This is a genomic window from Pseudomonas sp. ADAK13, assembly GCF_012935715.1.
Taxonomy (GTDB): domain Bacteria; phylum Pseudomonadota; class Gammaproteobacteria; order Pseudomonadales; family Pseudomonadaceae; genus Aquipseudomonas.
The window spans coordinates 5,247,251-5,304,412 of the sequence record NZ_CP052860.1; the positions used below are offsets into that span (position 1 = coordinate 5,247,251).

50 protein-coding genes and 1 pseudogene (2 of these 51 only partly in view) are annotated in these 57,162 nt (G+C 61.4%); 32 read left to right on the plus strand and 19 right to left on the minus strand.

Features of this window, described 5'->3' with window-relative positions; translation table 11 throughout:
• The 15 genes from HKK54_RS24270 to HKK54_RS24340 all read left to right on the plus strand — a co-directional run.
• Positions 1–1,204, plus strand: partial view of a bifunctional 5-dehydro-2-deoxygluconokinase/5-dehydro-2-deoxyphosphogluconate aldolase gene (locus tag HKK54_RS24270; RefSeq protein WP_169388093.1) — the 3' portion only. Its footprint begins 734 nt before the window's first position; only the last 1,204 of its 1,938 coding nucleotides appear in the window; its start codon lies beyond the left edge, outside the window; it ends in the stop codon at positions 1,202–1,204.
• 165 nt (positions 1,205–1,369) lie between these two features.
• Positions 1,370–2,263 (plus strand): myo-inosose-2 dehydratase, encoded by an 894-nt coding sequence (gene iolE / locus HKK54_RS24275; RefSeq protein WP_169388094.1) that lies wholly within the window; start codon positions 1,370–1,372, stop codon positions 2,261–2,263.
• Positions 2,260–3,054, plus strand: coding sequence for a 5-deoxy-glucuronate isomerase (gene iolB / locus HKK54_RS24280; RefSeq protein WP_169388095.1), 795 nt, complete (start codon positions 2,260–2,262; stop codon positions 3,052–3,054). The genes iolE and iolB overlap by 4 nt, the downstream gene beginning before the upstream one ends.
• Positions 3,055–3,079: 25 nt before the next feature.
• Positions 3,080–4,582, plus strand: coding sequence for a CoA-acylating methylmalonate-semialdehyde dehydrogenase (locus HKK54_RS24285; protein WP_169388096.1), 1,503 nt, complete (start codon positions 3,080–3,082; stop codon positions 4,580–4,582).
• A gap of 27 nt (positions 4,583–4,609) precedes the next feature.
• Positions 4,610–5,425, plus strand: coding sequence for a TIM barrel protein (locus HKK54_RS24290; protein ID WP_169388097.1), 816 nt, complete (start codon positions 4,610–4,612; stop codon positions 5,423–5,425).
• Positions 5,426–5,435: 10 nt separating this feature from the next.
• On the plus strand, positions 5,436–7,367 hold the full coding sequence (iolD, locus tag HKK54_RS24295; RefSeq protein WP_169388098.1) for a 3D-(3,5/4)-trihydroxycyclohexane-1,2-dione acylhydrolase (decyclizing): 1,932 nt from the start codon (positions 5,436–5,438) through the stop codon (positions 7,365–7,367).
• A 19-nt stretch (positions 7,368–7,386) separates the two neighbouring features.
• A complete protein-coding gene (locus HKK54_RS24300; RefSeq protein WP_169388099.1) occupies positions 7,387–8,397 on the plus strand; it encodes a Gfo/Idh/MocA family protein in 1,011 nt (336 codons plus the stop codon).
• 160 nt (positions 8,398–8,557) lie between these two features.
• Positions 8,558–9,418: a sugar phosphate isomerase/epimerase family protein gene (locus tag HKK54_RS24305; protein WP_169388100.1), complete on the plus strand. Its 861-nt coding sequence runs from the start codon at positions 8,558–8,560 to the stop codon at positions 9,416–9,418.
• Positions 9,419–9,549: 131 nt separating this feature from the next.
• A complete protein-coding gene (locus tag HKK54_RS24310) occupies positions 9,550–10,590 on the plus strand; it encodes a Gfo/Idh/MocA family protein (RefSeq protein WP_010173161.1) in 1,041 nt (346 codons plus the stop codon).
• A 366-nt stretch (positions 10,591–10,956) separates the two neighbouring features.
• A complete protein-coding gene (locus HKK54_RS24315; RefSeq protein ID WP_010173158.1) occupies positions 10,957–11,892 on the plus strand; it encodes a sugar ABC transporter substrate-binding protein in 936 nt (311 codons plus the stop codon).
• Positions 11,893–11,955: 63 nt separating this feature from the next.
• Positions 11,956–13,515, plus strand: coding sequence for a sugar ABC transporter ATP-binding protein (locus HKK54_RS24320; RefSeq protein WP_010173155.1), 1,560 nt, complete (start codon positions 11,956–11,958; stop codon positions 13,513–13,515).
• A gap of 60 nt (positions 13,516–13,575) precedes the next feature.
• Entirely contained in the window at positions 13,576–14,613 is a 1,038-nt protein-coding gene (locus HKK54_RS24325; RefSeq protein WP_003214704.1) for an ABC transporter permease, read from the plus strand.
• A gap of 421 nt (positions 14,614–15,034) precedes the next feature.
• Positions 15,035–15,439, plus strand: a complete 405-nt coding sequence (locus HKK54_RS24330; RefSeq protein WP_010173153.1) for a TraR/DksA family transcriptional regulator — start codon at positions 15,035–15,037, stop codon at positions 15,437–15,439.
• 547 nt (positions 15,440–15,986) lie between these two features.
• Positions 15,987–17,207, plus strand: coding sequence for a methyl-accepting chemotaxis protein (locus HKK54_RS24335; protein WP_442962341.1), 1,221 nt, complete (start codon positions 15,987–15,989; stop codon positions 17,205–17,207).
• A gap of 125 nt (positions 17,208–17,332) precedes the next feature.
• Positions 17,333–17,536 carry a hypothetical protein gene (locus tag HKK54_RS24340; RefSeq protein WP_010173149.1) on the plus strand — a complete coding sequence of 68 codons (204 nt, stop codon included), beginning with the start codon at positions 17,333–17,335 and terminating at the stop codon, positions 17,534–17,536.
• Positions 17,537–17,541: 5 nt separating this feature from the next.
• On the opposite strand, the gene HKK54_RS24345 is transcribed toward HKK54_RS24340, so the two are convergent.
• The 3 genes from HKK54_RS24345 to HKK54_RS24355 form a co-directional block, all read right to left on the minus strand.
• Positions 17,542–17,778 (minus strand): DUF2789 domain-containing protein, encoded by a 237-nt coding sequence (locus HKK54_RS24345; protein WP_010173147.1) that lies wholly within the window; start codon positions 17,776–17,778, stop codon positions 17,542–17,544.
• An 83-nt stretch (positions 17,779–17,861) separates the two neighbouring features.
• On the minus strand, positions 17,862–18,092 hold the full coding sequence (locus tag HKK54_RS24350; protein ID WP_010173145.1) for a hypothetical protein: 231 nt from the start codon (positions 18,090–18,092) through the stop codon (positions 17,862–17,864).
• A 143-nt stretch (positions 18,093–18,235) separates the two neighbouring features.
• A complete protein-coding gene (locus tag HKK54_RS24355; protein WP_081480109.1) occupies positions 18,236–18,439 on the minus strand; it encodes a hypothetical protein in 204 nt (67 codons plus the stop codon).
• Between the two features lie 464 nt (positions 18,440–18,903).
• On the opposite strand from HKK54_RS24355, the gene HKK54_RS24360 reads away from it, so the two are divergent.
• Positions 18,904–19,353, plus strand: coding sequence for a hypothetical protein (locus HKK54_RS24360; protein WP_010173142.1), 450 nt, complete (start codon positions 18,904–18,906; stop codon positions 19,351–19,353).
• Between the two features lie 121 nt (positions 19,354–19,474).
• Complete coding sequence (locus tag HKK54_RS24365; protein WP_169388102.1) at positions 19,475–20,491, plus strand: ABC transporter substrate-binding protein; 1,017 nt, start codon at positions 19,475–19,477, stop codon at positions 20,489–20,491.
• Positions 20,492–20,576: 85 nt separating this feature from the next.
• Here the strand turns inward: HKK54_RS24365 and HKK54_RS24370 are convergent, their stop codons facing one another.
• Positions 20,577–22,703: a TonB-dependent receptor gene (locus HKK54_RS24370; RefSeq protein ID WP_169388103.1), complete on the minus strand. Its 2,127-nt coding sequence runs from the start codon at positions 22,701–22,703 to the stop codon at positions 20,577–20,579.
• Positions 22,704–22,798: 95 nt separating this feature from the next.
• Complete coding sequence (locus HKK54_RS24375) at positions 22,799–23,188, minus strand: DUF2946 domain-containing protein (RefSeq protein ID WP_010173128.1); 390 nt, start codon at positions 23,186–23,188, stop codon at positions 22,799–22,801.
• Positions 23,189–23,281: 93 nt separating this feature from the next.
• Here HKK54_RS24375 and HKK54_RS24380 point away from each other — a divergent pair, with 93 nt between their 5' ends.
• Complete coding sequence (locus HKK54_RS24380; protein ID WP_169388104.1) at positions 23,282–23,719, plus strand: DUF3995 domain-containing protein; 438 nt, start codon at positions 23,282–23,284, stop codon at positions 23,717–23,719.
• A gap of 349 nt (positions 23,720–24,068) precedes the next feature.
• Here HKK54_RS24380 and HKK54_RS24385 read toward each other — a convergent pair whose 3' ends face one another.
• The 4 genes and pseudogenes from HKK54_RS24385 to HKK54_RS24400 all read right to left on the minus strand — a co-directional run.
• Complete coding sequence (locus HKK54_RS24385) at positions 24,069–24,494, minus strand: Imm50 family immunity protein (RefSeq protein ID WP_169388105.1); 426 nt, start codon at positions 24,492–24,494, stop codon at positions 24,069–24,071.
• Entirely contained in the window at positions 24,491–24,643 is a 153-nt protein-coding gene (locus HKK54_RS34060) for an HNH/endonuclease VII fold putative polymorphic toxin (protein WP_169389342.1), read from the minus strand. Before HKK54_RS34060 ends, HKK54_RS24385 begins: the two co-directional genes overlap by 4 nt.
• 4 nt (positions 24,644–24,647) lie before the next feature.
• The gene (locus HKK54_RS34065; protein WP_169388106.1) at positions 24,648–24,998 is read right to left on the minus strand and encodes a hypothetical protein; all 351 of its coding nucleotides are present in this window, start codon (positions 24,996–24,998) and stop codon (positions 24,648–24,650) included.
• A gap of 35 nt (positions 24,999–25,033) precedes the next feature.
• Positions 25,034–26,965 (minus strand): annotated as a pseudogene (locus HKK54_RS24400) (DUF6531 domain-containing protein); the annotation flags it as partial.
• 338 nt (positions 26,966–27,303) lie between these two features.
• On the opposite strand from HKK54_RS24400, the gene HKK54_RS24405 reads away from it, so the two are divergent.
• The 7 genes from HKK54_RS24405 (at position 27,304) to HKK54_RS24435 (ending at position 34,776) form a co-directional block, all read left to right on the plus strand.
• Positions 27,304–28,734, plus strand: coding sequence for an amidase (locus HKK54_RS24405; RefSeq protein WP_169388107.1), 1,431 nt, complete (start codon positions 27,304–27,306; stop codon positions 28,732–28,734).
• Positions 28,735–28,946: 212 nt separating this feature from the next.
• Positions 28,947–29,705 carry a DeoR/GlpR family DNA-binding transcription regulator gene (locus HKK54_RS24410; protein WP_010173104.1) on the plus strand — a complete coding sequence of 253 codons (759 nt, stop codon included), beginning with the start codon at positions 28,947–28,949 and terminating at the stop codon, positions 29,703–29,705.
• Complete coding sequence (locus HKK54_RS24415) at positions 29,683–30,963, plus strand: M20 family metallo-hydrolase (RefSeq protein ID WP_169388108.1); 1,281 nt, start codon at positions 29,683–29,685, stop codon at positions 30,961–30,963. The genes HKK54_RS24410 and HKK54_RS24415 overlap by 23 nt, the downstream gene beginning before the upstream one ends.
• 8 nt (positions 30,964–30,971) lie before the next feature.
• Complete coding sequence (locus tag HKK54_RS24420) at positions 30,972–31,928, plus strand: aminoglycoside phosphotransferase family protein (RefSeq protein ID WP_169388109.1); 957 nt, start codon at positions 30,972–30,974, stop codon at positions 31,926–31,928.
• Entirely contained in the window at positions 31,925–32,860 is a 936-nt protein-coding gene (locus HKK54_RS24425; RefSeq protein ID WP_010173097.1) for a choline kinase family protein, read from the plus strand. Before HKK54_RS24420 ends, HKK54_RS24425 begins: the two co-directional genes overlap by 4 nt.
• Positions 32,861–32,992: 132 nt before the next feature.
• Positions 32,993–33,247 carry a hypothetical protein gene (locus HKK54_RS24430; RefSeq protein ID WP_010173095.1) on the plus strand — a complete coding sequence of 85 codons (255 nt, stop codon included), beginning with the start codon at positions 32,993–32,995 and terminating at the stop codon, positions 33,245–33,247.
• Complete coding sequence (locus HKK54_RS24435) at positions 33,244–34,776, plus strand: sodium:solute symporter family protein (RefSeq protein WP_010173093.1); 1,533 nt, start codon at positions 33,244–33,246, stop codon at positions 34,774–34,776. Before HKK54_RS24430 ends, HKK54_RS24435 begins: the two co-directional genes overlap by 4 nt.
• 122 nt (positions 34,777–34,898) lie before the next feature.
• Here the strand turns inward: HKK54_RS24435 and HKK54_RS24440 are convergent, their stop codons facing one another.
• A complete protein-coding gene (locus HKK54_RS24440) occupies positions 34,899–36,743 on the minus strand; it encodes a sigma-54-dependent Fis family transcriptional regulator (protein ID WP_169388110.1) in 1,845 nt (614 codons plus the stop codon).
• A 236-nt stretch (positions 36,744–36,979) separates the two neighbouring features.
• On the opposite strand from HKK54_RS24440, the gene HKK54_RS24445 reads away from it, so the two are divergent.
• Genes HKK54_RS24445 through HKK54_RS24470 form a run of 6 tightly spaced genes read left to right on the plus strand, consistent with a single transcriptional unit; the run spans position 36,980 to position 42,906 of the window.
• Complete coding sequence (locus HKK54_RS24445) at positions 36,980–38,074, plus strand: ABC transporter ATP-binding protein (RefSeq protein WP_010173089.1); 1,095 nt, start codon at positions 36,980–36,982, stop codon at positions 38,072–38,074.
• Positions 38,074–39,171: an ABC transporter ATP-binding protein gene (locus HKK54_RS24450; RefSeq protein WP_169388111.1), complete on the plus strand. Its 1,098-nt coding sequence runs from the start codon at positions 38,074–38,076 to the stop codon at positions 39,169–39,171. The genes HKK54_RS24445 and HKK54_RS24450 overlap by 1 nt, the downstream gene beginning before the upstream one ends.
• Positions 39,168–40,034 (plus strand): carbohydrate ABC transporter permease, encoded by an 867-nt coding sequence (locus HKK54_RS24455; protein ID WP_010173085.1) that lies wholly within the window; start codon positions 39,168–39,170, stop codon positions 40,032–40,034. The genes HKK54_RS24450 and HKK54_RS24455 overlap by 4 nt, the downstream gene beginning before the upstream one ends.
• A gap of 10 nt (positions 40,035–40,044) precedes the next feature.
• A complete protein-coding gene (locus HKK54_RS24460) occupies positions 40,045–40,845 on the plus strand; it encodes a carbohydrate ABC transporter permease (protein WP_169388112.1) in 801 nt (266 codons plus the stop codon).
• A 10-nt stretch (positions 40,846–40,855) separates the two neighbouring features.
• Positions 40,856–41,128, plus strand: coding sequence for a DUF2160 domain-containing protein (locus HKK54_RS24465; protein ID WP_010173082.1), 273 nt, complete (start codon positions 40,856–40,858; stop codon positions 41,126–41,128).
• A gap of 35 nt (positions 41,129–41,163) precedes the next feature.
• The gene (locus HKK54_RS24470) at positions 41,164–42,906 is read left to right on the plus strand and encodes an ABC transporter substrate-binding protein (protein WP_003218534.1); all 1,743 of its coding nucleotides are present in this window, start codon (positions 41,164–41,166) and stop codon (positions 42,904–42,906) included.
• A gap of 172 nt (positions 42,907–43,078) precedes the next feature.
• Here HKK54_RS24470 and HKK54_RS24475 read toward each other — a convergent pair whose 3' ends face one another.
• From HKK54_RS24475 to HKK54_RS24505, 7 genes are all read right to left on the minus strand, one after another.
• Positions 43,079–44,719 carry a BatD family protein gene (locus tag HKK54_RS24475; RefSeq protein WP_010173080.1) on the minus strand — a complete coding sequence of 547 codons (1,641 nt, stop codon included), beginning with the start codon at positions 44,717–44,719 and terminating at the stop codon, positions 43,079–43,081.
• Positions 44,716–46,458, minus strand: a complete 1,743-nt coding sequence (locus HKK54_RS24480; protein WP_010173078.1) for a tetratricopeptide repeat protein — start codon at positions 46,456–46,458, stop codon at positions 44,716–44,718. The genes HKK54_RS24475 and HKK54_RS24480 overlap by 4 nt, the downstream gene beginning before the upstream one ends.
• Positions 46,455–47,543 (minus strand): vWA domain-containing protein, encoded by a 1,089-nt coding sequence (locus HKK54_RS24485; protein WP_010173076.1) that lies wholly within the window; start codon positions 47,541–47,543, stop codon positions 46,455–46,457. The genes HKK54_RS24480 and HKK54_RS24485 overlap by 4 nt, the downstream gene beginning before the upstream one ends.
• Complete coding sequence (locus tag HKK54_RS24490) at positions 47,536–48,030, minus strand: DUF4381 domain-containing protein (RefSeq protein ID WP_010173073.1); 495 nt, start codon at positions 48,028–48,030, stop codon at positions 47,536–47,538. Before HKK54_RS24490 ends, HKK54_RS24485 begins: the two co-directional genes overlap by 8 nt.
• Complete coding sequence (locus HKK54_RS24495) at positions 48,027–48,959, minus strand: DUF58 domain-containing protein (protein WP_003218540.1); 933 nt, start codon at positions 48,957–48,959, stop codon at positions 48,027–48,029. Before HKK54_RS24495 ends, HKK54_RS24490 begins: the two co-directional genes overlap by 4 nt.
• 5 nt (positions 48,960–48,964) lie before the next feature.
• The gene (locus tag HKK54_RS24500) at positions 48,965–49,924 is read right to left on the minus strand and encodes an AAA family ATPase (protein ID WP_003218556.1); all 960 of its coding nucleotides are present in this window, start codon (positions 49,922–49,924) and stop codon (positions 48,965–48,967) included.
• 312 nt (positions 49,925–50,236) lie between these two features.
• Complete coding sequence (locus HKK54_RS24505; protein WP_169388113.1) at positions 50,237–50,593, minus strand: hypothetical protein; 357 nt, start codon at positions 50,591–50,593, stop codon at positions 50,237–50,239.
• Between the two features lie 468 nt (positions 50,594–51,061).
• Between HKK54_RS24505 and HKK54_RS24510 the strand changes: the two genes are divergently transcribed.
• Positions 51,062–55,921: an NAD-glutamate dehydrogenase gene (locus tag HKK54_RS24510; RefSeq protein ID WP_169388114.1), complete on the plus strand. Its 4,860-nt coding sequence runs from the start codon at positions 51,062–51,064 to the stop codon at positions 55,919–55,921.
• A 223-nt stretch (positions 55,922–56,144) separates the two neighbouring features.
• On the opposite strand, the gene HKK54_RS24515 is transcribed toward HKK54_RS24510, so the two are convergent.
• Positions 56,145–56,843 carry a GntR family transcriptional regulator gene (locus HKK54_RS24515; RefSeq protein ID WP_169388115.1) on the minus strand — a complete coding sequence of 233 codons (699 nt, stop codon included), beginning with the start codon at positions 56,841–56,843 and terminating at the stop codon, positions 56,145–56,147.
• Positions 56,844–56,860: 17 nt separating this feature from the next.
• On the minus strand, positions 56,861–57,162 hold the 3' portion of the coding sequence (locus HKK54_RS24520; RefSeq protein ID WP_169388116.1) for a FadR/GntR family transcriptional regulator. The gene runs 403 nt beyond the window's last position; 302 of the gene's 705 nt are visible here — the last part of the coding sequence; its start codon lies beyond the right edge, outside the window; its stop codon occupies positions 56,861–56,863.

Consider the following 57,162-nt stretch of genomic DNA (forward strand, 5'->3'; position numbering starts at 1 on the left):
GGTGGTCAAGCTCGGCCCGCAAGGCTGCACGGTAATCCACGGCGACATCCCGGCCCGCCTCGAAGACGGCGCGATCTACCCTGGTGTACGGGTGGAAGTGCTCAACGTATTGGGCGCCGGTGACGCGTTCATGTCCGGCTTCCTCAGCGGCTGGCTTGAAGACGCCAGCGACGAGCGCTGCTGCCAGTTGGCCAATGCCTGCGGCGGCCTGGTGGTGTCCCGCCATGCCTGCGCCCCGGCCATGCCGACCCGTGCCGAACTCGATTACCTGTTCAACAGCCCGGTGCCGATTACCCGCCCGGACCAGGACGCGGCGCTGCAACGCCTGCACCAGGTCAGCGTGCCGCGCAAAGCCTGGAAGCAGCTCTTTGTGTTTGCCTTCGACCATCGCTGGCAATTAGTGGAACTGGCACAAAAGGGCGGCCAGGACCCGGCGCGCATCAGCGCCCTCAAGCAGCTGTTTATCCAGGCTGTGGAACGGGTTGAAAGCAAACTGGCGGAGCAGGGCGTCGAGGCCGATGTGGGGATTCTGGCCGACCAGCGCTTCGGCCAGGACGCACTGAACGCCGCCAGCGGTCGCGGCTGGTGGATCGCCCGCCCCGTGGAAGTCCAGAACTCCCGGCCATTGGTCTTTGAGCACGGTCGCTCGGTGGGCAGCAACCTGATTGCCTGGCCTCAGGAACAGATCATCAAGTGCCTGGTGCAATTTCACCCCGACGACGAACCGCTGCTGCGCCTGGAACAGGAAGCGCAACTCAAGAGCCTGTACCAGGCGTCCCTGGTCAGCGGCCATGAGCTGTTGCTGGAAGTGGTGCCGCCCAAGGATCACCCGTCCACCTATCCCGATGTGCTCTATCGCAGCCTCAAACGCCTGTACAACCTGGGTATCTACCCGGCGTGGTGGAAGATTGAAGCGCAGTCGGCCGAAGACTGGAAAAAGCTCGACGAACTGATTCAGGAGCGCGATCCCTACTGCCGCGGCGTGGTGCTGCTGGGGCTGAACGCCTCGGCCGAATGCCTGGCCGATGGCTTCCGGCAAGCCAGCCAGAGCCAGACCTGCCGTGGTTTCGCCGTGGGCCGCACGATCTTCCAGGAGCCAAGCCGTGCCTGGCTGGCCGGGGAGATTGACGATGAGGGGTTGATTCAACAAGCCCAGGGCATCTTTGAACAACTGATCAATGCCTGGCGCAGCGCCCGAAGTTAAACCCCGGTCGTTGAATTGGAATGCAATCAAATGTGGGAGCTGGCTTGCCTGCGATGGCATCACCTCGGTACACCTGTTAGACCGAGTCGCCCGCATCGCAGGCAAGCCAGCTCGCACATAAAGCAGATCTCAGGCAACTCTGAAAAAACAATAATAGGTGCAGCCATGCCCGCTATCCGAATTGGCATCAACCCGATCTCCTGGAGCAACGACGACCTGCCGGCCCTGGGTGGCGAAACGCCGTTGAGCACAGCCCTCAGTGAGGGCAAGGACATCGGCTACGAAGGCTTCGAACTCAACGGCAAGTTCCCCAAGGACGCCAAAGGCGTCGGCGATGTACTGCGCCCGTATGACCTGGCACTGGTCTCCGGCTGGTACTCCAGCCGCCTGGCCCGGCGCTCGGTGGCGGAAGAAATCGAGGCCATCGCCGGTCACCTCGAACTGCTGCGCGAGAACGGCGCCAGCGTGCTGGTGTACGGCGAAGTCGCCGACTCGATCCAGGGTTCGCCGGTGCGCCTGATGGAACGCCCGCGTTTCCACAGCGAACAGGCCTGGCAGGCATACGCCGACAAACTCACCGAGCTGGCACGCTTCACCTTGTCCCAGGGCGTGCGCCTGGCGTACCACCACCATATGGGTGCCTACGTCGAATCCCCGGAAGACATTGACCAACTGATGCGCCGCACCGGCCCGGAAGTCGGCCTGCTGTTCGATTCGGGCCACTGCTACATGGGCGGCGGCGAACCTATCGAGGTGCTGCGCAAACACATCGACCGCATCTGCCACGTGCACTTCAAGGACGTGCGCAAACCGGTGGTGCAACTGGCGCGCAACCAGATGTGGAGCTTCCCGGACTGCATCGTCAACGGCACCTTCACTGTGCCCGGCGACGGTGATATCGACTTCGCCGCGCTGCTGGACGTGCTGCTGGCCGCCGACTACCACGGCTGGTTAGTGGTGGAAGCCGAGCAGGATCCGGCAGTGGCGCCCAGCTACATCTATGCGAAGAAGGGTTACGACACCCTGCGCGCACTGTTGAGCGAGAGGACTGGACAATGAGCCTGTTGGTCAAAAGCAGCAAACGCGGACAGACCATGGTCGCGCTGGAAGAAGGGCGCCTGGAATATGTGGGCTTCTCCGCCTACCGCCTGAGCCTGGGTGAAAGCTTGCCGGTCACCGCCGGTGATAAAGAACTGTGCCTGGTGCTGCTCAGCGGCCGGGTGACTATTCAGGGCGAAGGCTTCAACTGGGAAAACCTCGGCGATCGCCACTCGGTGTTCGAAGACAAATCCCCCTTTGCTGCCTACCTGCCACCGGGCACCGACGCCCAGGTCACCGCGCTGAGCGACGTGCAAATCGCGGTCTGCGCGGCTCCCGGTTCGACTGACGCAGGTCTTGCGCCTCGATTGATCCGCCCCGAGCAATGCAAACGCAGCGTACGCGGCAAGGGCGCCAACACCCGCTACGTGTGCGACATCCTGCCCGACAGCGAGCCTGCCCATTCGCTGCTGGTGGTGGAGGTGCGCACGCCGTCCGGTCACTCGTCGAGTTACCCGCCCCACAAGCACGACACCGATGACTTGCCGCACCAGAGCTTTCTCGAAGAAACCTATTACCACCAGATCAACCCGCCCCAGGGCTTTGTGTTCCAGCGCGTCTACACCGACGACCGCAGCATCGACCAGGCCATGGCCGTGGAAAACAGCGACCTGGTGGTGGTGCCCAAGGGGTATCACCCGGTCAGCGTGCCGTATGGCTACGAGTCCTACTACCTGAACGTGATGGCCGGCCCCAAGCGAGCCTGGCATTTCCATAACGACCCGCAGCACAGCTGGCTGCTGGATCTTTAAGCACTTTCGACGGAGAACAAGAACAATGAGCAACGCCCCGGTAATCGGCCATTACATCAACGGCCAGGTGCAGGACAGCGACAGTGAGCGTTTCAGCCCTGTGTTCAACCCGGCCACCGGCGAAGTCCAGGCCCGTGTCGGGCTGGCCAGCCAGAAGACCGTCGATGAAGCCGTGGCCTCGGCACTGAACGCCTTCCCGGCGTGGTCCGAGCAATCGTCCCTGCGCCGTTCGCGGGTGCTGTTCAAGTTCAAGGAGTTGCTCGACCAGCACCACGATGAACTGGCCGAAATCATCAGCCGCGAGCACGGCAAAGTGTTCTCCGACGCCAAGGGCGAAGTCACCCGCGGCATCGAGATCGTCGAGTACGCCTGTGGCGCGCCCAACCTGCTGAAAACCGATTTCAGCGACAACATCGGCGGCGGCATCGACAACTGGAACCTGCGCCAGCCCCTGGGCGTGTGCGCCGGCATTACCCCGTTCAACTTCCCGGTGATGGTGCCGCTGTGGATGATCCCGCTGGCATTGGCCACCGGTAATTGCTTCATCCTCAAACCGTCCGAGCGTGACCCGTCCGTCAGTTTGCTGATGGCCCGTCTGTTGACCGAAGCCGGGCTGCCCGACGGTGTGTTCAACGTGGTGCAGGGCGACAAGAGCGCGGTGGACGGCCTGTTGCAGCACCCGGACATCGAAGCGATTTCATTTGTCGGCTCCACGCCGATTGCCGAGTACATCCATCAGCAGGCCACCCAGCGCGGCAAGCGTGTGCAGGCGTTGGGCGGCGCGAAGAACCATATGATCGTGATGCCGGATGCTGACCTGGATCAGGCGGCTGACGCCTTGATCGGTGCGGCCTACGGCTCGGCCGGCGAGCGTTGCATGGCGATTTCGATTGCGGTGGTGGTGGGTGATGTCGGCGACAAGCTGATCGAAAAACTGCTGCCGCGCATTGACCAGTTGAAGGTCGGCAACGGCATGCAGAAAGACAGCGAGATGGGCCCGTTGGTCACCGCCGAACACAAGGCCAAGGTCGAGGGCTTTATCGACCAGGGCGTGGCCCAGGGCGCGAAGCTGATCGTCGATGGCCGTGGCTTCAAGGTGCCGGGGGCGGAGGGTGGTTTCTTCGTCGGCGCGACCTTGTTCGATAATGTAACGACCGAGATGAGCATCTACCAGCAAGAGATCTTCGGGCCGGTGCTGGGCATCGTGCGGGTGGCGGATTTTGCCAGCGCGGTGGCCTTGATCAACGCCCATGAATTCGGCAACGGCGTGTCGTGCTTTACCAGCGACGGCGGCATTGCCCGCGCGTTTGCCCGCACCATCAAGGTCGGCATGGTCGGCATCAACGTGCCGATTCCGGTGCCCATGGCCTGGCATTCGTTTGGTGGCTGGAAGCGCTCGCTGTTCGGCGACCACCATGCCTACGGCGAAGAAGGCATTCGTTTCTACAGCCGCTACAAAAGCGTCATGCAACGCTGGCCCGACAGCATCGCCAAGGGCCCTGAATTCAGCATGCCAACCGCCAAGTAATTTTTTCGAGTGTGGAGCACAACAATAATGAAGTCGCCTCTACGTTTTGCCCTCAACCGCATGGTCGCCCCCAGCCTTTCCCTGCCGGATTTCATCCAGCTGGCGGTGACTCTCAAATGCGATGCCATCGAGATCCGCAACGACCTCAAGGGCATCGAGATTGAAGACGGCACCCCCGCCAGCCGCGTGCGTGAATTGTGCGCAGTGCACGGCATCACCGTGCTGTCGATCAACGCGCTGTACCCGTTCGACGTGTGGAATGACGAGCGCCGCGCCCAGGCGATCAAGCTGGCCGCCTATGCCCGCGAAAGCGGCGCGCGGGCGTTGGTCATGTGCCCGTTGAACGACCGCGCCGACCCGCGCAACGAAGCCCAGCGTGCCGCCGGTTTGCGCACGGCCTTGAGTGAGCTGGCGCCGATCCTGCGTGAGTACGGGATTCTCGGGTTTGTCGAGCCCCTGGGCTTTGAAGAATGCTCCCTGCGCCGCAAACGCGTGGCGGTGGATGCGATCAAGGCCATTGGCGGGCTGGATGTATTCCGCGTGGTGCACGACACCTTCCACCACCACCTGGCCAGTGAACATGAGTTCTTCCCGGAGCTGACCGGGCTGGTGCACATCTCCGGTGTGGAAGATGCCGACGCGCCGCTGAACTCGATCCGCGACGGCCACCGCGTGCTGGTGGGCGAGGCGGACATCCTCGGCAACGCCGCGCAGATCGACACCTTGCTCAGCACCGGCTACAGCGGCTACCTGTCGTTCGAGCCGTTCGCCGACAGCGTGCACGGCCTGGCCGACATCAAGCAGGCACTGGGGGCGAGCATCGCCCACCTGCAAAAACGATAAGGGGCACCCCATGACCACAACCCGGTTGACCATGGCCCAGGCCCTGGTGAAGTTTCTGGATAACCAGTACATCGAAGTCGACGGTGTGCAGAGCAAATTTGTCGCGGGCATCTTCACGATTTTCGGCCACGGTAACGTGCTGGGCCTGGGGCAGGCCCTGGAGCAGGACAGCGGCGACCTGGTGGTGCATCAGGGCCGCAACGAACAAGGCATGGCCCACGCGGCGATTGGTTTTGCCAAGCAGCACCTGCGCCGCAAGATTTACGCCTGCACCTCTTCGGTCGGGCCGGGCGCGGCGAACATGTTGACCGCCGCGGCGACCGCGACCGCCAACCGCATTCCGTTGCTGCTGTTGCCCGGCGATGTCTACGCCAGCCGCCAGCCGGACCCGGTGCTGCAACAGATCGAGCAGTTCCATGATTTGAGCATCAGCACCAACGACGCCTTTCGTGCGGTGAGCAAATACTGGGACCGTATCAATCGCCCGGAACAACTGATGACGGCGGCGATCCACGCCATGCGCGTGCTCACCGACCCCGCCGAAACCGGCGCGGTGACCCTGGCTTTGCCGCAGGATGTGCAGGGCGAGGCGTGGGATTACCCGGATTACTTCCTGCAAAAACGCGTGCACCGTATCGACCGCCGCCCGGCGACCGAAGCGATGCTGGGCGACGCCGTGGCGGCGTTCAAAGGCAAGCGCAAACCGCTGATCGTATGTGGCGGCGGGGTCAAATACTCCGGCGCGAATGCCGCGCTGCAAGCCTTTGCCGAACGCTTCGACATTCCTTTCGCGGAAACCCAGGCGGGCAAGAGCGCGGTGGTGTCCAGCCATCCGCTGAACGTCGGCGGCCTCGGTGAAACCGGCTGCCTGGCGGCGAACCTGCTGGCGCCGGAGGCTGATCTGATCATTGGTATCGGCACGCGTTATACCGACTTCACCACCTCATCCAAATCCCTGTTCAAGCATCCCGAGGTGCGGTTTCTCAACCTCAATATCAGCCCGTGCGATGTGCTGAAACTGGACGCCGTGCAATTGCTGGCGGATGCCAAGGTGGGCCTGGAAGCGCTGGCCGAGGCCCTGGGTGACTACCGCTCCAGCTGGGGCGATCAACCACGGGACGCCAAGGTACAGTTGGACGCCGAAGTCGACCGCATCTATCAGGCCGACTACCAGACTGAAAACTTCGTGCCGGAAATCAACGACCACATGGACCCGGCGGTGCTGCGTGAATTCATCGAATTGACCGGCTCCTGCCTGACCCAAAGCCGCGTGCTCGGCGTGCTCAATGAAACCCTGGCCGACGACGCGATCATCGTCGCCGCCGCCGGCAGCCTGCCCGGTGACTTGCAGCGCAGCTGGCGCAGCAAGGGCGTCAACACGTACCACGTCGAGTACGGTTATTCGTGCATGGGTTATGAGGTCAATGCGGCCCTGGGCGTCAAGCTGGCCGAGCCTGAGCGCGAGGTGTACGCGCTGGTGGGTGACGGCTCCTACATGATGCTGCACTCGGAGCTGGCCACCTCGATCCAGGAGCGGCGCAAAATCAACGTGGTGCTGCTGGACAACATGACCTTCGGCTGCATCAACAACCTGCAGATGGAACACGGCATGGACAGCTTCGGCACCGAGTTCCGGTTCCGTAACCCTGAAACCGGCAAGCTCGACGGCGGTTTTGTGCCGGTGGACTTCGCCATGAGCGCGGCGGCCTATGGCTGCAAGACCTACAAGGTCAACACCGTGGAGCAGCTGCAGGCGGCGCTGGCCGATGCGCGCACGCAAACGGTGTCGACGCTGATTGATATCAAGGTTCTGCCCAAGACCATGATCCACAAGTACCTGTCGTGGTGGCGAGTCGGTGTGGCGCAAGTGTCCACCAGCGCGCGCACCGATGCGGTGGCCAAACAACTCAATGAACGCCTGGCCAAGGCCCGGCAGTACTAATAACAAGAGGAGTGTTTTCATGTCTTTGAAGTTGGGTGTTATCGGTACTGGCGCCATCGGCCAGGATCATATTCGTCGTTGCAGCCAGACCTTGCTCAACAGCCAGGTAGTCGCGGTGACGGACATCAACCTTGAGCAAGCTGCCAAGGTCGTCGCCGACCTGAAACTCACCGCCGAGGTTTACCCGGACGGCCATGCGCTGATCAGCTCGCCGCAAGTCGAAGCGATCCTGGTGACCTCCTGGGGCCCGAGCCACGAAGAATTCGTGCTGGCGGCGATTGCAGCCGGCAAACCGGTGTTCTGCGAGAAGCCGTTGGCCGTGACCGCCGAAGGCTGCCGCAAGATCGTCGAAGCCGAAGTGGCCCACGGCAAGCGCCTGGTGCAAGTGGGCTTCATGCGGCCGTATGACCACGGCTATCGCGCCCTCAAAGCCGTGATCGACAGCGGCCAGATCGGCGAGCCGCTGATGCTGCACTGTGCCCACCGCAACCCGAGGGTGGGTGAGAACTACAAGACCGACATGGCGATCACCGACACCCTGATCCACGAGCTGGATGTGTTGCGCTGGTTGCTGGCCGATGACTATGTGTCGGTGCAGGTGGTGTTCCCGCGTAAATCGAGCAAGGCGTTGGCGCACTTGCGTGACCCGCAGATCGTGCTGCTGGAAACCGCCAAGGGCACGCGCATCGATGTGGAAGTGTTTGTGAACTGCCAGTACGGCTATGACATTCAGTGTGAAGTGGTGGGGGAGACCGGCATTGCGAAATTGCCGGAACCGTCCCAGGTGCAGATGCGCAGCGGGGCCAAACTATCGAACGCGATTCTGATGGATTGGAAAGACCGGTTCATCGCGGCTTATGACGTTGAGTTGCAGGCGTTTATCGACGGTGTACGGGCCGGGCAGGTGGCGGGGCCGTCGGCGTGGGATGGTTTTGCGGCGGCGGTGGCGGCGGATGCGTGCATCGAGGCGCAGAACAGTGGGCAGATTGTGAAAGTGGGGCTGCCAGAGCGTCCACGTTTTTACGGCTGACACCTATTCCACTGGAGGAACCCGATCAGTGTGGGAGCTGGCTTGCCTGCGATGACGGCGGCACATTCAACAAGACTGTCGCCTGATACACCACTATCGCAGGCAAGCCAGCTCCCACATTTGATCGGGTTCCAACATCAGATTTGGGAGCGTTTCTAACATGCGCATCGCATTAGACCCCTACATGTACCGCCACCTGCCCCTCGGCCAAATGGTCGACAAGGCCGCCGAACTCGGCTACCAGCACATCGAACTCTCGCCCCGGGAAGACTTCCTGCCGTTCTACAAGGCCGCCCGGGTCGACCGGGCGCGCATCAAGGAGTTTCGCAAGGCCCTGAGCGACGCCGGCGTGCAGCTCTCGTCCCTGCTGCCCATGTACCACTGGGCCGCCGCCGACGAAGGCCTGCGGGTTGCCGCCGTACGCAACTGGAAGCGCGCGATCCAGATCGCCGTGGAAATGGACTGCGAGCTGGTCAACACCGAATTCACCGGCCAGTCCGACAACCCGCTGGTGTGCGAAAACCAGTTCATGCGCTCCATGGACGAGCTGATGCCGGAGTTCGAGCGCGAAGGCGTGAAGCTGGATATCCAGGCGCACCCGTACGACTTCTGCGAGCGCAACAACGAGTCGGTGGACATCATTCGCGGCCTCGACCGCGACTGGATCAACTACCTCTACGCCGCGCCCCACACCTTCTTCTATGACGATGGCAAGGGCGATATCGCCTCGATGCTCAAGTACGCAGGCGCCAAGCTCAGCCACTTGATCATCGCCGACACCTACAACCACCGGGCGTCGTCCAACCTGCGCTACATCGTCAACCCGCCGGGTGTCACGGCCACCGTGCATCAGCACCTGGACATCGGCCAGGGCGAGGTCAACTGGGAGGCGTTTTTCGGCACCCTGCGGGAAATCAAGTTCGACGGCATCGCCACGGTGTCGGTGTTTGCCTGGGAAGACCGGCCGGATGAGTCCAACCGGATGATGCTGGAGCGGGTCACCCGAGAGCTGTGTTCTTAGACCGTTGTGGCTTGCTCTGTGGCGAGGGAGCTTGCTCCCGCTGGGGTGCGAAGCGCCCCCAAAAGCTTGCGACTGCTACGCAGCCGAGCGGGAGCAAGCTCCCTCGCCATCCTTAACCAAGGAGTATTTGTATGCGAATCGGACTGGTTGGATACGGCCACGGTGGCCGCTTTTTTCACGCACCGCTGATTGCCAGCCTGCCGGGGGCGACCTTTGTCGGCGTGGTCACCCGTTCACCTGAACGCCGCCAACAGTTGGCGAAAGAGCATCCCGGCGTAAAAGCCTTCGATAGCATCGGCCAGATCGTCGAGGCGGGCGTCGATGCGCTGGTGATCTCCACCACCCTCAAGGGCCGCCCCGCGTTGGTGCTGGAAGCCATCGAGCACGGCGTGGCGGTGGTCAGTGACAAACCTTTTGCCAGCAATGCCGAACAAGCCCAGGCGTTGATTACCGCCGCCGAGCGCCAGGGCGTGTTGCTCAGCGTCTACCAGAACCGGCGCTGGGACTCGGACTTCCTGACCCTGCGCAAGCTGATCGACGCGGGCGCATTGGGCACCGTCACCCGTTTCGAATCCCGGGTGGAACGCTACAACCCGGGCTCCGTGGGCAATGCCAGCGGCGGCGGATTCCTGCGGGACCTGGGCAGCCATCTGGTGGACCAGGCCCTGCAACTGTTCGGCCCGGTGGACCGGGTGTTCGCGCAATTGCACTACACCGAACAGGAGCCCACTGTGGATCACGGTTTCTTCGTGTCCATGACCCATGCCAACGGGGTGATTTCCCACCTGTGGGGCAGTGCCTTGCAGAACAGCCAGGCGCCGCGTTTCCGGGTGAATGGCACCGCCGGTTGCTACACCGTGGAAGGGCTGGACGGTCAGGAAGCGTTGCTGATGGCCGGCAAGACGCCGAAAACCGAAGGCGAGCACTGGGGCGCCGAGGAGCATCGACGCTGGGGCTGGTTCGAGCAAGGCGAGGAGCGCGAGCGTGTTCCGTCGGAAAAGGGTCGCTGGAATCAGTTCTATAGCCAGCTGCAAAGCGCGGTGGAAGGTCATGGCCCGCTGCCGGTGGATGCCCGGGATGCACTGGAAACCACCCGTGTACTGGACGCGGCACGCCTCAGTTCGGAACGCCGGCAGGTGGTGGAAATGGCCGCTTTGGAAAGCCATAAATGAAAAATAGAATAAAATTCTAAAATAAGTTGATATGGAAATTATTTTCCAATAAAGTCATTTCCAGGTTGCATAAAGTACGTTCGGACTCGATTCGGGCGACTCGACAAAAACAAGATCAAAACAACCAGGTACCGTCAGATGAAAATCTTCAACGCTGTACTGCGAGTTTTACGTCCTGCCCTCACGCCACGCGGCCTGCCCCGCGCCCGGCCGTTTTACTTCTCCCTCCTGAATGTCCTGTGCGTCGAAAGCAAGGGTTCCCTGGTGTGCTGCATTCCGGGGGCGCCGATCGTTCGACTGCCGACAGCTTCGCTCTGAAAAACGCAACGTCCACAAAACCAACAAGAAATTGGAGACAGACCGTTCATGAAGACCCCGATCCGTTTTACCGCACTGGCCCTGTCCATGATGCTCGCCAGTGGTTTCGCCACGGCCGCCGATATCAAGGTAGGCGTGAGCATGTCGGCATTCGACGACACCTTCCTGACCTACCTGCGTGAGGACATGGACAAGCAAGCCAAGTCCTACCCCAAGGGTGACGGCGTACAGCTGCAGTTCGAAGACGCCCGCGCCGACGTGGTCAAGCAACTGAGCCAGGTCGAGAACTTTATCAGCCAGAAAGTCGACGCCATCATCGTCAACCCGGTCGACACCGCGTCTACCGCCAATATCAGTAAAGCGGCGCTCGCGGCAGGCATTCCGCTGGTGTACGTCAACCGCCGTCCCGACCAGACAGATTTGCCCAAGGGCATCGTGGCGGTGACGTCCAACGACGTCGAGGCCGGCCGTCTGCAAATGCAGTACATCGCCGAAAAGCTCGGCGGCAAGGGCAAGATCGTGATCCTGCTGGGTGACCTGGCGAACAACTCCACCACCAACCGCACCAAGGGCGTCAAGGAAGTCCTGGCCAAATACCCGGACATCAAGATCGAGCAGGAGCAGACCGGCATCTGGCTGCGTGACAAGGGCATGACCCTGGTCAACGACTGGCTGACCCAGGGCCGCGAATTCAACGCGGTGCTGGCCAACAACGACGAGATGGCGATTGGCGCGTCCATGGCGTTGAAATCGGCCGGTACCAAGCCGGGCACCGTGCTGATTGCCGGGGTTGATGGCACGCCGGACGGCCTGAACGCGATCACCAAGGGCGACATGGCCGCGTCCGCCTTCCAGGACGCCAACGGCCAGGCCGTGGGTTCGGTGGAAGCCGCACGCAAGATGGCCAGGCACGAGCCGGTCGAGCAGAACGTGGTGATCCCGTTCAAGCTGATCACCCCGGACAACGTCAAAGACTTCAAGTAGCCCTTAATAACAACAATAAACCGGCAGGGCAGCCACGGCGGCCCTGCTGACGGAGTACCCGATATGTTTGCTCAAGCCACTGCTTCGCAAGCCCCGCTGCCGGGCCCTCAGCCCGACGGGCCGAGCGAGCCCTACCTGCTGGAAATTTCCAACATCAGCAAAGGCTTTCCCGGCGTCGTGGCCCTGGCCGATGTGCAGCTGCGGGTGCGCCCGGGCTCGGTGTTGGCGCTGATGGGCGAAAACGGCGCGGGCAAGTCGACGCTGATGAAGATCATCGCCGGTATCTATCAGCCCGACGCGGGTGAAATCCGCTTGCGTGGCAAGCCGATCAAATTCGAAACGCCGTTGGCGGCGCAAAAGGCCGGGATCGCGATGATCCACCAGGAACTCAACCTGATGCCGCACATGAGCATCGCCGAGAACATCTGGATCGGCCGTGAGCAGCTCAACGGCCTGCACATGGTCAACCACCGGGAAATGCACCGCTGCACCGCGCAATTGCTGGAGCGGCTGCGGATCAACCTCGACCCGGAAGAACACGTCGGCAACCTGAGCATCGCCGAGCGGCAGATGGTCGAGATTGCCAAGGCGGTGTCCTATGACTCCGACATCCTGATCATGGATGAACCGACGTCAGCCATTACCGACAAGGAAGTGGCCCACCTGTTTTCGATCATTGCCGACCTCAAGTCCCAGGGCAAAGGCATCATCTACATCACCCATAAAATGAACGAAGTGTTCGCCATCGCCGATGAAGTGGCGGTGTTCCGCGACGGTGCCTATATCGGCCTGCAGCGGGCCGACAGCATGGACAGCGACAGCCTGATCTCGATGATGGTGGGGCGTGAGCTGAGCCAGTTGTTCCCGGTGCGCGACAAGCCTATCGGCAAGCTGCTGCTGTCGGTGCGTGACCTGCGCCTGGACGGGGTATTCCAGGGCGTCTCGTTTGACCTGCACGCCGGGGAGATTCTGGGCATCGCCGGGCTGATGGGCTCTGGCCGTACCAACGTGGCCGAAACCATTTTTGGCATTACCCCAAGCTCCGGCGGCGAGATCCAGCTGGACGGCAAGACCGTACGCATCACCGACCCGCACATGGCCATCGAGAAGGGCTTCGCGCTGCTGACCGAAGACCGCAAGCTCAGTGGCCTGTTCCCCTGCCTGTCGGTGCTCGAAAACATGGAAATGGCCGTGCTGCCGCATTACACCGGCAACGGGTTTATCCAGCAGAAAGCCCTGCGGGCCCTGTGTGAGGACATGTGCACCAAGCTGCGGGTGAAAACCCCGTCGCTGGAGCAATGCATCGACACCTTGTCCGGCGGCAACCAGCAAAAAGCCCTGCTGGCCCGCTGGCTGATGACCAACCCGCGGTTGCTGATCCTCGACGAGCCCACCCGCGGTATCGACGTCGGTGCCAAGGCCGAGATCTACCGGCTGATTTCCTACCTGGCCAGCGAAGGCATGGCGGTGATCATGATTTCTTCGGAGTTGCCGGAAGTGCTGGGCATGAGTGACCGGGTGATGGTGATGCACGAAGGCGACTTGATGGGCACCCTGGACCGCAGCGAAGCGACCCAGGAAAAAGTCATGCAACTGGCTTCCGGTATGACGGCGGTCCACTAACGAACAGACGGCGCCGGCCCGTTGCGGCCGGCGCAATGCGATAAAAAAAGGTGAGTGGTTATGAACGCGATACTGGAAAGCAAACCCGAGGAAAAGAAGCCTGCTGCGGCGCCGGTCAAGCACCGTCGACGCATGCCCACCGAGCTGAGCATCCTGCTGGTGCTGATTGGCATCGGCCTGGTGTTCGAGCTGTTCGGCTGGATCGTGCGGGACCAGAGCTTCCTGATGAACTCCCAGCGCCTGGTGTTGATGATCCTGCAAGTGTCGATCATCGGCCTGCTGGCGATTGGCGTCACCCAAGTGATCATCACGACGGGTATCGATCTGTCGTCGGGCTCGGTGCTGGCGTTGTCGGCGATGATCGCCGCCAGTCTGGCGCAGACTTCCGACTTTTCCCGGGCGGTGTTTCCCTCCCTGACGGACCTGCCGGTGTGGATACCGGTGGCGATGGGCCTGGGCGTGGGGTTGCTGGCGGGGGCTATCAACGGCAGCATCATTGCGGTTACCGGGATCCCGCCGTTTATTGCGACCCTCGGCATGATGGTTTCGGCCCGTGGCCTGGCGCGTTACTACACTGAAGGCCAGCCGGTGAGCATGCTCTCGGACTCCTACACCGCGATCGGCCATGGCGCGATGCCGGTGGTGATCTTCCTGGTGGTGGCGGTGATCTTCCATATTGCCCTGCGCTATACCAAGTACGGCAAATACACCTACGCCATCGGCGGCAACATGCAGGCGGCGCGCACCTCGGGGATCAACGTCAAGCGCCACCTGATCATCGTCTACAGCATCGCCGGCTTGCTGGCAGGCCTGGCGGGCGTGGTGGCCTCGGCACGGGCCGCCACCGGGCAAGCGGGCATGGGCATGTCGTATGAGCTGGACGCGATTGCCGCCGCCGTGATCGGCGGCACCAGCCTGGCGGGCGGGGTAGGGCGTATCACCGGCACCGTGATCGGCGCGCTGATCCTCGGGGTGATGGCCAGCGGGTTTACCTTCGTCGGCGTGGATGCGTACATCCAGGACATCATCAAGGGCCTGATCATCGTGGTGGCGGTGGTGATCGACCAGTATCGCAACAAGCGCAAGCTCAAGCGCTAACACGGTCCTCAGGGCTACATCAATCAACATGTGGGAGCTGGCTTGCCTGCGATAGCGTCAACTTGGTTTCGCTGACAGACCGAGTCGTCTGCATCGCGGGCAAGCCCGGCTCCCACATGAGCGTTTTGCCATCAACGTTTAACCGTTTGTCTTCTATATAGCTCCACAACACTGAATTTCTTGCTATAAACGCACTCCGATGACCGTTCGCCGAGCCCGTCCTGGTGCCTTTGCGGGTTATCTTGGAAAAAATGCCTGTCATTTCAGTTGCTGAGCCCTCAAGTCGGCCTTAGACTGCCGCCCCTCGTAAATTGAGTGCCGGGTGGCGCTTGAAATGGATGGCGCCTTTCCGAGACCTGCAGAGGCCTGCCGGAACGCTCCCTTATTCGCCTTGATGCACGTATTTTTTATAGAGAAATCAATGACAAAGGAAAAGTTGCTGGCCATGCCGGCGGATGACTACATGAATGCCGAGCAGCACGCTTTTTTTGAGCAGTTGTTGCAAGACATGAAAGTGGAACACCACGAGCGCATTGAACAGAACCGCATCGCCATCGAAAGCCTGGACACCCCGGCTGACCCGGCTGACGCTGCTTCTGTCGAAGAAGAGCGCACCTGGCTGGTGAATGCCATTGACCGCGACCAGCGCATGCTGCCGCAACTTGAGCAGGCCCTGGGCCGTATCAAGGAAGATTCCTTCGGCTGGTGTGACGACAGCGGCGAGCCTATCGGCCTCAAGCGCCTGCTGATCAGCCCTACCACCAAGTACTGCATCGAAGCGCAAGAGCGCCACGAGCAAATCGACAAGCACCAGCGTCAAGCCTGATGCGGTGAACTGCTGGAGCCGGGTTGCCCGGTTCCCAGCAGAAAACAGCCCGTTTCCCCCGTTTATTGATCTGCTGCAAGCCCCCCACTAAAGGCCCATGGATAATGGCCACATAGTGGCGTCTAATGCAGTCACAATAACGACAAGCAGTGGGGTAACGAACATGGCTGGAGACGGATCTCTCATGGGCGCGGCAGCGTCACCACCCGCGGTGGTGCGTCAGTTGCCCGGCTGGTTGACGCCGCTCCTGCAAAGTACCGCCCTGGTGCTGCTGCTGCTGGGCCTGGCGTTTGCCCAACTCTCGATTTACCTGTGCGTGCCGGTGGCCCTGTTGCTGATCTGGCTGCCCCGCCTGAAACATCGCACCCCCAGTAGTGCACCTTCCGAAGCCACCGATGCGATCGGCGAGCTGACCCGCGACCTGTCCTACACCACCAGTCATAACGCGTTGTCTGCGGCGGGCGTGGCCTATTCGGTCAAGCAACTGGCGGCCAGGCTGCAATCGCAACTGGGCGCGGCCAGGCAGATTGTCAGCAGTGCCGAAGTGATGATTGGCACCGAGAAGGTCACCTCCGAGTTGAGTCGCCAGGCCCTCGGTGCCGCCAGCCAGGCCCATCAGCGCAGCACCGAAGGGCGCGAAGTGCTGGCGCAATCCATCACCCGCATGCATCAGCTCAGCCAGCGCGCCAACGACAGCCGCCAGTTGATCGAGGCCTTGAGCCAGCGCAGCGAAGAAATCCAGCGCGTTACCCTGGTGATCCAGTCGATCGCCAGCCAGACCAACCTGCTGGCGCTGAACGCGGCGATTGAAGCCGCCCGGGCCGGTGAGCATGGTCGCGGCTTTGCGGTGGTCGCCGACGAAGTACGCGGCCTGGCCGGGCGAACCGCCACCGCGACGGATGAAGTCGGGGTGATGGTGGCGGATATCCAGCAGCGTACCGCTCAGGTGGTGGAGCAGATCCGGCAATTGTCGGCGGATTTGCAATCCGGTGTCGAACAGGTGGAGCACGCCGGTGAGCAACTGGATAGCATTGCCACCCTGGCAGCGGATGTGGAGGGCCAGGTCAATGAAATCGCCCAGGGCACCGACACCAACCGCGCCCAACTCGACAGCCTGTTCCATGCGGTGGAGCAGATGCGCAGCGATTTGACCGTCAGCGACCAGCAGACCCAACAACTGGCCGCCGCTGCGGTGCAAATGGAAGGGCAGGCCGAAACCATCAGCGAGCGCCTCGCCGAGGTCGGCCTGGACGACTACCACCAACGCATCTACGACCTCGCCCGCGAAGGCGCGAGCCGGATCGCTGCGCAGTTTGAAGCCGACGTGCTGCAAAACCGCATCAGCCTGGACGACCTGTTCGACCGCAGTTACACCCCGATTCCCAACACCCGGCCAAGCAAGTACCACACCCGTTTCGACAGCTATACCGACCAGGTGCTGCCGGCGATCCAGGAGGCCTTGTTGCCCCGGCATGAGGGCCTGGTGTTTGCAATTGCCTGCACGCCACAGGGTTATGTGCCGACCCACAACAAGGCGTTTTCCCAGACATTGACCGGCGATGCCCAGGTGGACGCGCTACAAAACCGCACCAAACGCAAATTTGAAGACCGCACCGGGATCCGCTGTGGCAGCCACCAGCAGGCAGTGTTGCTGCAAACCTACACCCGCGATACCGGCGAGTTGATGCACGACCTGTCGGTGCCGATCACGGTGAATGGCAGGCACTGGGGTGGTTTGCGGCTGGGCTATAAACCCGAGGGACGTTAACCCGACGGGTCGATTGTTGCAGGTTATGCAAGGGAGCTATTCCGGGGATAGCTTTTTCCAACTGGAGGAAAACCGTAGCATGGCGAACATTGTTAGCCAGCTAACTAAATCCCTGGAGGCTCTCCATGCAAAACAAAGTCGATGTCGCCGTGATGATTGGCAGTGGCGTACCGCCAACCCTGCGTGCGCTGGGGCAAAAGGCGTGTTGGGTGGTGTTGCTTAACGGCGAGCAGCGTGGCACAGCCTTCGCCAGTCGTGATGAAGCTGAGGAGTGCAGGGCTGCCTGGGAGGCGCTGTTGCGTCTGGAACAGTCAGACAGCCTGCATTGAGGGAATCAGCGTGGCTGGTGCAGGCGCTGGTTCAGTTCATCGACCGCGATGGCCCACACTGCGTCTTCACGCAGTTCATCTTTCAGGAACTGGGCTTGTTGCGGCGACCAGAAGTCCGCATCGATCAGCTTTACGTCATTGGCCAGGGTATGTTCGCCGATGAAGGCGTCAATCGCCTCCGGGGACGATTCCAGTCCAAGTTGTTCAAACAGGTCTTCGAGGGTGTAAGTCGGCGCTTCCATATCGTTCTCCATGCAGGCTGATCATCGTATGCATGGGAGGGTTGTAGCGGGGCAGAGTTCGATCGGATTGTCGCCCCGGGTAATCAGGAGGTCAGTGCGCCTGAGTCGACGGCGGCTTTAAGCGCTTTGGCGGCTTCCTTTGCTGCTGTGTGGGCGGCGTCTACGGTTTTGAACCAGCGGTCCTTTTCTACCTGATGGGTCGTCACGGTGGTCAGGGGCGCCTTGGCCCGCATCACGATCACGGCTTGAAATTCACCGTCTACTTCCCTGGCTTCGCCATGGATGAAAAATTCGCCTATATCAAATTCCGTCACGTATAGCCTTCCCTTGGAGGTAATTGCGCTGATGAAACCTGCACCGCAAGGGGACAAATCTCAATGGACGGACCAGTATGGCAGTTGTTACGCGCTGGCGGCGCAGTAAAGTCAACCAGATGACGAAACGACAGCGCCGAGGTTCAGCCGTGGGGCGCTTGCAGGATGGCTTCAAGTTGTTTGGCCAGTTCGCACGCCTGGCGATGGCCGCTGCGAAAACCTTTGATCCGCCCGCTGGGCACTTCAAGGATATGAAAGAAGTTTCTTCCGGCGGGTACTACACGATAGAGAACCGAATGCAGGCAACTGCCCTGGGTGTATAGGGAGTAGAATTGGCCGTCATCCATAAAAGATGAACCTGTGTTCGAGGGTGTGGCAATCGGTTGAGGTCGTTGCATAATCAGCTCCTGTCGATCGATCCTGCGGACCCGCTTGCAATATTTCGGGTGGTTTTGACCCGTGTTGCTGTTTTAGTATTGTTGTCAGCATCCGGCGTCCGGTTCCATCCAAGGCATTAGTTTCTGTGTTGGATGTCGGAAAACCGCATTTTTTAAGGGTTATTGTCTGAAGTAGGGCGGCCAGTATTCTCCGGCCATTAAACCTGTGATTTCCTGCAACGCTCGGCGACCTTGCGTAAGGTACGTCGGGCACGCCTGTACTAGTCTTATGGCTTTGCAGCGTGGGCCTTCTTCAGTTTTTCAGTGGATTTGTCGTGTGATCGTGCCGTTTCGGCCGTTTTTTTGTGCTGCCCGCCTGGCGGTCAGCACCTTTTTGATGTGGGGGCGTTTCCTTGGCAGTCAGTAATCTGGATATGCACGCGTTGTTCGTGCTGGGTGATTTGCGCGCAAAGTTGGTCAAGCAGTTTCAGTCCCGTTTCGTCTACATCACTGAGCAGACACCTGAAGGTATCTACATCGCCGAGATCGATACCGAAACGGCGCTGGTGGTGGATGACAAGCCGCGATTGGAACTCAAGGTCGGTGATCATTTCCGGGCCGCTGTATTGCCCAGTCGCGAAGGCGGCAAGTTCGAACTGAAGTTTCGCGATATCAAGTTGACGGTGTACGGCCTGGGCGACTACGCCTTTGTTTCCTCGGCCGAAGGCCAGGGCATCGTGTTCAAGGAAGGCCACAGCGTAATGTTGGTATTCGCCGCCAATGAGCAACTGGTAGAGGGCCTGACCAAGACCCTGAAGGCCGTCACCGGCAAGGCCGCCAAATGGCGCAAGGGTGAACTCGTGACCTTCAAGGCCAGCGAGTAACGCCGGTTACATGCCCTGTTCCCCGGAACCTCTACTACAGTTGAGTTGACTTAAGTATTCAGAGGCTTCGCGGTGTTACAGCAAAGCCGTTCGCTATTGCTGTAGGCATGAGGTGCAAAGCATGAAAGGAATTCGAGCACTGTTGGCCGCGTCACTGACGACCCTGAGTCTGTCGGTGGTGTCGCTGCCGGTATCGGCCGCCCAGGCGCCGATTCATTTTGCGGACCTGAACTGGGAAAGTGGCAGCCTGATCACCGAGGTGCTGCGGGTGATTGTCGAAAAGGGCTATGACTTGCCCACCGACACGTTGCCCGGCACCACCATTACCCTGGAAACCGCCCTGGCGAAAAACGATATCCAGGTGATCGGTGAAGAATGGGCCGGCCGCAGCCCGGTGTGGGTCAAGGCCGAGGCTGAGGGCAAAGTGGTGGGCCTGGGGGATATCGTCAAGGGTGCCACCGAAGGCTGGTGGGTGCCGGAATACGTGGTCAAGGGCGACCCCGCCAAAGGCATCAAGCCCCTGGCGCCGGAACTGCGCAGCGTGAAAGACCTGGCGCGCTACAAGGACGTGTTCAAGGACCCCGAAGCACCGGATAAGGGCCGTTTCCTCAACAGCCCGATTGGCTGGACCTCGGAAGTGGTCAACAAGCAAAAACTCAAGGCGTATGGGCTTGACGGCAGCTACGTGAATTTCCGCAGTGGCTCGGGTGCCGCGCTGGACGCCGAGATTGCCTCGTCGATCCGCCGGGGCAAGCCGGTGCTGTTCTATTACTGGTCACCCACCCCGCTGATGGGGCGCTACAAGCTGATCCAGCTCGAAGAGCCACCGTTTGACGCCGAGGCCTGGAAGACGCTGACCGATGCAGACAATCCTGACCCGAAACCCACACGTTCCCTGGCTTCCAAGCTGAGCATCGGTGTGTCCACGCCGTTCCAGAAGGAGCATCCGCAGATCGCCGAGTTCTTTGGCAAGGTCGACTTTCCTATCGAGCCGTTGAACAAGGCGCTGGCCGAGATGAGCGAGAAGCACAGCCCGCCACGTGAAGTCGCCCAGGCGTTCCTCAAGGATCATCCGCAGATCTGGAAGGCATGGTTGACTGAGGATGTGGCGCAGAAGGTGGAGACTAGCCTGAAATAGAAGATACCTGTAGGAGCCCGGCTTGCCGGCGATGGCGCCCTTGAGGCTGCTATCGCCGGCAAGCCGGGCTCCTACAGGGTTTGTGTCAGAACTTCGTCTGCACCGCCAGCTCAAACGTCCTCGGCGACCCGAGGTAATACGCCGGCGACACATGGGCAAACTCGGCATACACCTCATTGGTCAGGTTGCGTACCCGACCCGTCACAGAGGTGTGCTGATCCACCTTGTAAGTCAAAAATGTGCCGAACAAGGTATACGCCGGCACCGTCAGGGTGTTGGCGTTATCGGCATACACCGACGCCACATACCGCGCATCCACGCCACCTTGCCAGTCTTCGGCAAAGTCATAGGTCAGCCACAGATTACCCACCTGCCTGGGCACGTTGGTCGGCGTGTTGCCCTTGCGCGACACCACGGCCCCGCTGGCGATTTTCTCATTGAAGTCCTCGTACTCGGCATCGACCCAGGCGTAGTTACCCTCCACCAATAATTTGGGCGTAACCCGCAACGAACTGGCCAACTCGATACCCTTGGACGACTGCGCGCCCACGGGAATGCTGTTGGTCGGGTCCTGTGGGTCCGTCACGGCGAAGTCCTTGCGCTCAATTTTATAGGCGGCGACGGTGGCCGAGCCACGACCGTCCAGGTAGTCGAACTTGCTGCCCACTTCCCACTGCTTGCCGGTAGACACGTCGAACACCTGGGTGGTGCTGCTCGGCTGTTCGGCGGCGGTGCTGTATTGCACGTAGACATTGGCTTGCGGAATGAACTGATACGTCAGGCCAATACGCCCGGTGACCGGCTCCCAGCTGCGCTTGACGTGCCGCGGGTTGCTGGCGGTGATGTCTCGGTGATTGGTGACCTCAAGGTCGATTGCGTCATAGCGCAGGCCGGTGAGCAGAGACAGTTTGTCGGTCAGCCCCAGGCGGTTTTCGACGAACAATGCCTGGGTGGTGACGGCGTTGGTCTTGTCCGGATCGAAGCCGGGTTTGGTGCCGGGGATGTCATAGAAGTGCCCCGGATCGTAGTTGTTCGGATCCACCGTACTTTTACCCGCCACGTTAAGTGGGTTGTTGGTGGTGCTGTTGACCTTGTACTCAAAACCACCGGACCAGGTGGTACTCAAGCCGAAGAATGTGTCGTCATGGCGCAGCTCGAACTGGTTGCCGTTCTGCTCGCCTTGATGGCGTACCTGATAGGCCGTGGAGCGATTCACCGCGCTGTTGTCGGCGTTGTACTGGTAGGTTTCCAGGTTGCGATAGTCGCGCTGGCTGTCGAGGTGATAGAGGGTGTTTTTCAGGGTAGTGCTGTCGTTGATCCGGTAGTCGATGATCGACCGGACCCAGATCGTGCGTTGCTCATAACGGCCGTCGGCCACGTTGTAGTTGTTGAAGCGGTTGTGCTTGTCGATCTTCAACTCGCCCGACTTCGGGTTGAGCACCGGCGTGCCCCAATAGGGGCTGTCTTCGTGCTCGTCCTGGTATTCCAGCGCCAGGGTGTGGGACAGGTTCGGCGTGAAATCACTCAACAGGGAAAATGCCACGCTCCAGGCATCGCGCTGCTGGCGATCGATATAGGTGTGGTTGGTGTTGCGGCTCACGTCCAGGCGCGCGTAATGCTGCACCTCGGCACCCGGTTCGGTCAGCGCATGGTTGAGGCTGAAGGCCATCCCGGCGGTGTCGTAGCTGCCATACGTCAGTTGCCCTTCGGCGGCCTGTTCTTCGCGGGTGGCCAGTTTGGTCACGTAGTTCAGCGAACCGCCGACGGAACCGGCGCCGTTGATCAGCGAGGAGGGGCCGCCCACCAGTTCGACCCGATCATAGATCCACGCATCCACCGGCCGCGCCAGGCCGCCCGACACGGCGACGCCATTGAACATCTGGGTAATCTGGCTGCTGGTAAAACCCCGATAGGAAATAAAACCGCCAAACCCCGGCGGCGCGCTGGCGTTGACCCCGGGCAAGGTATTGGCCGCGTCCCGGAACGTCTTGGCGCCTCGACGTTCGATGTCGTTGCGATTGGCAATGGCGATGGACGCCGGGGTTTCCCGCACGCTCAGCCCGAGGCGCGAGGCCATGCCACTGGATTGGTCCAGAGCCAGGCCGGGCTCGCCGGTTTGTTCGCCATCAATGGTGGTCGGTGCCAGCTCAATCGCCCAGGTGCTGACAGGGAGGCAGCCGAACAGGCCCGCCAAAAGAGGTAGATGTTTCATGGTTGAATCCTGAAAAACATGGCTTGAAAACAACGCGCAGCCGCCCGTACTCCCGAGGGAGACGGCAACACGTGCCAATCAAAAAAGCGCAGGTATCAGGCGAAGGCGGGTGGGGCGCGCGGATTAGCCGCAGGCCAGGTGAAGCGGGCAGGAATGTCGGCGCTGGCAACGATGGCCGGCGGCGGCGCATGGGGTTGTGGCAGGACGACTACATTGAGGCTGGAGCTGAGCGCCGGGCCCATGCCGCCGGTTGAGCACAGCGGGCAACCGAAGGCTTTCGAGAGCGTGGGCAGGGATTCATCGGTGGACTTGTAAGGCGCTGGCGCCTGGGTGCGCGGGTCCACCGTACAGAACTGGCCGCCGATGCCGTTGAGCTGCATCCCGACCATTTGCCCGTGGCCAATACTGCAGGCGAACACATTGAACAGGACGCAGCAATAGAGCATCCAGGCAATGAGCGAGCGGTCGGTACGGGCGAGTTTCATGGGGCGGCACTTTACCATCAGCCGCCGACGAATTGCCTGCAAAAAATCTCAAGAGGTCTATCCTCTTTCGGACTTTTCCAAGGATATCCAGCCATGAGCTTTTTAGTCGCGCGATGGATCGTCGGGGTGTTTGGCTTTATCAGCCTGGTGCATTTGTACTGGGCGGCCGGTGGCAAATTGGGGGTTGCCGCGGCGATTCCGCAGCTGCCGGGTGAATTCGCCAGTGGGCCACGCCCGGCGTTCAAGCCCTCGGCGCTGGGCACGTTGCTGGTGGGCGTGGGATTGGTGGCGATTGCGGTGCTGGTGTGTTTGCGGGCCGGGCTGTATTTCGAGCCGGTGTCCAACCATGCCTTGCAATGGGGGATCAGTGCGGTGGCGCTGGTGATGTTTGCCCGGGCGATTGGGGATTCGGAGCTGGTGGGGTTTTTCAAGAAGGTCGGTGGGTCTCGGTTTGCGCGGCTGGATACGTTTTTTTACTCGCCGCTGTGTCTGGTGTTGGGGGCGGGGTTGTTGGTGGTGGCGTGGAGTTGAGGGGAGCGATTGCCGGAATAGAGTGAGGCTTGCGCTGTATAAACTAAAAGCCCTCTTGGTGATAGAACGTAAGGTGACCCTCAAAAATCAAGGGCTTAGGAAGAAGTTTGTGGGGAATAAGCTCGGTAAATCGTCCCCATCCAAATTCTCAGTTTTGAATAACGAGTTAAGTAAATCAATTTGTCTTTTTCTTGGGCAGTCAGTGAGAACTCACGTCAATTCACCTGCAAACCGTAATTCTCTGAATATATATTGGTTTTTTTTATGATCACATTTTCTTCAGTTAAGGGGGGCGAGTATTTGTTCTCAGGAAATATGGCCGATCGTTACGTAAGTTGGATAATCCAAATTAGGTGTGTTTGGGATTAGCTAAAAATTTACCATCCTCAGGGCCGTTTATGTAAACCGAAGGACCAATCAGAGATATGAATTGCGCTTTGAATTCGATTGAGGATTTTTTTGCGGCGGCTTGGAATATAAGAATTCCGTTTTCTTCCGCGATAGTTGCGGAAAAAATTTCTTTGGTTGGGATGTTGGTGATTTTCAAATCGCTGATGTTCGAGCAGGTAAGCCCGAGTCTGCAAGTGTTGAACCCTTTGTTTTGCCATTTCTCTGGTAAGTTGTCTGGGAATTCCGGTATGTCAAATCCCAGCCCTAGCGAGGGCTGATCGTTCTCTAATTGTAATGAAAAAAGAGAAATTCGGCCAATTTCGATTGGGTGACTAAAAAGCTTACAGAAAAATATGCTTTCATCTAATTCATTCCAATATTTCATTTTTTCTCCTTGAAAAAGTAATGTTCCTTCGCGCCGGGTACGTTACCGTTCCTTGGTTTTTCTATGGGCCGTAAGTTGAAATGCGCGCCTTGGTCACCTGTTCCGCCTTTGCTGCCGAATCGGTGCCCGGCAGAATGGTCTTGAACCAGTACTTCAGAACCATCGCTCTTTGTATACCCTGGTCTTTATCGGTTTGCCCGCGTCATTCAAAATACTTTCACCATTTTTGTCTGTCATTTTTACTATTTCATATTGTTTTGAAGCTCCAGTCCTTGGGTTCACTACCATGTCTGGGTCTTGGCGCATCGGTATCTTGGCAGCTCTTTTTGCTTGTCTGAAAGCTCCTTTGCGAGAGACCTCAGGAGCGTCGGGTTCAACCGGAACACCGCAGTTCGGGTTACTTCGTCCTCCGGGTGGGCAATTGGCGCTCAATCCTAACGGATCCACCCACCCCGTAGGGTTGGGCACGTACTGGTATCCGTTCAGCCCACCCGCGAGCTTCACGGGATCAGGCGTCAGATAGAGGCCAATGTCCGGATTGCAGATTTACCGGACCGTTCCCACTCCCAGAAGAAACTCGCCCCACCGGCCAGTTGCCGTTCCAGAATCACCTGCTGATCGTCGTACCGATAACGCTCGCTTTCGCCGACAGCGTTGGTCGCTTCAATCAACCGCCACGCTTCGTCGTACCGGTAGGAAACAACGTTCTGCTCGGTAACCCAGTCCAGTTCCCGCTGCACCTGATAGTCGACGGCAACGATATGTCGGCGGTCATAACGCAGCAGCAATCCCTGGCCGACGCCGTTATCAATCCGCTGAATCCGTCCGGAATAATCGCGGGAAATGCGCAGCCGGTTGTCATACGCGTCGCTGATCGACGTCAGCACACCGTCGCGGAAGTGATAGAAAAGGGAGGTTTGAGCCAGTACCAATTCATCAGGCAAAGCGCCCAGATAAATCGCTGCTTCCGCCAGGCTATTGGTGATGGCCGGCCGCGTAACAGAGGGCAGGGGAAAGGTGGTGCTGCGGTTTTCGTGATCGGTCCAGACCACTGTTTCACCGCTAACCACCAACCGCTGAGCCAGCGAATGACTCCAGCCAAACCCCAACCCGCAATCCACTTCCACCGCACTGCTGCGATACAACCGCGTCCAGGCAAAGGGCAGCACGCCCTCCAACGAGCCGTCGGTGAGGGGCAGCAGTTCCTCACCGGTGACCATCGACACCGGGCAGCCATTGGTTGCGGTCTTGTCTGCGGGAGCGGCCGCGTCGCCGCCGGGGTTCTTGGCAGAGGAGGGCACATCGTCGACAGGGTCTTGCCTGACCAACGCGGTCGTCGGCTGCCTCTTATTCCTGGCCAGCGGCATCGGATTTGGCACTTCATGCTGTCCGGCTTTCAACGGCACCGCCGCCGCCTTGGCCGGTACCGCCTGGCTCGCCAGCAACATCGGCTTGACCGCCTCGGCATGCCCATCCATCCGCAGGGTGCCGCCCAACTTGGCCATCTGCTCCAGCCAGTCCCGCGCTCGGCCGGACCTGACCTTTCCCAGCACCTGCGCCCCCAAGCGCACGGCCACACCCATCCCGCCGGTGGCCCATAGCAACAACAGGTTGAGCAGCACCTCGAGCGTTATTTCTCCCAGCAGCTCGTTCATATCCGGCGGCGGAAGCAATTGCGCCCAACTGAACATCGCCGACAAATAGATGAACAACAGCGGTTCGTCACTCAGGATCAAAAGACCGTTGGCAATGGCCTCATTGCTAAGCTTCAACAGCTCTTCAAGTTCGCCTTGGGAGATGTAGTGCAGCAACTTTTCGCTATTGGGTTTGATGTCCGCCAGCAAGTCGTACAGGTTGGGAATTCCGTCCCAAAGGCTGTACAGCGTGTTTGCAACCCCTCGCACAAACGCTGCGTCCATCAACTTGCGACGGTCGAGGGGGCTGGCATTTGAATAATGGTTCCACTGCGCGTCGAACGTGTTCGTCCATTCGCTGCGCAAGCTGCTTTCCAGCGAGCTGATTACCGACTGATAGGAGGCGTAGAGCGCCTTGACGTGATCTTTGGAAACATTGGGATAAAAGCTGACCTGATACTGCTGGTCGCGGGTGCAGTCGGTGGCTTCGAGAATGCCGCTGGGGCCGATGGTTTTATGGACAGGAGGACCGATCGGACTGCCGTCCTCGGCGATGGCCTGGAGCATGACCGGCGTGTTGCCGATCGGCACAAACCGCCTGCTCTCAAACATATGCACCAAGGTGAGTGCGCCGTTCGATTTGCACATTGCAACCGTGGTACTTGGGGCTTTCGAGGAAACAGGTGCGATCAGCGCCACCTCATCCCCGACCTTGAACACTTGCTCGACTTCCAGCGCCGAAAAGCTCCAGAAGCTTTCAGCCCAATCATCAAAGGTGTTAAGGCACTCCCTGAAGTCGCGGAGGACGGCCTCAACGTCCCTCGTCTCCGCATTCATCGGGGCCAGGGCCAATCTGCCAATGGCGGGATTCAAGAGGCAGCCCATTCGGGCAGGGCATTAATCGGAAAAAACATCGGCGTTCCCTCGCGCTGTGTGATCAGGCGAGGGACTTTGCAGCGGTTTGTGAAAGAAAGAAGTCAGAGCTATCCACTGCTACTTATCGGACGTTTCGCCAAATCCCCGGCTAAGCCGGCCCGTTTTCGTAAGCCAAATCTCCGACAAAAATAAAACCCACAAAACCCACATACACAACAAATCCAACTTGACAGCCGCCATTCCCTTGGCGTCTATTGACGTACCCGCTGGACCATTTCGCAGATGTCCCAGGATGCTCAATGAAGACTGATACCTCACTGACCGATATGCCCAGCGTCCTGCACGCAGCCGAAAGCATCCGCCAAGGCACGCTCACCCCCGTGCAACTGGTGGTGCAAAGCCTCGAATCCATCAAAACCCACAATTCCACACTGAATGCCTTTGGCGACGTCTACACCGAGTCCGCGCTTGAGCAGGCGCATGCCATGACGGTGGCCGCCGAAGCCGGGCAGATCAAAGGCCCGCTCCACGGCATCCCCTTCGGCATCAAAGACCTGTTCTCCACCGCCAACCTGCGCACCACCCGCGGCTCGCTCACTGGGCTGGACAACGTCCCAACACAAGACGCACCGATCATCCGCCGTCTCAAAGACGCCGGCGCGATCATCCTCGGCAAGACCGCCACCACTGAATTCGGCTGGACCGGCGCCAGCACCTCCCGCGTCTTCGGCAACGGGCGCAACCCGTGGAACCCGCAACTCACCAGCGGCGGTTCCAGCTCCGGCTCGGCCATTGCGGTGGCGGCGCGGATGGTCCCGGCCACGCTGGGCTCCGACGGCGGCGGTTCGGTGCGTATTCCGGGCGCCTTCTGCGGTGCATTCGCCCTTAAAGGCTCCCTGGGGCGAATCCCCACCTGGCCGTGGTCCGCCACTGAGATGCTCAGCCACGCCGGCCCGATCACCCGCACCGTGCGCGACAGCGCGTTGCTCTTCGATATCCTTTCCGGGCCCGACCCGCTGGACCACCAGGCCTTGCCCGCGCCCACCGAATCCTACCTGGCGCGCTGCGAGCGGCCGTTGGGCCCGTTGCGTGTGGCGTACTGCCCGACCTTGTTCGAAACGCCGGTGGACCCGGTCATCGCCGCCACCGTCGAAGCGGCGGTGCATTACCTCGCGGAAGAGCTGCCGGTCACCGTCACCACCCTGACCCTGGACTGGCAAGATCCGCTCTCCACCTTCGAAACCCTGTGGGTCGGCGGGCGCGGGATTGCCTACGGTAAATCCCTGGCCGATCGCCTCGACCAACTGGACCCCGGCTTCGCCGCGCTGATCAAGCGTTCCGCCGATTACGATCTGGCGGCTTACCTCAAGGCCGTGCAGCAACGTGCACTGTTCGCCAATCAGGTACACGCCTTGTTTAACGACTACGACGTGTTGCTGATGCCGACGATGCCGATCCTGCCGTTCGCCGCCGACCGCGTGGCCCCCGAAGACTGGCCAGGCGAGGAGGGCGCAGTGCCGTGGGCGCGCTGGACGCCGTTTACCTACCCGTTCAATATCACCGGCAACCCCGCGGCCAGCCTGCCCTGTGGCTTCAGCCCGAGCGGTTTGCCGATTGGCTTGCAGGTGATCGGCCCACGGTTTGCCGACGCCCAGGTGCTGCAGTTCTGCGCAGCCGTGGAAGCCATCGCCCCTTGGGATCAGCACCTTCCCCCGATGCTGATGCCCTGATTGATTGCACCCGGAGTGGGCTCGCCAGAAGTCCGCCCGTGATAAACGCTTTGTGTTGTCCTGCCCTTTCACACCCTGATGAGTGAGAGGTACCCGTGACCCTGTCCATGGCCGTATTACGCTCTATGCTCCCTGCTGGACCGGCTCGCGCCGCGTCTCGCCGTGGGCCGCGCAATACCGGCCGCCTGAACCTGCCCTGGAATACCTCTTTTATGCTGAATCAGCCACGTCTCGACGAAATCATGCTCCTGCTCACCCAACACCAGCGCGTCAAGGCCTCGGACCTGGCGCAGGCGTTGTTCGTCTCCGAAGAAACCATCCGCCGCGACTTCAAGTACCTGGAAGAAGCCGGCAAGTTGCGGCGCATTCACGGTGGCGCGATATTGCCTCGGCTCAACGAAGAACAGCCGCTGCAAGTGCGCAGCCGCATCAAGCCCCAGGCCAAGACACGCATTGCAGTGTGTGCGGCGAAGCTGGTCAGCGAAGGTATGGTGCTGTTTCTCGACACCGGCACCTCCACCCTGGCCCTGGCCCAGCAACTGATCGGGTTCAGCCAGTTGCGCATCATCACCAACTCCCTGGACATCGCCCGCCTGATCACCGAACAAAGCGCCAACCAGGTGCTGGTGGTGCCCGGCGATGTACGCCGCAACGACAACGCGCTGATTGGCGCCCACACCCTGGAATTCGTCCGACAGTTCCATTACGACATTGCCTTCATGGGCATCGGCGCCGTCGACCTGGAACTGGGGTTCATGGACTACCAGGAGCCCGAGGCGCTGCTGCGCCGGGAACTGACCAAACACAGCCTGCGCAGCGTGATCCTGGCCGACGACGCCAAGTTCGGCCACCGCACGTTCATCAATACGCTGCCATTCAGCGCCATCACGACCCTGGTCACCAATCGTGCGCCGTCCGACGATTTTGCGACCCGCCTGGAGCAAGCCCATGTCGACATCCTTTACCCCTGAGTTGCTGGCGCCCAGTGACCAGGACCTTGAAACCTTCGAGGCGCTGTTCCGCGACTCTTCAGCCATCGGCGCGACCCGGGCCGGCGGGCTGCACCGCCTGGCAGCCTCGGCCGAGGATGGCGCCGTGCGCGACCTGTTCGCCGCCTGGCTGACCGAGCGCGGCTTTGAAGTGCGGGTGGATGCGGTGGGTAATCTGTTCGGTTTGATCACCTTTAACCCAGACGCCCCCTACGTGCTGTGCGGCTCGCACCTGGACAGCCAGCCCAGTGCCGGGCGTTTCGATGGTGTCTACGGTGTGCTGGCCGGCGCGGTCGCGGTGGCCAGCCTGGCACGCCAACTGCGTGAACGTGGCGAAGTGCCGGCGTGCAATCTGGCGGTGGTGAACTGGACCAACGAGGAGGGCGCACGCTTCCAGCCCAGCCTGATCGGCAGCAGCGTATTCACCGGCGACCTTGCCCTGCAAGACGCCTGGGCGTGCCGCGATGGCGACGGGATCAGCCTCAAGCATGCGCTGCAACAGATTGGCTACTTGGGGGAGGGCCGGGTCGAACTGGACGTGGCCGGTTATGTGGAAATCCACGTTGAGCAAGGCGACGGCCTTGAGCGCGACGGCCTGGCCATCGGCGTGGTCCGCGACACTTGGGCCGCCCTCAAACAAAGGATTCGGTTTATCGGCGAACAGAACCACACCGGCCCCACGCCCATGGCTGCGCGCAAGGACGCCTTGCTGGCCGCCGCCCATGCGATCACCGCCGTGCGGGCCGAGGCCGACCTGCACGGCACGCAACTGCACAGCTCGGTGGGGCGCCTGGAGATCTACCCCAACTCTCCGAACGTGGTGCCCTCCAGCGTGACACTGCACGTCGAGTACCGTTCGCCAGACACCGAGTTGCTGGCCGCCGCCGGCGCGCGCCTGGACGCCACGCTCAAGGCCACCGCCGCTGCCACGGCGACGGACTACACCATCGAAAGCCGCGCCCTGCGTGAGCCGACTCACCTGCACCATGGCTTTTCCGAGTTGGCCTACAGCGTCGGCCAGCAATTGGGCTTGCCCATCGGCAACAGCGTCACCGTCTCGGGCCACGACGCCATCAGCCTGAGCCGGCATTACCCGGTGTGCCTGCTGTTCATCCCGAGCAGCAATGGCGTGTCTCATAACGAAGCGGAGTTCACCAGCGAGCAGGACATGCGCAACGGTTTGCACATGCTGACCGCGTTGCTGCACCGCGCCTGTTCTACCCCCAACGCCTACCGCTGAGGTCTGCCATGTCGAGTCGTTTGCAAGCTAAGTCGCGGCTGCTGGGCGCCCTTGAGGCCGCCGGCCTGTCCGCCCATGTGGTGGTCGAAGAGGGCACCGCCGGGATTGCCTCGCCGGTGCGGCTGGCCACCGAATGGACCGGTTATACCGTCACCGCGCCGTGGGGCCAGTGTTACGCCAAGGTCTTGCATGACGACATGCGCGCGCTGATCGACATCGAACGCACCGCCCGCGCCACCCAACTGGCGGCCGATTGCGACGTGACGCCGGGTGTGCGCCTGGTGGATGCAGCGGCGGGGGTGTTGCTGCTGGATGCGTTGCCCGCCAGTGAATGGCGCTGGGCCCGCCTCGACGAATTGATGCAGCCCCAGCGCTTGCAGGCGCTCTGGGCACTGAAGAAACAACTGCACGCCGGCACTTCCCCGGGTTTCACCCGCTCGCCGCTGCAAGACATCCAGCACCTGCGCGAGTTGTGCGTGCGCTACAGCGTGGCCTTGCCCCTCGACCACGCCTGGATCAGTACCTGCATTGACCTGGCCTGGACTTCCCTGCAACTGAGCGCCAGCGCGTCGGTGCCGCTGCACGGCGACGGTGTGGCCAGCAACGTGATGATTGGCCCGGAGGGCGCCTTGCAACTGATCGACTTCGACTACGGTGGCTGCGGTGACCCCTGGTACGACGTGGCCATCAGCCTTAACGAGCTGTATGTCTTCGAAAGCGACTGGCGTGAAGGCATCACTGCCTGGGCCGGCCAATGCCGCGAAAGCGACTACGCCCGCTGCCGTTTGTACGCCCTGATCAACGATTGGTACTGGACCCTTTGGGGCCTGTGGGTCGGCGCCACCTCGGCGCGGCCGCTGGAGTTCTCCAAAGTCGGGCAGTGGACGTTGCTGCGCTGCCGCCAGAGCCTGCAAGACCCACGGTTTGAAAGTTGGCTACGTCAGGTACAGGAGGGGCAGGCATGAAAGCGTTAGGTGAGGCGTGTACGCCACAAGAGTGTCAGCTGGAAGCGGCGGTGCGCGGGGTCGCTAGTTGGGGCGGCAGCGGAATTCGTTATGAGCCGGTCAGCGGCGGGATTTCCAACACAAACTGGCGGGTGGAAGTGGCCGGCATCGATACGGCGTATTTCTTCAAGGTGCCCGGTGTGGGCACCGAAATGTTTATCGACCGCCGCACCGCCCACGACGCCAGCCTCAAGGCGGCGCAAACCGGCTACGGCGCGCCGGTGTTTGCCTTCCTTGAGGAATTCGGCGTGGAAGTCTTCGAGTTCATGGAAGGCTGGCGCGCCTCGTCCAACCACGATTTTCTCGACCGCGACGTGCGTCACAACGCGTTGCACGCCCTCAAGGCCTTCAACGACCAGCCGCCGCTGGTGCAGACCAAAACCGTGTTCGACATGATCGCCGAGCACCAGCGCCAGGTGGAGCAACTCAACGGCTGCAAACCCGCCGATGACGCCTGGCTGCGCCGCCAATGCGATCGCGCGCGGGGTGTGCTGCAAGCTTCCGGTATCGACCTGGCACCGTGCATGAACGACACCCTGGCGGGTAATTTCATGCTCAACGACCGTCGGCAGATTCGCCTGGTGGACTTCGAATACGCCTCCAACAACGACCGGCATTACGAGCTGGCGCTGTGGTTCGGCGAGATGTTTTTTACCGACGAGATGGAGCTGGCCCTGATCGAAGACTACTTCGGCCAGGTCACCCCGCAGAACTTGGCGCGCATCAAGTTGCACAAGGCCCTGGCGGACATCAAATGGTCGACCTGGGCGATGGTGCAGCACGCGGTGTCGCAGCTGGATTTCGACTTCTACAAATACGGCACGTGGAAGCACATGCGCGCCCGCAGCATCATCAACGATTCGCAATGGGAAACCTGGCTAAGACAGGCTTGAGCCTGCGCCATAACAATAACGACGACACCTCAGGTTCCGCCTTTGGCGCTGGTTTGCGCTGACGTTTCACTGCTTGATTTTTTGTTTGATCACATAACAAACCGATCCAGAAATTCAAGGAGCACCCGACTCATGAAATCCGATACCGCACCACCCGGACGCCTGAAGAGCCAACTCTTCGGCGTGTACTTTTTCCTGTTGCTGATGCTCGCTTTATTCCCGCCGTTCTATTTGAGCGTGAGCGGCAGTACCGCATTGGTACTGGGCATTCCGTTGCCGATCTTCTACTGGATCGCCATCGCGGTTCTCGCCGGCCTGGGCCTGTGGGCGCTGTATGTCGCCGAGCTGAAAGCCGGTGAAATTCCCGAAGAGGGGGATGCGCCATGATCAGCACCACCAGCGATGCCAACCTCTTTATCACCTTCGGCGTGATCGGCCTGTTCCTGGCCGGGATGATTGCCGTGCTGTACGCCACCAACCGCGAGAGCACGAGCTTTTCCGATTACGCCGTAGGCGGGCGTTCCTACGGGCCGTGGTACATCGCCATGTGTTACACCAACTCGTGGTGGCCGGGCTCGACCTTTACCGCGTTTTTTGCCCTGACCATCGGCGGCGCCCTGGGCTTCTACGGCATGGTCTACGCCACCCTGGGCGTGACAGCGATGTACCTGATGGCGCGCCGCGCCTGGACCTGGGGCCAGCGCTTCAACCTGCGCACCCAGCCAGACTTGCTCGGCATGCGCTTCAACAGCCCGGTGGTCAAGCGCGTGGCCTCGATCATCGGCATCATCTCGGTATTCCCGTGGGTGGTGATGGGCATCCAGGCCTTGGCGATGCTGTTCCAGTTCGCCAGTTTTGGCCGCTGGGGCGTCACCACCTGCCTGATCGCCGGCGTAGTGGTGGTGCTGGTGCGCCAGTACTGGACCGTGAGCATGGGCATGCGCGGGCTGATCATGACTGACATGTTCCAGGGCCTGATTGCCTACGTGTTGTGTGCGGCGCTGTGTGTGTTCCTGTTGTTTGGCGACCAGGCGTCGTTCTCCAACCTGTCGCACTTGCCGGCCAAGATGCTGCTGATCCCTGGCGCCAGCGGCACCGGTTACGGCCCGCTGTACATGTTCAGCCTGATTTTTACCGGGGTGATCGGCTCGATGTGCTGGCCCATGAGTTTTCAGCGCATCTACACCGCCAGCGGCGTCAAGGCAGTGAAGAAAGGCACGCTGTACACGATCCTGTTGGTGGGTGGTTTCTACGGCATCCTGATGCTGTTTGCCGCCGCTATCAGCCAGGACCCGAACGTCATTGCGCACCCGCAACAAGGCTGGTTCCTGTCGCTGTTCGACATCGGCGGGCCGTGGATGCTGGCGCTGGCGATCGTCATCGTGCTGGCGGCGAGCATCGGCCACGTGGACGGCTGCGTGCAGGTCTGCGGTACGCAGTTCGCCAATGACCTGGCCACCTGGAACACCCCGCGTACCGATCGCCAACTGACGCTGCTGGCCAAGTCCGGGATGGTGGTGTTTATCGTCGCCGCCTCGGTGCTGGCGTACCTGACCTTTGATTACGCGCGGCTGCAATTGCTGGCGCAGATTTCCTACCAGGGGATTATCCAGTTGGCGGTGCCGCTGTTCTTCGGAATCTTCAGTCGTCGCGGCAACAAGGAAGGCGCGATTGCCGGGATGCTGGCCGGGATTGTGGTAGCGATTGTGCTGACGACGATGTACCCGGATGACATCCCCGGGCTGGGGTCGCTGACCAGCGGGATCGTCGGGTTGGTGGTCAATGCGGGGATTTTTGTGGTGTGTGCGTGGGCGATCAAGCCGAGTGCGGAAGAAAGTGCCCGGGTTGAGCAGCTGTTCGAGATGGCAGCACCCGGTCGCAAAGTGCCAATGGGGGCAACGCCGGTTCTGAACTGAGCCCAAACTCCAAACCCGACGTAGTTCAAGTGTGGGAGCTGGCTTGCCTGCGATAGCGGTGTATCAGTGACAGAGATGTTGACTGACACTCCGCCATCGCAGGCAAGCCAGCTCCCACAGGTTTAACCGTGTCCCTGACCAGAATCCCCGTTTTGCTTAAGGCGCTTGTACAGCGTATTACGGCTAACCCCCAACTCCCGCGCCAGGTGCGAGATATTGCCGCCCGCTGCTTTCAGGCGTTGGGCCAGGTCCATGCCGTCATCCAACCGTTCAGCGCTTGGCTCCGGCACCACCCCATTCAAATCCACAAAAAAATCATCCGGCAAATGCTCCGCCCGGATTGGCTGCTCTTCCGCCATCGCCAGCGCCACCTGCAACACGCTACTCACCTGGCGCAAATTCCCCGGCCATGGGTGCTGCTCAAACAGCGCCAGCACTTCGTTACTCAACCCGGCCCACTGGGTCGGCTCGCGATGCTGTTGCCACAGTTGCTTGAACAGTGCCTGTTTATCAGTGCGCTCCCGCAGCGGCGGCAGTTCCAGGGTCAGGCCACCGATGCGGTAATACAGGTCTTCGCGAAAACGTCCGAGCTGCACCTGTTCCCGCAGCGAGCGGTTGGTGGCGGAGATGATCCGCAAATCCACCGGGAACAACTCGCTGCTGCCCACAGGCTGCACACAGCGTTCCTGCAACACCCGCAGCAGCCGGGCCTGGGTCGGCAGCGGCATGTCGCCGATCTCGTCGAGGAATAAAGTGCCTTTGTCTGCCTTGCGGATCAGGCCGATGCTGCCTTTCTGGTTGGCGCCGGTAAACGCGCCTTTTTCGTAGCCGAACAGTTCCGATTCCACCAGTTCGGCGGGGATCGCCGCGCAGTTGACTGCGATAAACGCCTGTTGGCTGCGGGAGCTGGCCTGGTGCAGGGCTTTGACGAAGACTTCCTTGCCCACGCCGGTTTCACCGTGGATCAGCAATGGGATGTCCTTTTCCAGCAAGCGCTCGGCCTGGCGTACCGCCTTTTCCACCCGGGCGTCGCCAAAGTGCAGGGTCTTGAGGCTGATGGCCGAGGGCGCAGGCTCGCTGGGTTTCTTTGTCTCGACAAACACGCGAGCCTGCACCGGCGCCTGCTTCGGGCGTTTCAACAGGCATTGGAAACGGTTGCGCCCGGCGGCTTGCAGCGAGAAGGGCAGGCCTTCGGGCTGGTTGAGCAACTCCAGCAGCGAGACCTTGAAGAGGCTGTCGATCAGCACCCGCGACAGGCTGATGCCCAGCAGGTTGTCTGCCCGGCGGTTGGCCGACAGCACCTGGCCACTTTCATCAAAAATCAGTAACCCGGCCCACTGGCTATCAAGGTTGTTCAACCCGGTGTTGAACGTCAGCTGGAAATGTTCGCCGCGAAACAGGTTGAGGATCAGCCGGTTCTCTACCGTCTGGCTCATCATCTTGACCATGCCGAGGGTGTGTGAGGGCGGCAGGTAGCTGTCGCTGGACACATCCAGCACCGCGATGATTTCCCGCTGGGCATCGAAGATCGGCGCCGCCGAGCCGGTCATGAAACGGTTGGCCTTGAGGAAGTGCTCGTCGTGCTCGATGTGCACCGCCTGGGCACAGGCCAGGGCGGTGCCGATGGCGTTGGTGCCGCTTGCGCGCTCCATCCAGCTGGCGCCGGCGCTGAAGCCACGGGCCAATGTGGGTTCGATAAAACGCTGGGTGCCCCACGAGGTCAGCACCTGGCCCTGGTTGTCGGCGAGCATGATCAGGCAATTGGAATTGCTCAGGATGTTTTCGTAGTAGGGCAGCACTTCCTGGTGGGTGGTTTGCACGAGGGAATGCTGGCTCTCCAGCAATTGGCGCACGCCGTCTGCAGGCAGTTGATCGAAACTCGGCGTGCTCTGGTGATCCAGGCCATAGGCGCGGCAGCGGCGCCAGGAGTCCTGGATGATGGCATCGTGCGCCAGCGGTGTGCTCATGGCGGTGACCCTTGTTTTATTGTTGTTCTGGGTTCGAAAGGCTCATTCAGTGTTGTTCAGAACTGTTCATTGTCAACCCGCCACGTGTTCAGTTGTTCAGGCCGGTCTGTTCATTTCTGTTCAGAGGTGAACGGCCGTTTTGCCTAACCCGTTGACCGGCCTGGGTTTTGGGTTTTTGGCACGGAACTCGCTCTGTGTGCTTGCCAGTACCATTCCAATAATAAAAAGGTCGTGTCATGTCATTGACCCTGGAGCACGTCACTCGCGTTGTTGAAGGCCAGACCTGGATCGACGACGCCAACCTGCGTTTCGAAGCCGGTTCCTTCAATGTATTGCTGGGCCGCACGCTGTCCGGCAAGACCAGCCTGATGCGCCTGATGGCCGGCCTGGACAAGCCCGACAGCGGGCGCATCCTGATGAACGGCGTCGACGTCACCCACAAGCCGGTGCGTTTGCGCAACGTGTCGATGGTCTATCAGCAGTTCATCAATTACCCGACCATGACCGTGTTCGAGAACATCGCCTCGCCGCTGCGCCAGGCCGGTGTGTCGGCCGAGCAGATCCAGAGCAAGGTCCTCGAAACCGCGAAAATGCTGCGCATCGAGAAATTCCTCCAGCGTCACCCGCTGGAACTTTCCGGCGGCCAGCAACAGCGCACCGCCATGGCCCGGGCGCTGGTCAAGGACGCCGAGCTGATCCTGTTCGACGAGCCCCTGGTGAACCTGGACTACAAACTGCGCGAAGAACTGCGTCAGGAAATGCGCGAGCTGTTCAAGGCCCGCCACACCATCGCCATCTACGCCACCACCGAACCTAACGAAGCCCTGGCCCTGGGCGGCACCACCACCATTCTCCATGAGGGCCGGGTGATCCAGAGCGGCAAGGCCGCCGAGGTCTATCACCAGCCGCAAACCGTTCTGGCGGCCGAGCTGTTTTCCGAGCCGCCGATCAACCTGATGCCCGGACGTATCAGCGGCAATGAAGTGAGCTTTGCCAACTTTGTGCACTTCCCGCTGAACGTCGACCTGCGGCCTATCGGCGAAGGCGAGTTCCGCTTTGGCGTGCGGCCCAGCCATATCAGCCTGGTGCCCAGCAACGATGACGACCTGGAGCTGGCGGTGACCGTGGAAGTCGCCGAAATCAGCGGCTCGGAAACCTTCCTGCACGTGCGCAGCGAGCATTTCCTGCTGGTGCTGCATTTGCCCGGCGTGCATGAGTACGACGTCGATGCGCCGATCCGCATCTATATCCCTACCCACAAATTGTTTGTGTTCGATGGCCAGGGACGTCTGGTCCAGGCACCGGGCCGACGTGTCGCGAGGGTTGCCTGATGGCCGAGATCCATTTGCAGAACCTGGCCCACAGCTACAGCGCAAAGCCCGCTGGCCCCGAGGACTACGCGATTCGCGAAATGAACCACGTCTGGGAGCAGGGCGGCGCCTACGCGTTGCTTGGCCCCTCGGGCTGCGGCAAGTCCACGTTGCTGAATATCATCTCCGGCCTGCTCAGCCCGTCCGAAGGCCAGGTGCTGTTCGACACCAAGGTGGTCAACGAGCTGACCCCGGAAAAACGCAACATCGCCCAGGTGTTCCAGTTCCCGGTGGTGTACGACACCATGACGGTGTTCGATAACCTGGCCTTTCCGCTGCGAAACCAGGGCATGGCCGAGGCGAAGATTCACAGCAAAGTGCAGGAAATTGCCGAGGTGCTCGACCTGCAAAACCTGCTGGACAAAAAAGCCCGCAACCTCACCGCCGACGAAAAACAGAAAGTCTCCATGGGCCGCGGGCTGGTGCGTGATGACGTGTCGGCGATCCTGTTCGACGAACCGCTGACGGTGATCGACCCGCACCTGAAGTGGAAGCTGCGGCGCAAGCTCAAGCAGATCCACGAGCAGTTCAACATCACCATGGTCTACGTCACCCACGATCAACTGGAGGCCTCGACCTTCGCCGACAAGATCGCGGTGATGTACGGCGGGCAGATCGTGCAGTTCGGCACGCCACGGGAACTGTTTGAGCGGCCTAGCCATACCTTTGTCGGCTATTTCATCGGCAGCCCGGGGATGAATCTGATTGAAGTGCAGGCCGAGGCGGGCGGTGTGCGTTTTGCCGGCACGCATCTGGCGTTGCCCGAGGCGTTGCAGCAGCGAATTGGCGAAACGCCCTACAAGAAACTGCAGGTGGGTATCCGCCCGGAATTTATCCATGTGTGGGATGAGCACAATCCTGACGCGCTACAGGCCCAAGTCACTCATGTGGAAGACCTCGGCACCTACAAGATCATGACCCTCAACCTCGACGGCGCCCTGTTGAAGGTGCGCCTGGCCGAAGACAAACCGGTGCCCGAGGGGCACGCGTCCATCAGTTTTCCGGGGCAATGGCTGATGGTGTATGCCGACGACTACCTGCTGGAGGCACAGCCATGAACAAGGTGCAGAACAACAAGGCGTGGTGGCTGGTGTTGCCGGTGTTCCTGCTGGTGGCCTTTAGTGCGGTGATCCCGATGATGACCGTGGTCAACTATTCGGTGCAGGACATCTTCGATCAGTCCAGCCGCTATTTTGTCGGCGCCGACTGGTACAAACAGGTGCTGCTGGACCCGCGCCTGCACGACTCGCTGTTGCGCCAGTTCATCTATTCAGCGTGCGTGCTGCTGATCGAAATTCCCCTGGGTATCGCCATCGCCCTGACCATGCCCACCAAGGGCCGCTGGTCCTCGCTGGTGTTGATCGTGATGGCGATTCCGCTGCTGATTCCGTGGAACGTGGTGGGCACCATCTGGCAGATTTTTGGCCGCGCCGACATCGGCCTGCTGGGTTCAACGCTCAACGCGATGGGCATCAGCTACAACTATGCGGCCAACACCATGGACGCCTGGGTCACCGTGCTGGTGATGGACGTCTGGCACTGGACGTCCCTGGTGGCACTGCTGTGTTTCTCGGGGCTGCGGGCGATCCCGGATGTGTACTACCAGGCGGCGCGGATTGATCGGGCTTCCAGCTGGGCGGTATTCCGACATATCCAGCTGCCGAAGCTGAAGAGCGTGCTGTTGATCGCGGTGATGCTGCGGTTCATGGACAGTTTCATGATCTACACCGAGCCGTTTGTACTGACGGGGGGCGGGCCGGGGAATGCCACCACCTTCCTCAGTCAGACCCTTACTCAAATGGCCGTAGGCCAATTCGACCTGGGCCCGGCGGCGGCATTTTCCCTGGTGTACTTCCTGATCATCCTGTTGGTGTCCTGGCTGTTCTACACCGCCATGACCCACTCCGACGCCAACCGCTGAGGCCGCCAACATGAGCAAGCGCAAGGTTATCCCGCTGCTGGTCTACATCCTGTTCCTGCTGGTACCGATCTACTGGCTGCTGAACATGTCGTTCAAGAGCAACACCGAAATCCTCGGTGGCCTGACCCTGTTTCCGCAGGACTTTACCTTCGCCAACTATAAGGTGATTTTCACCGACCCGAGCTGGTACACCGGCTACCTCAACTCGCTGTACTACGTCAGCCTCAATACGGTGATTTCCCTGAGTGTGGCGCTGCCTGCGGCCTATGCGTTCTCGCGCTACCGTTTCCTCGGCGACAAGCACCTGTTCTTCTGGCTGCTGACCAACCGCATGGCGCCGCCGGCGGTGTTTTTGCTGCCGTTTTTCCAGCTGTATTCCTCCATTGGCCTGTTCGATACGCATATCGCGGTGGCCCTGGCCCACTGCCTGTTCAACGTGCCGCTGGCGGTGTGGATTCTCGAAGGCTTCATGTCGGGTGTGCCCAAGGAAATCGACGAAACCGCCTACATCGACGGGTACGGCTTCCCCAAGTTTTTCGTGAAGATTTTCATCCCGCTGATTGGCTCGGGGATCGGCGTCACGGCGTTTTTCTGCTTCATGTTTTCCTGGGTCGAACTCCTGCTGGCACGCACGCTGACGTCGGTTAACGCCAAGCCCATCGCCGCCGTGATGACCCGCACGGTGTCGGCGTCCGGTATCGACTGGGGCGTGCTGGCGGCGGCGGGGGTGTTGACGATCCTGCCGGGCATGCTGGTGATCTGGTTTGTTCGCAACCACGTGGCCAAGGGCTTTGCCCTGGGCCGGGTCTGAGGAGTCGATGATGGAATGGATGGCCTGGACCACCCCGACTGCACTGTTCTTCGCCGCGATCGGCCTGCTGCTGGTCGGCATGACGACCTGGGAATTGCGTTCGCCGAGTATCCCCCGGCGCGGCTTGTTACCGATCAGCACCACCCGTGGTGATCGCTTGTTTATCGGTCTTCTCGGCAGCGCCTACCTGCATTTGTTGGTGATCGGCGTAACCGGCTGGAGCATCTGGGTGGCGTCCGCGCTGTCTCTGGTGTGGCTGTTGTCTGTGATGCGCTGGGGCTAGTTGCCCCTTTTGAACCCCAAAACCAGGAGGTCTCTATGTTCGATAAAAACAATAAGCTGCGACATAGCATTTCATTGGCGGCCGTGCTGGCGCTCAGCGGGCTCAGTGCTGCGGCCTGGGCGGATGCCTATGAAGACGCTGCGAAAAAATGGATCGGCAGTGAGTTCAAACCGTCGACCCTTACCGAAGCCCAACAGCTCGAAGAGCTGAAGTGGTTTATCAAGGCCGCGGAGCCGTTTCGCGGGATGAAGATCAACGTGGTGTCGGAAACCCTCACCACCCACGAGTATGAGTCCAAGGTGCTGGCCAAGGCCTTCAGCGAAATCACTGGGATCAAGCTGACTCACGACTTGCTGCAGGAAGGCGACGTGGTGGAAAAACTGCAAACCCAGATGCAGTCCGACAAGAATATCTATGACGGCTGGGTCAACGATTCCGACTTGATCGGTACGCACTTTCGCTATGGCAAGACCGAATCCATCACCGACCTGATGGCCAACGAAGGCAAGAACTTCACGTCGCCCACCCTGGACATCAAGGACTTCATCGGGATCTCGTTCACCACCGCGCCGGACGGCAAGATCTACCAGTTGCCCGACCAGCAGTTCGCCAACCTGTACTGGTTCCGCGCCGACTGGTTCGAACGGGCGGACCTGAAAGCCAAGTTCAAAGAGAAGTACGGTTATGAACTGGGCGTGCCGGTGAACTGGTCAGCCTACGAGGACATCGCCAAATTCTTCAGCGAAGACGTCAAGGAAATCGATGGCAAACGCGTCTACGGGCACATGGACTACGGCAAGAAAGACCCCTCCCTGGGCTGGCGTTTCACCGATGCCTGGTTCTCCATGGCCGGTGGCGGCGACAAGGGCCTGCCCAACGGGCTGCCGGTGGACGAGTGGGGCATTCGCGTGGAGGACTGCCACCCGGTGGGCTCCAGTGTGACCCGTGGTGGCGACACCAACGGCCCGGCGGCGGTGTATGCCACGCAGAAATACGTGGACTGGATGAAAGCCTACGCGCCACCGGAAGCGGCGGGCATGACCTTCTCCGAATCCGGCCCGGTGCCGTCCCAGGGCAACATCGCCCAGCAGATCTTCTGGTACACCGCGTTTACCGCCGACATGACCAAGCCGGGCCTGCCGGTGGTGAACGCCGACGGCACGCCGAAATGGCGCATGGCCCCATCGCCGGTCGGGCCGTATTGGGAAAAGGGCATGAAGAAGGGCTATCAGGACGTGGGCTCCTGGACCTTCCTCAAGTCGACGCCCGAGAAGCAGAAACTCGCGGCCTGGCTGTACGCGCAGTTCGTGACCTCGAAAACCGTGTCGCTGAAGAAAACCATCGTGGGCCTGACGCCGATTCGTGAGTCCGACATCAACTCCCAGGCCATGACCGACCTGGCGCCGAAACTCGGTGGCCTGGTGGAGTTCTACCGCAGCCCGGCCCGGGTGGAATGGACCCCGACCGGCACCAACGTGCCGGACTATCCACGGTTGGCGCAGTTGTGGTGGAGCCACATTTCGGAAGCGGCCAGCGGCGAAAAAACACCGCAACAGGCACTGGATGGCTTGGCCAAGGACCAGGACGCGATCATGACGCGCCTGGAGCGCTCCAAGGTGCAGCCGATTTGCGGGCCGAAGATGAACGAGGAAAGGGATGCGCAGTACTGGTTTGACCAGCCGGGTGCACCGAAGCCGAAGCTGGCGAATGAGAAACCGCAGGGCGAGACGGTCAGCTATAACGAGCTGCTGAAGTCGTGGGAGGCGGCGCGCAAGTAATCCAGACGCAGCAGATCAAAATGTGGGAGCCAGGTTTGTGTGGGAGCCGGGCTTGCCCGCGATGCAGGCACCTCGGTCTGTCAGTCAGACCGCGGTGATGCCATCGCAGGCAAGCCAGCTCCCACATAAGCCCGGTTCCCACATTTGCTTCGTGGTGTTTCTGAGAGGGGGGCTACTTGGGATACAACGGCGGCAAGCTGGTGCTGTCCCCCGCAGGGTCCTGCTCGCGCTCCGCCATCGGAATCGCCTTCACCGCTCGCCACAATTCCTCTCCCTGCCAATACTGCCCACTCTCGCTGTACAGCGCGCCGTTCAACCCATCCAACGCATCCGACAGCGGCACAAACCGCGCGGCCATATCGGCCAGCGTCTCCGGCTGTTGCCGTGCCCAGGCATCCAGCGCCTGGCGTGTGGCCTGTGGGTCGTTGGCCTGGCTCGCGCGCTTGAGGTCGTCCAGTAACGTACGCGGGCTCGGGCCGGTTTGCGCGGCACGCAGGATCGCCGGCTGCCAGCGCGCACGCCACCACAAGCCGAAGCCCAGCAGGGTGGTGCAGGCCAGGATCAGGCTGGTCAGTTGCCAGATCCACAGGCTGTCGTTGTCCGGTGCGGTGATCACGGTCGGGCTGGCCGGCGTGTCCACGATCAGGCTCGGGTTGGTCGCCACTTGCAGGGTGCGGGCCGGCAGGCTGGTGCGTTCCAGGTGGTCTTCGTGGGTGTTCCACCACACCACTTCCACCGGTGGCAGTTCGAGTGCGCCAACGCGGTTGGGCACCAGGGCTTCGCGGTCTTCACGGCTGCCGATCAGGCCGCGGTCGTTGTTCTGGTTGCTCAGCACCGGTTGGTCCGGGTAGCGGCGCAGGCCAGGGATGTCGCTCAGCGCCAGGGGCGGCAGTTGTGCGGCGGCCAGGCCTTCGGCTTTCAGGGTCAGGCTGCGGGTCAGGGAGTCGCCGACCTGCACGTGGTCCGGCTCGGGGTTCCAGCTTTCAGTCAGGGTCAGGCTGCGCGCCGGTAGCCAAGGGGCGTCTGCCGGGTATACAGCCGGCTTGGCCTTGACGGCCAGCGACAGCTCCGGCGAACTGACGTGGATCAGCTTGCCGGGTTTGGAGCCTTGGGGGTTATTGTCCTGGGCGGGCCGAGGCTCCACCAGGGTGGCGCTGAAAATCTGCGCCGGGATCGTCAAGCTGCCGCTGTGCTGCGGGTAAATCGCATACCGCGTTTCGATCACACCATGGCGGATGCCGTTGATGACTTTTTCGTAGGTGCGTGATTCACCGAGTTGCTCGATGCGCGTATCGGCGATCTGCAATGGCGTCAGGCTGCTGTCGTCGTACAGGGACACCGAGTGGTAGACGCGCACGGTCAGCAGCGCCTGGGCCTGGACGTAGACGCTGTCCTGGTCGAGGTTGGTTTCGATAAATACCGGCGCCAACTGGGTCTCGGTGTTCTGGCTGACGGTTTCCACCACTTGCAGGGTGATCGGTTGGGTCTTGAGTTCGCCGATCTGCAACGGCGGAATCACTACGGTGCCGGTCTCCTTGGGCAGCAGGGTGATGATCCAGCGGGTGGTGGCGTGGTTGTCGCCTGCCAGCGTGGTGAGCTGGTTGATCTGGCGGGTGCCGCTTACTTCAAATAGCGGGTCCAGTGGCGCCAGGTCCGGTTTGCCGAACAGCGTGACGTCGTTGGACTCCACCGTCAGTTCCACCGTCTCCCCGGAATTGATGCGGCTGCGGTCGACACTGGCCACCAGGCCGGCGGCCTGGGCCTGGCTGGCCCACAACGCGAGGGTGAGAAGAAGGGCGGTGCAGCGGTTCATCGAGTCTTGTCCTGATGTTGTTGCTGTTCGTACCAGAATTTGCGTCGCAGCAGCTCGCCGGGGTTGTCCGGGATCTGCCGCAGCCATTGTTCCAGGGCCTGGCGCTGTTCGCCTTCGATCGTGCCGTTTGCGGGGCGCAGGGGCGGCGTGGTGGTTTGCTCGTCACCCAACTCGCTGCCGGGCACCTCGTTGCTGCCGGCGTGGGGCGTGGCGCCGGTTTGTGTATCGGTTGCACCGGGTTGGCCCTGGCCCTGGGACGTCTGCTCGCCACCGGTGGCGGTCTGGCTGCTGGCGCCCGGTTGCGCAGTCTGGCCGGGTTGCGTGGTTTCGTCATCCTCGTTTTTTGCAGGCTTGGCCGGCTCGGTTTTTTCCGGTTCCTGCTGCATCAGGCTTTCCACCAGGGCTTTGTTCTTCAGCGCCGGCTGCAAGTCGGGCTGCGCTTCCAGGGCTTGCTCGTAGGCGTCGATCGCCGCTTCCAGCTCGCCGCTTTTGGCCAGGGCGTTGCCTCGATTGTAGTGGGAATAGGCGTCGCTGCCTTCGGCAAAACGCTTGGCCGCTTCGGCGTAGTTGCCCGCTTCATACAGCGCGACGCCTTGCCATTGCGGGTCTTCAAAATGTTCGGCAGCCTCGGCCGGGCGTTTTTTCTTCAGCAGCAATTGGCCTTGTTGGTCCGGGCGCAGCCACAGGTCCTGGAAGTCAAAGGCATAGCTGGGCTGCGGCGCGCCCAACAGCAGTAACGGCAAGAAGAACAGCCAGCCGCGGCGCCCAGCGCAGGCGGCCAGCAGCAACAGCGGCAAGAGCAGCCAATAACCCTGGTCGGCCCAGGTGTCGAGGTGCAGCAGTTGGCCGTCATTGCGCAGGCTTTGCGGGCCGTCCAGCAGGCCGAGGTGGCGCAGGTCCTTGTCGTCCAGGCGGGCCTGGCGGTAACGGCCGCCCATTTCGCTGGCGAAAGCCTTGAGGGTCGGACTGTCGAGGCGCGGCACGAGGATCGCGCCCTGGGCGTCCTTGAGGAATTCGCCGCTCTCCTGGGTCACTGGCGTGCCTTCGCGGCTGCCGATGCCGAGGATCGACAGGCTCGGCGCCTGGCTACCTTGTAACTGCAGGCGGATGCCCTGGCGTTCCTGCTTGGACAACGACGAGCCAATCAGCAGCAGTCGGCCCTGGCCGAGGCCGCCATGCTTGAGCAGGCTCAGGGCTTTTTCCACGGCCAGGTCGGCGCGATGGCCGGGCTCGGGCATGATCGAGGGGCGCAGGGCCTCCAGCAGGTTATGACTGGTGGCCAGATCGTCCGAGAGCGGCACCAGGGTGTGGGCGCTGCCGGCGTAGACCACGATGGCGGTCTGCGCATCGCTGCGGGCCTGGAGCAGGTCGAACAGCTTGCGCCGCGCCTGTTCGAGGCGGCTGGGCGGGCTGTCGGTGGCGAGCATTTCCGGGGTCAGTTCCAGCAGCACCACCAGCGGGTCGGCGGGTTTCTGACTGGACTGTTCCACGCGCTCCCAGCTTGGGCCGAGCAACGCCAGCACGGCCAGCAGCCAGGCAATCCCGAGCACCACCCACGGCGATTTGCTTTCGCGGCCACTGCCGCCGCTGAGCAACGCGGCATGGAAGGCTGGCGGCAGAATCATCTGCCAGCGCCCGGCGCGTTTCTGCCGGTGCCACAACTGCCACAGCAACCAGCCGAGCAGCGGCAGCAGCAACAGCCACCAGGGACGGAACCAGTGCGGCCACAGGGCGATCATCGACGCCTCCGCAAACGCAGGCGTTTCAGGCGCTCGCGCCATTCCGGGTTGGGTTGCAGGAAACGGCCCTTGCTGGACAGTTTGTTGAACAGCCGTTGCAAGGCGTTATCCGGCCAGCGTTCCTGGATCACCAGCAGCATGCTGAGGATCAGTGCCAACGCCAGCGGCGCGCTGTACAGCGCCTGGGCGGGGCGCGCCTGGGTCGGTTGCTGGGCCACGGGTTCGAGCTGGTCGAGGGTTTCCTTGATCTTCAGCAGTTCGTTGCCGTCGCGGGCGCGGAAGTAGCGGCCTCCGGTGGCCTCGGCGATGGCCTTGAGCGCCGGTTCGTCGAGGTCCAGGCTCGGGTTGACCCCGAGTATGCCCAGGGAGCCGGTTTGCTCGGGGTCGGCACCGATGCCGATCGGGTAGATTTTCACGCCTTCTTCGGCGGCCAGGCGGGCGGCGGTCAGCGGGTCGATTTCGCCGGCATTGTTGGCGCCGTCGGTGACCAGGATCAGCACCCGGCTTTGCGCAGGGCGCTGACGCAGGCGCTTGAGCGCCAGGCCGATGGCGTCGCCAATCGCGGTGTTCTTCCCGGCAATGCCGATTTTTGCCTCATCGAGCCAGGTGCGCACAGTGCGCCGGTCAAAGGTCAGCGGCGCTTGCAGATACGCCTGGCTGCCGAACAGGATCAGGCCTACGCGATCACCTTCGCGGCTTTCCAGGAAGTCCCCCAGCAGGTGCTTGACCAGGCTCAGGCGGCTGACGTCCTCGTCCTGCCACTGCATGTCGGGGAAGTCCATCGAGCCGGAGACGTCCACCGCCACCAGCAAATCGCGGCCACTGGCAGCAATGGGCAGCGGCTCGCCGAGCCATTCCGGGCGGGCGGCAGCGGTAAGCAGCAACAACCACAGGAACACGAACGGCGCTTGCTGGCGCCAGCCCGGCAGGTTGACTCGCGCGCGGCGGCGGGCCAGGCCTTCGAGATCGCTGAGGAAACTGACTTTCAGTGCCGGCTCGCCGCTGTCGGCCACTGGCAAGATGAGCCGCAGCAACCACGGCAATGGCAACAGGGCGAAGATCCACGGCCAGGCGAACTCAAACATGTTTGCGAATCCAGGTGTCGACGGCCTGGGTCAGACCGGCGATGGCCTTGTCGTCGAGTTTGCATTCGGGCTTGTAGGCGCCTTCCACCAGCACCATCCAGCGGGTCAGGCCGGCGGCGGGGCAGCGGTTGTCGAGGAACGCCAGCCATTTACGGCCGTTGAGGGTGTGGCTCTGGCTGTAGGGGTAGTCGTTGCGGCACAAGCGTTTGAGCAGGCCGTTGAGTTGTTGCAGCCAGGCACCGGCCGGCGCGCCGTCGTAGGGTTTGGGCATCAGGGCCAGCTCGGCGAGGGCGGCGATGCGCAACGGGTCCAGGGGTTGTTCGGCACGGGCCAGCGGGCGCTTGGCCGGCAGGAAACGCCGCAGCGACCACAAGCCCCAGCCTGCCAGCGGGAGGATCAGCAGCAACAGCCACCAGCCCGGCGCCGGCGGCCAGAAGCCGATCACCGGCGGGGCGATCAAGGGTTGCAGTTGGTCGAGGCTGCTCATTGCTTTTTAACCGGGCGTTGCGGGTTCAGGTATTCGCGCAGTTGCTCGACCATTTCACCCTGGGTGCTCAAGGGCATCAACAGCACTCGCAGCTTTTGCGCGAGCAGTTCCCAACGGGCGCTGCGGGCTTCGGCTTGGGCCTTGTAGGCCTGGCGCAGGTCAAAATTGAGGGTGTCCAGTTCCAGCTGTGCGCCGCGCTCGGCGAAGCGCAGCAGCCCGGCGGCGGGCAGGGCGTGGTCCAGCGGGTCGGAGACCGGCAACAGCAGCAGGTCGCAATGCCGCGACAGCAGGCTCAGCTGTTGCTCGGCGCCTTCGGTCAGGGCGCGTTCGTCGCAGATCACAATCACCAGGCTGCCCGGGCGCAGGACTTCCCGGGCCCGGCGCAAGGCCATGCCGAGGGCGTCGGCTTCCGGGCGACGCTCGGTGTTGAGGCTCTGGTTGACCCGCACCAGACGGTTGAGCAATTGCAGCAGGCTTTGTTTGCTGCGCCGGGGTTTGATTTCGTAGTGCTCGCTGTCGCCGAACACCAGGCCGCCGACGCGGTCGTTGTGACCCAGTGCTGCCCAACCGATCAGGCTCGCCGCCTGGGCTGCCAGCACCGACTTGAACATCTGGCCCGAGCCGAAAAACAGCCGGCAGCTTTGTTCCACCATGATGAAGATCGGCCGTTCGCGCTCTTCATGGAACAGCTTGGTATGGGGTTCCTGGGTGCGTGCGGTGACGCGCCAGTCGATGGTGCGTACGTCGTCGCCGGCCTGGTAAACCCGCACCTGGTCGAAGTCGACCCCGCGCCCGCGCAGTTTCGAGTGGTGCAGGCCGATCAGCGGGCTGCGCTGGCTTGGCGTGGAAAACAGCTGCACTTCCCGCACGCGATGGCGCATCTCGATCAATTCGCTCAGGGTGACACGGGTTCCATCGCCAGCGTTCATGGGCGTCAAGCGACGGCAACGACGTCGAGAATGCGCTGCACCACGCGGTCCTGGTCGATGCCGGCTGCTTCAGCCTCGAACGACAGAATGATGCGGTGGCGCAGCACGTCGAACAGCACCGCCTGGATGTCTTCCGGGCTGACGAAGTCGCGACCGGCCAGCCAGGCGTGGGCCCGGGCGCAGCGGTCCAGCGCAATCGAGCCACGGGGGCTGGCGCCGTAGGCAATCCACTCGGCCATTTCCGGGTCGAACTTGGCCGGGGTGCGGGTGGCCATGACCAGTTGCACCAGGTATTCCTCCACCGCGTCGGCCATGTACAGGCCGAGGATTTCCTTGCGGGCGGCGAAGATCGCCTGCTGGCTGACCCGGCGCTCGGGCTTGGTTTCGCCGTTGAGGGCTTCGCCACGGGCCTGCTGCAGGATGCGGCGCTCGACGGCGGCATCGGGGAAGCCGATTTTCACGTGCATCAGGAAGCGGTCGAGCTGGGCTTCGGGCAACGGGTAGGTGCCTTCCTGCTCGATCGGGTTTTGCGTGGCCATTACCAGAAACAGTGGCGACAGCTCATAGGTACTGCGCCCCACACTCACCTGGCGCTCGGCCATGGCTTCAAGCAAGGCCGACTGCACCTTGGCCGGGGCACGGTTGATTTCGTCCGCCAGCACCAGGTTGTGGAAGATCGGGCCTTGCTGGAACACGAAGCTGCCGGTTTCCGGGCGATAGATCTCGGTGCCGGTGATGTCGGCGGGCAGCAGGTCGGGGGTGAACTGGATGCGATGGAACTGTGCTTCGATCCCTTCGGCAAGCTCCTTGATGGCCTTGGTCTTGGCCAGCCCGGGAGCGCCTTCAACCAGCATATGACCATCGGCGAGCAGGGCAATGAGCAAGCGCTCGATGAGTTTTTCCTGGCCGAGAATCTGCGTTGAAAGAAAGGTTCGCAGCGCAAGCAGCGCTTCACGATGTTCCATCGATGACGGTTCCTGGAGAGGTGAGCCCCGGGCGTTGTTAAAAACGCCAGGGCCTGGGGGGCTTACTTTAATGCATCAGAGGGTGCGGCGACTAACGGCGCAGGGGGTATTTTTTGGGAATTGTGGGAAATGTCCGAGGTTTTTGCCGGCTGGAACCTACCTTTGTGGCGAGGGAGCTTGCTCCCGCTGGGTTGCGCAGCAGCCCCAATAAGGCGGCCAAGTTTTTCCAGACAGAGCGCAGTTGACTGGTTTGGGGCCGCTTCGCAGCCCAGCGGGAGCAAGCTCCCTCGCCACATTGAGCCGTTTTGGCTTCTAGATCCGGATATAGGTCCCGGTGCCCTTGAGAATGTTCTGCAAGGTTTCTTCCACTTCGGCCAGATCCGACTCCGCCGTGCCGTGGGTGATTTCCAGATGATCACTGCCGCCCAAGGCATCGGCGTCCGCTGCGCCAATCTCTACCAACAACGTCGTGGCACTCAGCGTGATCTTCAGCCCGTCCAGGGTCGACGGCTCGTAATCCCAGGTGATTTCCACCTCGTCCTCATCCGGATAACGGGTGACCATGAACATCTCGCCCTTGTCGCCGTGGCAGCAGAGCATGGCCATGTTGTCTTCTTCGTCATCGCACGGGTTGACGATCAGGTGGGCGGTGGTCAGTTGCAGTGGCATGGTTAATCCTGTCTGGGGGAGGGCGAAGCAGGGCAATTGTGCCATTGCGGCGAATTTTGTGCTGCATCGTGTGTCAGACCTTGTGGCATGACCTGACGGGCTATATCAGTCATTTCCGGTACTCGGCGCCTCGGGATTTCTCCGAAAACACCCGGTTGCCCAAGTCGCAACCCGCCAGCAGCGTGCCGATGACCGAATATGTCGCAGCGTCGCAAGCAGCACGCTTCCTACACTCGTTAAGCTGCGCAACGGATGTGCCTCGCCAGGAGTCTGACCTGCCCGTCGTACCGTCGCCTGGCTGGCAGCACATCTTATGGAAGTTGAATGTGACCTCATTGTCTTGTCCAGCTTCACCCACCTGTCACTCTGAATTCGTTACTGTAGACCGCGAACAGAGCTGACGGTCTCCCCGCAAGGGGATAACACGCGACGCTTCCATCAATAACAAGCCCAAGCGGAGTACCACAGATGGCGTTCTTCACCGCAGCCAGCAAAGCCGACTTCCAGCACCAACTGCAAGCGGCACTGGCGCAGCACATCAGTGAACAGGCACTGCCACAAGTGGCGCTGTTCGCTGAACAATTCTTCGGCATCATTTCCCTGGATGAACTGACCCAGCGTCGCTTGTCCGACCTGGCCGGTTGCACCCTGTCTGCCTGGCGCCTGCTTGAGCGCTTTGATCACACCCAACCGCAAGTGCGGGTCTACAACCCCGATTACGAACGTCACGGCTGGCAATCGACCCACACGGCGGTCGAAGTGCTGCACCACGACCTGCCCTTCCTGGTGGACTCGGTGCGTACCGAGCTGAATCGCCGTGGCTACAGCATCCACACCCTGCAAACCACCGTGCTCAGCGTGCGTCGTGGCAAGAAGGGCGAGCTGCTGGAAATCCTGCCCAAAGGCACCCAGGGCGAAGACGTTCAGCAAGAATCGCTGATGTACCTGGAAATCGACCGCTGCGCCAACGCCGCCGAGCTGAATGTCCTGAGCAAGGAACTTGAGCAGGTACTGGGCGAAGTGCGCGTTGCTGTCGCCGATTTCGAACCGATGAAAGCCAAGGTCCAGGAACTGCTGGCCGGTATCGACGCCAGCTCCTACGTGATCGACGGCGAAGAAAAAGCCGAGATCAAGAGCTTCCTGGAATGGCTGGTGGGCAACCACTTCACCTTCCTGGGCTATGAAGAGTTTGTGGTACGTGACGAGGCGGATGGCGGTCATATCGAATATGACGCCAACTCGTTCCTCGGTCTGACCAAACTGCTGCGCCCAGGCCTCACCGCCGACGACCTGCGCATCGAAGACTACGCGGTGAATTACCTGCGTGAACCGGCCGTGCTGTCGTTCGCCAAGGCCGCTCACCCAAGCCGCGTGCACCGCCCGGCCTACCCGGACTACGTGTCGATCCGCCAGATCGATGCCGACGGCAAGGTCATCAAGGAATGCCGCTTCATGGGCCTCTACACCTCTTCGGTGTACGGCGAAAGCGTGCGGGTGATCCCGTATATCCGCCGCAAGGTCACGGAAATCGAGCGTCGCTCGGGCTTCCAGGCCAAGGCGCATTTGGGCAAGGAACTGGCCCAGGTGGTCGAGGTTCTGCCCCGTGACGATCTGTTCCAGACCCCGGTGGACGAGCTGTTCAGCACCGTGATGTCGATCGTGCAGATCCAGGAACGCAACAAGATCCGCGTGTTCCTGCGCAAAGACCCGTACGGCCGCTTCTGCTACTGCCTGGCCTACGTGCCACGCGACATCTATTCCACCGAAGTGCGCCAGAAGATCCAGCAAGTGCTGATGGATCGCCTGAAAGCCTCGGACTGCGAGTTCTGGACCTTCTTCTCCGAATCCGTACTGGCTCGGGTCCAGCTGATTCTGCGGGTAGACCCGAAGAACCGCCTGGACATCGACCCGCTGCAACTGGAAAAAGAAGTGGTGCAGGCCTGCCGCAGCTGGCAGGACGACTACTCCAGCCTGGTGGTGGAAAGCTTTGGCGAGGCCCATGGCACCAACGTGCTGGCGGATTTCCCGAAAGGCTTCCCGGCCGGCTACCGTGAGCGCTTCGCCGCGCATTCGGCTGTGGTCGACATGCAGCACTTGCTCAGCCTGACCGAAGCCAACCCGCTGGTGATGAGCTTCTACCAGCCGCTGGGCCAGGTTTCCGGCCAGCGCGAGCTGCACTGCAAGCTGTATCACGCCGACACCCCGCTGGCGCTGTCCGACGTGCTGCCGATCCTGGAAAACCTCGGCCTGCGTGTACTGGGTGAATTCCCGTACCGCCTGCGTCATGCCAATGGCCGCGAGTTCTGGATTCACGATTTCGCGTTCACCGCCGCCGAAGGCCTGAACCTCGACATCCAGCAGCTCAACGACACCCTGCAGGACGCGTTCGTGCACATCGTCAACGGCGATGCCGAGAACGATGCGTTCAACCGCCTGGTACTGACCGCCGGCCTGCCATGGCGCGACGTGGCGTTGCTGCGTGCCTACGCCCGCTACCTGAAGCAGATTCGCCTGGGCTTCGACCTGGGTTATATCGCCAGCACCCTGAACAACCACACCGACATCGCCCGCGAGTTGACCCGGTTGTTCAAGACCCGTTTCTACCTGGCGCGCAAGCTGACCGCCGAAGACCTGGAAGACAAGCAGCAGCGCCTGGAACAGGCCATTCTGACCGCCCTGGACGACGTTCAGGTGCTCAACGAAGACCGCATCCTGCGTCGCTACCTGGACCTGATCAAGGCCACCCTTCGGACCAACTTCTACCAGGCGGATGCCAGCGGTCAGAACAAGTCGTACTTCAGCTTCAAGTTCAACCCGCACGCGATTCCTGAATTGCCGAAGCCGGTGCCGAAGTTTGAAATCTTCGTCTACTCGCCACGGGTTGAAGGCGTGCACCTGCGCTTTGGTAACGTCGCTCGCGGCGGCCTGCGCTGGTCCGATCGTGAAGAAGACTTCCGTACCGAAGTGCTGGGCCTGGTAAAAGCCCAGCAGGTGAAGAACTCGGTCATCGTGCCGGTGGGCGCGAAGGGCGGCTTCCTGCCGCGTCGCCTGCCATTGGGCGGCAGCCGGGACGAGATCGCGGCCGAGGGCATCGCCTGCTACCGCATCTTCATTTCCGGCCTGCTGGACATCACCGACAACCTGAAAGACGGCGCCCTGGTGCCACCGTTGAACGTGGTGCGCCACGACAACGATGACCCGTACCTGGTGGTGGCCGCGGACAAGGGCACTGCGACCTTCTCCGACATCGCCAACGGCATCGCCATCGACTACGGCTTCTGGCTGGGTGACGCGTTTGCGTCCGGTGGTTCTGCCGGTTACGACCACAAGAAAATGGGCATCACCGCCAAGGGCGCGTGGGTGGGCGTGCAGCGTCACTTCCGTGAGCGCGGCATCAACGTCCAGCAAGACAGCATCACCGTGGTGGGCGTGGGCGACATGGCCGGCGACGTGTTCGGCAACGGCCTGTTGATGTCAGACAAGCTGCAACTGGTCGCGGCCTTCAACCACCTGCACATCTTCATCGATCCAAACCCGACCCCGGCCAACAGCTTCGCTGAACGTCAGCGCCTGTTCGACCTGCCGCGCTCGGCCTGGACCGACTACGACACCAGCATCATGTCGGAAGGCGGCGGTATCTTCTCGCGCAGCGCGAAGAGCATTGCCATCTCGCCACAGATGAAAGAACGCTTCGACATCCAGGCCGACAAGCTGACCCCGACCGAACTGCTGAACGCCCTGCTCAAGGCACCGGTGGACCTGTTGTGGAACGGCGGTATCGGTACCTACGTCAAGGCCAGCACCGAGAGCCATGCCGACGTGGGCGACAAGGCCAACGACGCCCTGCGCGTGAATGGCAACGAACTGCGCTGCAAGGTGGTGGGCGAGGGCGGTAACCTCGGCATGACCCAATTGGGTCGTGTGGAATTCGGCCTCAATGGCGGCGGTTCGAACACCGACTTCATCGACAACGCCGGCGGTGTGGACTGCTCCGACCACGAAGTGAACATCAAGATCCTGCTCAACGAAGTGGTGCAGGCCGGTGACATGACCGACAAGCAGCGCAACCAGTTGCTGGCGAGCATGACCGACGAAGTCGGCAGCCTGGTGTTGGGCAACAACTACAAGCAAACCCAGGCCCTGTCCCTGGCTGCCCGCAAAGCGTTTGAGCGAGCAGCCGAGTACAAGCGCCTGATGAGCGACCTGGAAGGCCGTGGCAAGCTGGACCGTGCCATCGAGTACCTGCCTTCGGAAGATCAACTGACCGAGCGTGCCGCCACCGGTAAGGGCCTGACCCGGCCGGAACTGTCGGTACTGATCTCCTACAGCAAGATCGACCTCAAGGAAGCGCTGCTCAAATCCCTGGTACCGGATGACGACTACCTGACCCGTGACATGGAGACCGCGTTCCCGCCGAGCCTGGTGGCCAAGTTCTCCGAAGCCATGCGTCGCCACCGTCTGAAGCGCGAGATCGTCAGCACCCAGATCGCCAACGACCTGGTCAACCACATGGGCATCACCTTCGTTCAGCGACTCAAAGAGTCCACCGGCATGAGCCCGGCGAACGTGGCCGGTGCCTACGTGATCGTGCGTGACATCTTCCACCTCCCGCACTGGTTCCGTCAGATCGAAGCCCTGGACCACCAGGTCTCGGCTGAAGTGCAGCTGGCATTGATGGACGAACTGATGCGCCTGGGCCGCCGTGCCACACGCTGGTTCCTGCGCAGCCGTCGCAACGAGCAGGATGCTGCCCGTGACGTCGCGCACTTCGGTCCGCACCTGGCGGCGTTGGGCCTCAAGCTCGACGAACTGCTGGAAGGCCCGACCCGCGAAGGCTGGCAGAACCGTTATCAGGCGTATGTCGAAGCCGGTGTGCCGGAGCTGTTGGCGCGCATGGTGGCGGGCACCACGCACCTGTACACCTTGCTGCCGATCATCGAAGCGGCTGACGTTACCGGTCAGAGCGCTGCGGATGTGGCCAAGGCGTACTTCGCCGTCGGTAGCGCCCTGGACTTGCCGTGGTACCTGCAGCAGATCAGCGATCTGCCGGTGGGCAACAACTGGCAGGCCCAGGCGCGTGAAGCCTTCCGCGATGACGTGGACTGGCAGCAACGGGCGATCACCATCAAGGTTCTGCAAATGGCCGATGCGCCAGAAAACATGGAAGCCCGCGTGGCCCTGTGGCTTGAGCAGAACGCGAGCATGGTGGAGCGCTGGCGCGCAATGATGGTGGAGATTCGTGCTGCGGTGGGCACGGACTACGCCATGTACGCGGTGGCCAACCGTGAGTTACTGGATTTGGCGTTGAGCGGTCAGTCGGTGCTGTAACGGGACTGATTGAGCGGTAAAACAAAAAGCCCGGTATCGAAAGATGCCGGGCTTTTTTGTGCACATTGATTGGGGGCTTGGTTAACCCTGTGGCGAGGGGGCTTGTCCCCCGTTGGGCTGCGTAGCAGCCCCATTCCAGTCACCCTATTTATTCAGGAAAAATGCGTGTGCGGGTTTAGGGTCGCTACGCAGCCCAACGGGGGACAAGCCCCCTCACCACAAGTTAGCGGTGCTCCTGATTGCTGCGCAGTAATTTGGCTTCCAGGTGGTCCAGATGTCGGGTCATCAAGGTGACGGCGGTACCGGCATCGCCTTGCTCCACCGCATCCACAATCGCCATGTGCTCCTGCCACGCGCAATACGTGCAGGCCTTGGCCTCAAACTGCGCAATCGCCAACGAGGTCAACGGCACCAGGCTGTTGAGAAATTGTGCCAGCGGCGCGTTGCCCGCAATTGCCGCCAATTGCAGGTGAAATTCCCCGGAAAGGCGAATCGCCGGGCCACGCTCGTCACGCTCGATGCAGTCGCGCTCCCGTGCGATCAACTCCCGCAGTTGGCGGATCTGCGCCGGTTTCGCCTGGGCACACGCCAACTGCACCACGGTGATTTCCGTCAGGCGTCGCGCCTCGAGAATCTGCTGGGTCTGTTGTGCATCCGGTGCCGCCACCTGGGCCCGATGGTTGGGCCGAAGGATGATCACTTGCTGGTGCGACAGCCGCGCCAGCACTCGGCGAATGACGCTGCGGCTGACGCCAAAACTTTGCCCGAGGCTCTCCTCGGTAAAACGGCTGGCGGGGGCGATGCGTTGCTCGAGAATGGCGTCGAACAGGGCCGGGTAGATGTCGTCCACCGAGAGCTTCGGCTTGCCCACCAGGCGCAACGGCGTGAATGGGAACGGGGTGTGCAGGGCGTGAGCGGTCATGGGCGGTCTCCAAAAAGTCAGCTACCCAGATGGTCGTCCGGGATGTTCAAGCGAATGCCCATGCGCAAGCCTTCCTGCAGGATGTGCCGGCGCATTTCGGCGCTGGCCAGGGCGCTGTTCTTGTTGCGGATCGCGCGCACCACGGCGTCGTTTTCCTGCAGGCGTTCCGCCAGGTGTTCGGGGGAGTTGCGCAGTACCTGGGCGCTTTGCTTGAGGGCGTTGCTGGTCTGTTGCACCACGTTCTGGAAGATCGGGTTGGAGGTCAGGGCGAACAGTTCTTCGTGGAACGCGATGTAGGCGTTCATCCCGGCTTCGCTGT

What these genes read in the sequence shown, in the direction of transcription:
- HKK54_RS24405 (WP_169388107.1), top strand. Translation starts at nt 27,304, where the DNA reads ATGAAGACTGATACCTCACTGACCGATATGCCCAGCGTCCTGCACGCA.
- HKK54_RS24455 (WP_010173085.1), top strand. Translation starts at nt 39,168, where the DNA reads ATGAACAAGGTGCAGAACAACAAGGCGTGGTGGCTGGTGTTGCCGGTG.
- iolE (WP_169388094.1), top strand. Translation starts at nt 1,370, where the DNA reads ATGCCCGCTATCCGAATTGGCATCAACCCGATCTCCTGGAGCAACGAC.
- HKK54_RS24355 (WP_081480109.1), bottom strand. Translation starts at nt 18,439, where the DNA reads ATGGATGACGGCCAATTCTACTCCCTATACACCCAGGGCAGTTGCCTG.
- HKK54_RS24420 (WP_169388109.1), top strand. Translation starts at nt 30,972, where the DNA reads ATGTCGAGTCGTTTGCAAGCTAAGTCGCGGCTGCTGGGCGCCCTTGAG.
- HKK54_RS24365 (WP_169388102.1), top strand. Translation starts at nt 19,475, where the DNA reads ATGAAAGGAATTCGAGCACTGTTGGCCGCGTCACTGACGACCCTGAGT.
- HKK54_RS24430 (WP_010173095.1), top strand. Translation starts at nt 32,993, where the DNA reads ATGAAATCCGATACCGCACCACCCGGACGCCTGAAGAGCCAACTCTTC.
- HKK54_RS24305 (WP_169388100.1), top strand. Translation starts at nt 8,558, where the DNA reads ATGCGCATCGCATTAGACCCCTACATGTACCGCCACCTGCCCCTCGGC.
- HKK54_RS24340 (WP_010173149.1), top strand. Translation starts at nt 17,333, where the DNA reads ATGCAAAACAAAGTCGATGTCGCCGTGATGATTGGCAGTGGCGTACCG.
- HKK54_RS24415 (WP_169388108.1), top strand. Translation starts at nt 29,683, where the DNA reads ATGTCGACATCCTTTACCCCTGAGTTGCTGGCGCCCAGTGACCAGGAC.
- HKK54_RS24425 (WP_010173097.1), top strand. Translation starts at nt 31,925, where the DNA reads ATGAAAGCGTTAGGTGAGGCGTGTACGCCACAAGAGTGTCAGCTGGAA.
- HKK54_RS24445 (WP_010173089.1), top strand. Translation starts at nt 36,980, where the DNA reads ATGTCATTGACCCTGGAGCACGTCACTCGCGTTGTTGAAGGCCAGACC.
- HKK54_RS24510 (WP_169388114.1), top strand. Translation starts at nt 51,062, where the DNA reads ATGGCGTTCTTCACCGCAGCCAGCAAAGCCGACTTCCAGCACCAACTG.
- HKK54_RS24285 (WP_169388096.1), top strand. Translation starts at nt 3,080, where the DNA reads ATGAGCAACGCCCCGGTAATCGGCCATTACATCAACGGCCAGGTGCAG.
- HKK54_RS24485 (WP_010173076.1), bottom strand. Translation starts at nt 47,543, where the DNA reads ATGTTTGAGTTCGCCTGGCCGTGGATCTTCGCCCTGTTGCCATTGCCG.
- HKK54_RS24450 (WP_169388111.1), top strand. Translation starts at nt 38,074, where the DNA reads ATGGCCGAGATCCATTTGCAGAACCTGGCCCACAGCTACAGCGCAAAG.
- HKK54_RS24360 (WP_010173142.1), top strand. Translation starts at nt 18,904, where the DNA reads ATGCACGCGTTGTTCGTGCTGGGTGATTTGCGCGCAAAGTTGGTCAAG.
- HKK54_RS24315 (WP_010173158.1), top strand. Translation starts at nt 10,957, where the DNA reads ATGAAGACCCCGATCCGTTTTACCGCACTGGCCCTGTCCATGATGCTC.
- HKK54_RS24375 (WP_010173128.1), bottom strand. Translation starts at nt 23,188, where the DNA reads ATGAAACTCGCCCGTACCGACCGCTCGCTCATTGCCTGGATGCTCTAT.
- HKK54_RS24480 (WP_010173078.1), bottom strand. Translation starts at nt 46,458, where the DNA reads ATGATCGCCCTGTGGCCGCACTGGTTCCGTCCCTGGTGGCTGTTGCTG.
- HKK54_RS24345 (WP_010173147.1), bottom strand. Translation starts at nt 17,778, where the DNA reads ATGGAAGCGCCGACTTACACCCTCGAAGACCTGTTTGAACAACTTGGA.
- HKK54_RS24310 (WP_010173161.1), top strand. Translation starts at nt 9,550, where the DNA reads ATGCGAATCGGACTGGTTGGATACGGCCACGGTGGCCGCTTTTTTCAC.
- HKK54_RS24435 (WP_010173093.1), top strand. Translation starts at nt 33,244, where the DNA reads ATGATCAGCACCACCAGCGATGCCAACCTCTTTATCACCTTCGGCGTG.
- HKK54_RS24380 (WP_169388104.1), top strand. Translation starts at nt 23,282, where the DNA reads ATGAGCTTTTTAGTCGCGCGATGGATCGTCGGGGTGTTTGGCTTTATC.
- HKK54_RS24440 (WP_169388110.1), bottom strand. Translation starts at nt 36,743, where the DNA reads ATGAGCACACCGCTGGCGCACGATGCCATCATCCAGGACTCCTGGCGC.
- HKK54_RS24325 (WP_003214704.1), top strand. Translation starts at nt 13,576, where the DNA reads ATGAACGCGATACTGGAAAGCAAACCCGAGGAAAAGAAGCCTGCTGCG.
- HKK54_RS24385 (WP_169388105.1), bottom strand. Translation starts at nt 24,494, where the DNA reads ATGAAATATTGGAATGAATTAGATGAAAGCATATTTTTCTGTAAGCTT.
- HKK54_RS24320 (WP_010173155.1), top strand. Translation starts at nt 11,956, where the DNA reads ATGTTTGCTCAAGCCACTGCTTCGCAAGCCCCGCTGCCGGGCCCTCAG.
- HKK54_RS24330 (WP_010173153.1), top strand. Translation starts at nt 15,035, where the DNA reads ATGACAAAGGAAAAGTTGCTGGCCATGCCGGCGGATGACTACATGAAT.
- HKK54_RS24505 (WP_169388113.1), bottom strand. Translation starts at nt 50,593, where the DNA reads ATGCCACTGCAACTGACCACCGCCCACCTGATCGTCAACCCGTGCGAT.
- HKK54_RS24500 (WP_003218556.1), bottom strand. Translation starts at nt 49,924, where the DNA reads ATGGAACATCGTGAAGCGCTGCTTGCGCTGCGAACCTTTCTTTCAACG.
- HKK54_RS24495 (WP_003218540.1), bottom strand. Translation starts at nt 48,959, where the DNA reads ATGAACGCTGGCGATGGAACCCGTGTCACCCTGAGCGAATTGATCGAG.
- HKK54_RS24370 (WP_169388103.1), bottom strand. Translation starts at nt 22,703, where the DNA reads ATGAAACATCTACCTCTTTTGGCGGGCCTGTTCGGCTGCCTCCCTGTC.
- HKK54_RS24475 (WP_010173080.1), bottom strand. Translation starts at nt 44,719, where the DNA reads ATGAACCGCTGCACCGCCCTTCTTCTCACCCTCGCGTTGTGGGCCAGC.
- HKK54_RS24335 (WP_442962341.1), top strand. Translation starts at nt 15,987, where the DNA reads ATGATTGGCACCGAGAAGGTCACCTCCGAGTTGAGTCGCCAGGCCCTC.
- HKK54_RS24290 (WP_169388097.1), top strand. Translation starts at nt 4,610, where the DNA reads ATGAAGTCGCCTCTACGTTTTGCCCTCAACCGCATGGTCGCCCCCAGC.
- HKK54_RS24465 (WP_010173082.1), top strand. Translation starts at nt 40,856, where the DNA reads ATGGAATGGATGGCCTGGACCACCCCGACTGCACTGTTCTTCGCCGCG.
- HKK54_RS24460 (WP_169388112.1), top strand. Translation starts at nt 40,045, where the DNA reads ATGAGCAAGCGCAAGGTTATCCCGCTGCTGGTCTACATCCTGTTCCTG.
- iolD (WP_169388098.1), top strand. Translation starts at nt 5,436, where the DNA reads ATGACCACAACCCGGTTGACCATGGCCCAGGCCCTGGTGAAGTTTCTG.
- HKK54_RS24515 (WP_169388115.1), bottom strand. Translation starts at nt 56,843, where the DNA reads ATGACCGCTCACGCCCTGCACACCCCGTTCCCATTCACGCCGTTGCGC.
- HKK54_RS24470 (WP_003218534.1), top strand. Translation starts at nt 41,164, where the DNA reads ATGTTCGATAAAAACAATAAGCTGCGACATAGCATTTCATTGGCGGCC.
- HKK54_RS24490 (WP_010173073.1), bottom strand. Translation starts at nt 48,030, where the DNA reads ATGAGCAGCCTCGACCAACTGCAACCCTTGATCGCCCCGCCGGTGATC.
- iolB (WP_169388095.1), top strand. Translation starts at nt 2,260, where the DNA reads ATGAGCCTGTTGGTCAAAAGCAGCAAACGCGGACAGACCATGGTCGCG.
- HKK54_RS24410 (WP_010173104.1), top strand. Translation starts at nt 28,947, where the DNA reads ATGCTGAATCAGCCACGTCTCGACGAAATCATGCTCCTGCTCACCCAA.
- HKK54_RS24300 (WP_169388099.1), top strand. Translation starts at nt 7,387, where the DNA reads ATGTCTTTGAAGTTGGGTGTTATCGGTACTGGCGCCATCGGCCAGGAT.